This is a genomic window from Martinezella tropici, assembly GCF_003287875.1.
In the GTDB taxonomy this organism is placed as follows: Bacteria; Pseudomonadota; Alphaproteobacteria; order Rhizobiales; family Rhizobiaceae; genus Rhizobium; species Rhizobium tropici_C.
Genome location: NZ_QMKK01000020.1, coordinates 170,247 through 226,485 on the forward strand (window position 1 = coordinate 170,247; position 56,239 = coordinate 226,485).

The following is a 56,239-nucleotide window of genomic DNA, read 5'->3' on the forward strand; positions in this document are numbered from 1 at the left end:
GCGCAAACGATCGCTCGGCCATGACGTTACCCCTTTGCCCTTGTGGGCTTGTTTTAAATCATTTGCAAAATCATATTTTGAACTTCCTTGAACTGTCAACGAACATTTATGCGATACCGCCGCATCATTTTGCGATATCGGCCGCGCAGCAACACGCTGTCGCCAGCCGATATTATTGACTCGGATATCTCCGTTGCGCTCAAATATATGTGTATGCATAAAATTTATGCGGACATATGAAGCCGAGTAAGAATTGCGGACCGGGATTTTACGGAAGCATCAGAGAAAGCGCTTGCCGCTCCAAAATATGTATTTTAAGATTAAAACATTCCGACAATAAATCGCCAGCGGCAGTTGGGCGTCATGCTTTTCTGTCGCTTAACAGGGGAACGGAGTGACCATGACAACGCTTACTCGGCGCGAGGCCCTGAGCCTCGGCGCAGCCGCATTCATGACTGGGATTTTAGCCGGCAGAACGCCTGTGGAAGCAGCGGAAGCCGGCACACTGACCATCGCTTTCAACGTCAATTTGCCCTCTTTCGATCCGACGACAGGCCCGTCGGCCGTTAATCCGACGATCCAGGCGATCTATCGCTCGATCTTCGATCAGTATATCGGCCAGGGACCGGACCTGAAGTTCCAGCCGGGCCTTTTGACGGCCTGGGGCTGGAACGACGACAAGACCAAGGTCTGGATGGACGTGCGCGAAGGCGTGACCTGGCACGACGGCTCCAAGTTCACGCCGGATGATGTCGTCTGGTCGCTGGAGCGCGCCGCGAAGCAGGACACCGGCAACCCGATCCAGTTCATCTGGTCGACCGCCAACAATTACAAGGTGGAAGGTAACCGCATCACCGGCGATGTCGTCCGTTTCGAGCCGACCTATTTCAAGTGGATGGCCTTCCTCACCGGGTATGTTCTCCCAAAGGATTATTATACTAAGGTGGGCGCGCAGGGCTTCGAGAAGAAGCCGATCGGCACCGGCCCCTATATGGTCGATGCCTATGAAGGCAATTCCTATCTGCGCCTGAAGGCGAATCCGAACTATTTCGGCGGCAAGCCGGCCTTCGATACCGTCATCTTCAAGTTCGTGCCGGACACGACCAGCCGTGTCGCCGAAATCGAGTCCGGCTCGTCCGACGTGACGCTGGAAATCCCCTATGAGGATTTCGACCGGCTGAAGAAGAAATCCGGTCTTGCGGGCGTCGCCACCCCCGTCTCCGATATCGGCATGATCTTCATCAGCAATGTCGACCCGATGCTCGACAAGAATGTCCGCCTCGCCGCCAATATGGCGATCGACAAGGAAGCGATCATCAAGCGGCTGCTGCGCGGCTACGGCAAACCTCTATCGACGCTGGAAGCGCCGGAATACGAGGCCTACGACGCGTCAGTCAAAATCCCATATGATCCGGATCAGGCCAAGAAGCTTCTGGTCGCCAGCGGCTATTCGCCGGAAAAGCCGGTGAAATTCGCCATCAAGACGACCCGCGGCTTCAAGCCGAAGGATTACGAGATGATCCAGGCGATCGTCGGCATGTGGCGCAAGGTCGGAATCGAGGCTGATATCGAAGTCTACGAAATCGCCAAGCATTACGAGCTGCGCGCCGCCCACCAGCTCGGCCCGGCCGCCTTCTACAACTGGGGCAACGCCATCGGCGATCCCACGACCTCGACCGGCTTCGCCATGTTCGGCCCCTCGCCGCACTCGGCCTGGAAGACCAAGGATGTCGACGACATGCTGGGCCCGCTCTGGGTGGAAAAGGACGAGGCGAAGCGCATTGCCGGCTGGAAAGCGGCGATCAAATACATCGCCGAACAGGGCTATGTGATCCCGCTGCTGCAATATGCCCAGCCGATCGTCTACAAATCGAGCCTCAAGGTCACGCCGAACGTCTCCGGCGCCCTGCAGCCGACGCTGGTGTCGAAGGCTTGATGCGTCGAGCTTTGATCGTGCAGCCTTGCTCCTCACCCTAGCCCTCACCCCGCAAACGGGGAGAGGGAACGACCTCTATATCCTCGCCGGAACGCGTTGTTAGGGGTAGGCTGCGGGTGCTTCTTTCCCCTTCTCCCCGCCATAGCGGAGAGAAGGTGCCCGACAGGGCGGATGAGGGGCTTAGGACTCTTCAGCGCCATAGCCGTGCCATCGGAACTCATAACGCATGATAGCAGTCTCCATATTGAACCGGCTGATCATGGCCGCGATCACCCTCTTCGGTGTGGCAGTGATCGTCTTCGTCCTGCTGCGCGTCGTGCCCGGAGATCCGATCGCCATGATGATCTCGCCTGGTGCAAGCCCCGCCGATATTGCAGCGCTGCGCGCCCATTACGGGCTCGATGCAAGCCTGGCCACGCAATTCTGGCTCTGGCTGAAATCGGTTCTGACGGGCGATTTCGGAACATCGATCTCCCTGAAACGCGATGTGTTGTCCCTGTTGGGAGAGCGCCTCCCCGCAACGCTGGAGCTTGCCTTTGCCGCGCTGGTCCTAGCGGTGCTTCTCGGCGGCGCGGTCGCGATCATCGGCACGCTCGCCCGCCGCACGATTCTCGAACCCGTGATCGACGGCCTCAACGGCCTTTTCCTCGCAGTACCGGATTTCGTCTGGGCCTTGGCGCTGGTTCTGGTTCTCGGAGTTCTCTTTCCGCTTTTCCCACTCTCCGGACGCATCGATCCGAGTATCGACGCACAATTCGCGACCCCCTTCTACCTCATTGAAAGTCTTGTAACGTTTCGCTTCGGTATCTTCACGGACATCTGCGCCCATATGGTCATGCCGGTCCTGGCGCTCGGCCTGCCGCTGGCGGCCATCATCGCCCGCGTGTTGAAGGCCGCCCTCTCCGAGGCCATGGTGCAGGACTATATTCTGCTCGCCAAGCTCAAAGGCATGTCCGAGCTGCGGCTGGTGCTGCAGGAGGCGCTACGCAATGCTGTCGGCCCGACGATCGCGCTGACCGGCGTGCAATTCACCTTCCTGATCGGCGGCACCGTCATCGTCGAGCGCATCTTCGCCTATCCCGGCATCGGCAATATGGCGATCGATGCCGTCATCAATCGCGACCTGCCGCTGATTCAAGGATTGGTGCTGGTTTTTGGCGCTCTCTTCATTCTCGTCAATCTGGCAGTCGATCTCCTGGTCGCGGCCTTCAATCCGAGGCTCGCCCATGGCTGACGTCACCGCGCCCACCATGTCGCGCTCGCCTTCCAGAACGACGAAACGCATTCTCGCGCTGCTTTCCGAGCCGAAGGTGATCTTCGGCGGCGGCTTCATTCTCATCCTCCTGATCCTTGCGATCTTCGCTCCTTACATCGCACCGAAGGATCCGCTCGAGCAGGATCTGATGTCCGGCACTCTGCCGCCGGCATGGATCGAGGGTTCCGATCCGGGCTTCCTGCTCGGCACCGACGATCTCGGCCGCGACGTGCTCTCGCGCGCCATCTTCGGCACGCGCATCGCGCTGACGGTCGCCTTCGTCGCAGCCGGACTTGCGGCCCTGATCGGCACCCTGCTCGGCCTTCTCGCCGGCTGGTATGGCGGGTGGGTCGACAAGGCGATCTCCCGCCTCGTCGATATCTGGATGGCCTTCCCGCCTGTGCTTCTATCGATCCTGCTCGTCGCCGTCTTCGGCTCCGGCGTGCATTCGGTCATCGCGGCCATCGTCATCATCGACTGGACGCGCTTCTGCCGTGTCGTGCGCTCGGAAACGCAGGCGCAGGCGCGGATGGATTATGTGACCGCCGCCCACACGATCGGCTTTTCGCGGGCCAGAATCCTCTTCAGCGAAATCCTGCCCAATGTGACGCCGGTGCTGATCGCCCTCGTCAGCCTGGAAATGGGCATTGCCGTCATCGTCGAAGCCATCCTGTCCTTTGTCGGCCTGTCGGTCTCCTCCGATACGCCGACCTGGGGCGGCATGATCGCCGAAGGGCGGCAAATGATCTACCAAGGCTGGTGGGTGCTCGTCGTACCGCTGCTCGCACTCTTTGCGACGGTGCTTGCCTTCAATCAACTCGGTGACGGCCTGCGCCGCGCCCTCGATCCGGTAATGCGTCGATGACATCTCCACTCCTCTCCATGACCGGCCTCAGCGCCATATCCGATCGCGACGGCGGCGCCCCGATCCTGCGCGATGTTTCCCTGATGCTGGAACGCGGCGAAGTGCGCGGACTCGTCGGCGAAAGCGGCGCCGGAAAATCCACCATTGCCAAGGCCCTGCTCGGCATCCTGCCGCGCAGCGTCCGCATCACAAGCGGCTCGATCCTCTTCGAGAACCGCGACCTTCTCGCTCTCTCCGCGAGGGAATTGCGAGACATCATGGGCAGCGAGATCTCATTGATCCCGCAGGACCCGCAGACGGCCCTCAATCCCGGCCGGCGCATCGAAGCGCAGCTGACCGATGGCTTGCGGTTGAAACGGGGTATGTCATCGGGCGATGCACGGCGGCGCGCGCTGAAGCTGTTGGAGGAAGTGCATATCCGCGATCCCGAGCGTGTACTGCGCGCCTATCCCCACGAATTGTCCGGCGGGATGCGGCAGCGCATCCTGATCGCCGCCGCCTTCGCGCTGGAGCCGAAACTGGTAGTCGCCGACGAGCCGACCACCGCGCTCGACGTCACCGTGCAAAAGCAGATCCTGCGGCTGATCCGCGGCCTGCAGGAGGCGCACGGCACCGCCGTCATCTTCGTCACCCACGATCTCGGCGTCGTCGCCCAGATCTGCGACAGCGTGACCCTGCTCTATGCCGGCAAGGTGATCGAAGACGGACGCACGAGTGACGTGCTGGCGTGTCCCAAGCACATCTACACGAAATCGCTGCTATCGGCCGGGCCACGCTACGACCGGCCGGATGCCGGGCTGACGCCCGTTCCGCAGGCCGTCTTCGAGCAACTGCGCCGCGAAATCGGCATTTCGGAGGGCGGCCGATGAGCGTTTCCGAGCATCTGCTGTCGGCCAAAGGTATCGAGGTCATCTATGGTGCCAAGAAACATCTTTTCGGACCACCAGGCCTTGGCATCAAGGTGCTGCACGGTGTCGATATCGATATCCGCCGCGGCGAAACCATCGGCATTGTCGGCGAAAGCGGCTCGGGCAAGACGACCCTCGGCCGCGCACTGCTGCGGCTGGTCGATGTGACGGCAGGCAGCATTCATTTCGATGGCCGAGACATCACGCATCTGCCCGATTCAGAGATGCGGCCGCTACGCCGCCGCATGCAGATGATCTTTCAGGACCCGATGGCCTCGCTCAATCCTCGCCACACGATCCGCCGCATCCTCGTCGAGCCGTTACTGCTGCATCGGCTGGCTGCGGACCGGAAAGAAGCCGAGCGGCAGGTTGCCGCAATTCTCGAACGGGTGACGCTGCCTCAGGCATGCCTCGGCCGCAATCCGCATGAACTCTCGGGCGGGCAGCGCCAGCGCATCGGCATCGCGCGAGCCGCCCTGCTGAAGCCGGATTTCGTACTCGCCGACGAGATCGTCTCCGGCCTCGACGTGTCGACCCAGGCACAGGTTCTGAATCTACTGAAGGAGCTTTCGCGCGATCTCGGCCTCTCCATGGCCTTCATCAGCCACGATCTCTCCGTCATCCGTGCCATCTGCGACCGCGTCTACGTCATGCGCAACGGTCGCGTCGAAGAAGAAGGCGATTGCGAGTGTGTCTTCACCGCCCCCGCTTCCGCCTATACCCGCATGCTGCTGGACGCCATCCCCCTGCCGGAAGTCGACCCGCACTGGCTCGGCCGCGAAGCCTGATGGAAGGGTCCGATGCATGAAGGTCGCCTGATCGGGTCGCAAAGCTCGGGCTTGCGACGCAGGCGCCAGCGAGACTGCAACAACATCGGCATATGGAAAGGGAAGACCCTATGAAGGATCCTGTTTCAGCAGCAACAAAGACCGCGGGCCTGCCCGGTCTCCGTGGTCACGATCATACGGGACTGACGGTGCCGGATATGAAGCAGGCGGTCGATTTCTTCGAAAACGTGCTCGGCTGCGAGGTCATCATGTCGTTTGGTCCCTTTGCCGACGACAAGGGCACATTCATGACCGATCTGCTTGGTGTCGATCCCAAGGCTCAAATCAAGCAGATAACCCAGGTGCGATGCGGTTTTGGATCGAACATTGAACTGTTCGAATATTCCGCGCCCGATCAGCGGGATCTAAAACAGAAAAACAGCGATATCGGTGCGTTTCATATCTCGCTCTATGTGGACGACATTGACGCAGCAAAGGCTTATCTGGACAGCATGAACGTTGCGACGCGGCTGGGGCCGCTCTCAATCACAGACGGACCGGCAGCTGGCCAGTCGATCCTTTATTTCCAGGCACCATGGGGCCTGCAGTTCGAAGCTATCAGCTATCCCAAGGGCATGGCTTACGAAAAAGATGCCGAAACCGTGCTGTGGAGCCCGAAGGATCCGGGTAAATGAAGCGAGGCGTCTCCTGACCGGTATCTTCAGTTTCGCAGGCGGAAGCGCTGTATCTTGCCGGATTCCGTCTTCGGCAAGGCTTCGACGAAGACAATGGAGCGCGGATATTTGTAGGGCGCGATGACGGCCTTGACGTGATCCTGCAGCGTCTTGACCAGCAGATCCGAGCCGGTGACACCGGGTGCCAGCACGACATGGGCCTGCACGATATGGCCCCGCTCCTCGTCCGGCTGGCCGATGACAGCGCATTCAAGCACGTCGGCATGCGAAAGAAGGGCTGCCTCCACTTCCGGTCCGGCAATATTGTAACCGGCCGAAAGAATGATGTCGTCGGAACGGGCGGCAAAATGGAAATAGCCTTGCTCATCCTGAATGAAACTGTCGCCGGTCACATTCCAGCCGTCGCGCACGTAGTCGGCCTGTCTGTGGTCGGCGAGATAGCGGCAGCCGATCGGTCCGCGAACAATGAGTTTGCCGATGACCCCACGCGGAACCTCGTTCATCTCGTCATCGACCACGCGAGCCTCATAGCCTCTCAGCGGCTTGCCCGTGCAGTTCGGCCTGGCATCGGAGAGATGATTGGAGATGAAGATATGCAGCATCTCGGTCGAGCCGATGCCATCAAGGATCGGCTTGCCGGTCTTGCGCGTCCACTCCTCGAAGATCGGCCCCGGCAGCGTCTCGCCGGCGGAAACCGCGATGCGAAGCGAGGAGAGATCCGCTCCCTCTTCCATCGCTGCCAGCATGGCGCGATAGGCCGTCGGTGCGGTGAAGCTGATGGTCGCGCCGTACTCCTGGATGATCTCGACCATGTTCTTCGGAGAAGCGTTTTCCAACAGCGCCGTCGATGCGCCGAAGCGCAGCGGAAAGACGACCAGACCCCCGAGGCCGAAGGTGAAGGCAATCGGCGGCGAGCCGATGAAGACGTCGTCGGGCGTCACCTGCAGGACTTCCTTGGCATAGGCGTCGGCGATGATCAGGATATCGCGATGGAAATGCATCGTCGCCTTCGGCACACCCGTCGAGCCCGAGGTGAAGCCGAGCAGCGCCACATCATCCCGCCCGGTTTTGACCGGTTCGAAGCGAACGGGCTTGTTGAGCGCGATCCGATCGAGTTCGGCGTCATGATTGGCGGTACCGTCGAAGCCGATCACCTGCTTCAGGAAATGGCTGTCCTTGGCCACCGAGACAAGCTCCTCCAGCAGCCTGGTATCGCAAAGCGCCAGCGAGATCTCCGCCTTGTCGATGATCTTCGAAAGCTCTCCGGCCCGCAGCATCGGCATGGTATTGACGGCGACGGCGCCGACCTTCGTCACCGCCAGCCAGCAGGCGATCATGGCAGGATTGTTGCCGGAGCGGATAAGAACGCGATTGCCCGGCTTCACATCGAAATCCTCGACAAGAGCATGGGCGATGCGATTGGTCCAATCCGCCAGTTCCTTGTAGGTGCGGCGGCGGCCGTTGCCGATCAGGGCCACGTGATCGGCAAAACCCTTTTCGACCATACGGTCGCTGAGTTCGAAGCCGGCATTCAGCCATTCCGGATAGTCGAAACCCTCCATCCGCAGCTCGGGCCATTCGTCGAAAGGCGGCAGATTGTCTCGCGTGAATGTATCGGTATGACCGGTCGGTCCCAGCATTGCCTTGCTCCCGCATTCTTATCGATCAATCGCCACGACAGCCGTTTCCCCGCGGCGCATGTGGCGTTGCTAAAAAAGATCGCACCGAAGGCTGCAATGTTCAAGCAAGAAATTTTAAGCCTAAACTATTTTTGATTTCCGATTGATTCGAAAGAGCTATTTTCGATTTTCCTGCTATTGTGGGTGCCTACAGACCGCATATCGGAGCAGGAAAAGCCTTGACGAATGGCCCCAACAAGATATTTTAAACTTAAATTATTTTGAGCTCGGCTCCGGCCGAACGAGGAGGGAAAGCGATGCGCATCGTCTGTATCGGCGGCGGCCCCGCAGGGCTTTACTTTGCGCTTCTGATGAAGAAGCTCCATCCCGAGCACTCCATCCGCGTCGTCGAGCGCAACCGCCCCTATGACACCTTCGGCTGGGGCGTCGTCTTCTCCGACGCGACCATGGTATCGATGCGGGAATGGGATCCGGAAAGTGCCGCCGAGATCGAGGATGCCTTCAACCATTGGGACGATATCGAAGTCCTGTTCAAGGGCACCCGCCAGCGCACGTCTGGCCACGGCTTTGTCGGCATTGGCCGTAAGAAGCTTTTGAACATTCTGCAACGCCGCTGCGAGGCGCTCGGAGTCGAGCTGATCTTCGAAACGGAGGTCAATTCCGATCTCGACTATCCGGACGCCGATCTGGTCATCGGCTCGGACGGCCTCAATTCCAAGATCCGCAATCATTATCCGGAAGTCTTCCGGCCTGACATGATCACCCGGCCGAACCGCTATATCTGGCTCGGCACCAACAAGCTTTTCGACGCCTTCACCTTCGATTTCCGCCGCACCGATCACGGCTGGTTCCAGGCGCATATCTACAAGTTCGACGACAAGACCTCGACCTTCATCGTCGAGACGACGGAAGAGGCCTACCTCGCCCACGGCCTCGACAAGATGGATCAGGACGGCTCCATCGCCTTCTGCGAAAACCTGTTCTCCGAAGTACTCGACGGCGCTTCGCTGATGACCAATGCCCGCCACATCCGCGGCTCGGCCTGGCTGAACTTCAACCGCCTGATCTGCGGCAAGTGGAGCCATTTCAACGGCAATTCCCATGTCGTGCTGATGGGCGATGCCGCCCACACCGCACATTTCGCCATCGGCTCCGGCACCAAGCTTGCCATCGATGACGCCATCGAGCTGACGCGGCAATTTCAGATCCACGGGCATGAGAAGGACAAGATACCGGCCGTCCTCGAAACCTACGAGGAAATCCGCCGCGTCGATGTCGCCCGCATCCAGAATGCCGCCCGCAACGCGATGGAATGGTTCGAGGTCGTTGGGCGCCGCTATGCCGATACGCTCGAAGCGCCGCAATTCATGTATTCGATGCTGACCCGCTCGCAGCGCATCAGCCATGAAAATCTCCGGCTGCGCGACAAGACCTGGCTTGAAGGCTATGAGCGCTGGTTCGCCGAAAAATCCGGCCTCGATGTCGGCAACGATCGCTGCCTGCCGCCGATGTTCACGCCCTACCGGCTGCGCGATGTCCAGCTCGTCAACCGCATCGTCATGTCTCCGATGGCGATGTACTCGGCCAAAGATGGCGTGATGAACGATTTCCACATCGTCCATCTCGGCTCTCGCGCGCTTGGAGGCGCAGGGCTGATCTTCGCGGAAATGACCTGCGTCACACCGGACGCCCGCATCACTCCCGGCTGTCTTGGCCTTTGGAACGAGGAACAGGTCGCGCAATGGAAGCGCCTCGTCGACTTCGTTCACACGAACAGCGCCGCCAAAGTCGGCATACAGCTCGGCCATGCCGGCCGCAAGGGCGCGACGAAGCTTGCCTGGGAAGGCATCGACCAGCCGCTCTCCGAAGGCGAATGGCCGCTGATTTCGGCATCATCGGTCCCCTACCTCAAGAACAGTCAGGTGCCGAAGGCCATGGATCGCGCTGACATGGAGCGCGTCAAGGCCGATTTCATCCGCTCGACGGAACTCGCGATCGAGACCGGTGCCGACTGGCTGGAACTGCATTGCGCCCACGGCTATCTGCTATCGAGCTTCCTGTCGCCGCTGACCAATCTGCGCAACGACGAGTATGGCGGCAGCCATGAGAACCGCGCTCGCTACCCTCTTGAAATCTTCCGAGCGATGCGCGCCATCTGGCCGGCGGACAAGCCGATCTCGGTTCGCCTCTCCTGCCATGATTGGACCGATGGCGGCAACACGCCGGAAGATGCGGCGATCTTCGCGCGCATGTTCAAGGAAGCCGGCGCCGACCTGATCGACTGTTCCTCAGGCCAGGTCTCGAAACAGGAAAAGCCCGTCTATGGCCGCCTGTTCCAGACGCCGTTCTCCGACAAGATCCGCAACGAGATCGGCATCCCGACGATTGCCGTTGGCGCGATCTCCGAGGCCGATCACGCCAATTCGATCATCGCCGCCGGCCGCGCCGATCTCTGCGCCATCGCCCGCCCGCATCTGGCCGATCCGGCCTGGTCGCTGCATGAAGCCGCCAAGATCGGTCTGACTTCCATTCCCTGGCCGAAGCAATATCTTTCCGGCAAGACGCAGTATGAAACCAACCTCGCCCGTGCGGCCACAACCGCTCCAGCGAAGTGAGGATGAAATGACGACTTCGGGCAAACTCGCCGGCCGTCACGCCCTCGTCACCGGGGCCGGCAGCGGCATCGGTGCCGCGATCGCCAAGGCGCTCGCCGCCGAGGGCGCACGCGTCAGCCTAGCCGGTCGCCGCCGCGAGCCGCTGGAAGCGGTTGCCGCCGAAATCGGCGCCCAGGCATTCGTGGTCGATGGCTTCGATGTCACCAGCACAGACGCCGTTGCCCAAGGCCTTGCCAAGGCACGCGAAACATTCGGCCCCGTCGATATCCTCGTCAACAATGCCGGGGAAGCGCCGAGCGCGCCCTTCGAGAAGACAAGCCTTGAGGCCTGGAACCACGTCCTCTCGGTCGACCTCACAGGCGTTTTCGTGGTGACGCAGGCTGCCCTTCCCGACCTGAAAGCCCACGGCTCCGGCGCGCGCATCATCAATATCGCCTCGACGGCCGGCCTGAAGGGCTATGGCTACGTCTCGGCCTACGTCGCCGCCAAGCATGGCGTCGTCGGCCTCACCCGCTCGCTGGCGCTGGAACTGGCGAAAACCGGCATCACCGTCAACGCCGTCTGCCCCGGTTTCACCGATACGCCGATCATCCAGCGCTCGATCGAGACGATCGTCGCCAAGACCGGGCGCACGGCCGAACAGGCACTCGGCGAATTCACGAAATCCAATCCGCAAGGACGGCTGATCAAGCCGGAAGAAGTTGCCGACACCGTGCTCTGGCTGGCCTCGCCGGCTGCGGCATCGATCAATGGACAGGCAATCGCGGTTGCCGGTGGGGAGATTTGAGGAATGAGCGATCAGGACATGACGATGAAGGGACATCTGAGACCTTTCAAGGATTATAAGCCTGAGCATTTCCTCTGGGATGTCAGCGAAGACGGCCGCGTCGCCACCATCCGCCTGAACCGCCCGGAACGTAAGAATCCGCTGACCTTCGACAGCTATGCAGAGCTGCGCGATCTGTTCCGCGATCTCGCCTATGCCTCCGATATCCGCGCCATCGTTCTGACTGGCGCGGGTGGCAATTTCTCCTCCGGTGGCGATGTCTTCGAGATCATCGAGCCGCTGACGCGCATGGCGATGCCCGAGCTTCTGGCCTTCACGCGCATGACCGGCGATCTCGTCAAGGCGATGCGCAAATGCCCTCAGCCGATCATCTCGGCAGTCGATGGCATCTGCGCCGGCGCCGGCGCCATCCTCGCCATGGCCTCCGATCTAAGGCTCGCGACGTCCGAGGCAAAGACTGCCTTCCTCTTCACCCGTGTCGGCCTTGCCGGTGCCGATATGGGCGCTTGTGGCATCCTTCCCCGCATCATCGGCCAGGGCCGCGCCGCCGAGCTTCTCTTTACCGGCCGATCGATGACAGCGGCGGAAGGACAGGCCTGGGGCTTCTATAATGGTTTGCACGCCAGTGCCGAGCTTGAAAGCGAAGCGCTCAAGCTCGCCCGCTCACTGGCCGACGGTCCGTGGTTCGCCCACGGCATGACCAAGACCATGCTGAACCAGGAATGGGCGATGGGCATCGATGAAATGATCGAATCCGAAGCGCAGGCGCAGGCGATCTGCATGGCGACGCAGGATTTCCGCCGCGCCTTCGAGGCTTTCGCCGCCAAGCGGCAGCCGGAATTCCAGGGGGATTGAGGAGATGTCCACGGCAAGCAGCCTCGCCGGCCCGACCCGCGATCATCTGGATTGGCCCTTCTTCGAAGACCGCCACCACCGTTTCGCCGCCGAAGTCGACGCCTTCGCGAAATCCGGCGTCATGGCTTCGATCGATCATGCCGATGTCGACGGCACATGCCGAAAGCTGGTCAAGGCGCTGGGCGAAGCCGGGCTTTTGACCGCCGCCGCTGGGTCTTCCGACAACGAACCGCTGATCGATTCCCGCATGGTCTGCCTCGCCCGTGAAACGCTGGCCTGGCATGACGGCCTTGCCGATTTCGCCTTTGCCATGCAGGGGCTCGGCACGGGCGCCATCGGCCTCTCCGGTTCGCTCGAATTGCGTTCAGCCGTTCTGCCCAAGGTGCGCTCCGGCGAATGGCTCGCCGCCTTTGCGCTGTCGGAAAAGGACGCCGGCTCCGATGTCGCCGCGATGAGCTGCGCTGCCCGCTCCGATGGCGATCACTATATTCTCGACGGCGAGAAGACCTGGATTTCCAATGGCGGCATTGCCGATATCTACACCGTCTTCGCGCGCACCGGCGAAGCGCCGGGAACCCGCGGCATCTCGGCCTTCGTCGTCTTTGCCGACGATCCCGGTTTCTCGATTGCCGAGCGCATCGAGGTCATTGCGCCGCATCCGCTGGCGACGATCCGTTTCGATAATTGCCGCATTCCCGCTTCCCGCCGCCTCGGCGCGTCAGGCGAAGGTTTCAAGATCGCCATGCGCACGCTGGATATCTTTCGCGCCTCGGTCGCCGCTGCCGGCCTCGGCTTTGCCCGCCGCGCGCTCGATGAATCGCTTACCCATGCACGCTCACGTCCGATGTTCGGCGCAGCCCTTGCCGACCTTCAGTTGACGCAGGCCGCCCTCGGCGATATGGCGACCGGCATCGACGCGGCGGCACTGCTCACCTACCGGGCGGCCTGGCGTCGTGACGTGCAGCGCTTGCCGACGACGCGCGAAGCCGCCATGGCCAAGATGACGGCGACGGAAACCGCGCAAAGCGTCATCGACCGCGCCGTTCAGCTCTTTGGCGGACGTGGCGTGAAATCGGGCGAGATAACGGAAAAACTCTATCGGGAGATCCGCGCGCTTCGCATCTATGAAGGTGCGACGGAAGTTCAGAAACTCATCGTCGCGCGCGAACTTTTGAAGACCAATTAATGGGAGATGCCAGCATGAGCCGCGAGATTTTCGACTGGGCCGACCCGTTCCGGCTGACGGAACAGCTGAGCGACGACGAAAGGATGGTGCTGGATACCGCGCATTCCTACGCGCAGGAAAAACTCGCGCCCCGCGTCCTCGAAGCCTTCCGGCATGAAAAGACCGATCCGGCCATCTTCCGTGAAATGGGTGAACTCGGCCTCCTCGGCCCGACGATCTCCCCGGAATATGGTGGCGCCGGCCTCGGCTATGTCGCCTACGGCCTGATCGCCCGAGAAGTCGAGCGCGTCGACAGCGGCTATCGCTCGATGATGAGCGTGCAGTCCTCGCTCGTCATGGTGCCGATAGAGACCTTCGGCTCGGATGCGCAAAAGCAGAAATACCTGCCGAAGCTAGCGACCGGCGAATGGATCGGCTGCTTTGGCCTCACCGAACCGAACCACGGCTCCGATCCCGGCTCGATGGTCACACGCGCAAAGAAGGTCGATGGCGGCTACAGCCTGACCGGCGCCAAGACCTGGATTTCGAACGCGCCGATCGCCGATGTCTTTGTTGTCTGGGCAAAGACCGAGGACGGCCTCATCCGCGGCTTCATTCTCGAAAAGGGCTGGAGGGGCCTGTCGGCACCCGCCATCCATGGCAAGGTGGGCCTGCGCGCCTCCATAACGGGCGAAGTCGTGATGGATAATGTCTTCGTGCCCGAGGAAAACCTGATGCCGAACGTATCAGGCCTCAAGGGTCCCTTCACCTGCCTCAACTCCGCACGCTTCGGCATTGCCTGGGGTGCGCTCGGCGCGGCGGAGGATTGCTATGCCAAGGCACGCCAGTACGTGCTCGACCGCAAACAGTTCGGCCGTCCCCTTGCTGCCAATCAGCTGATCCAGAAGAAGCTTGCCGATATGGTGACCGAGATCACGCTAGGCCTTCAGGGCTGCCTGCGCCTCGGCCGCATGAAGGAAGAAGGCCATCCGCCCGTCGAGCTCACCTCCATCCTCAAGCGCAACAGCTGTGGCAAGGCGCTGGATATTGCCCGCGCTGCCCGTGACATGCTGGGTGGTAATGGCATTTCCGATGAGTTCGGCATCGCCCGCCATCTCGTCAACCTTGAGGTGGTCAACACCTATGAGGGCACGCACGATATCCACGCCCTCATCCTCGGCCGCGCCATCACCGGCATCGCCGCCTTTTCGAACTGAGGCGGCCGTGACGTTCAAGACCACCAGACCCCTGCGCTTCGGAGATTGCGATCCTTCCGGGATCGCCTATTTCCCATCCTATCTGAACATCCTCGTCGGGGTGCTGGAAGACTATTTCGCTTCGATCGGCTTCTCCTGGCGAAAGCTGATCGACGACCGCCGCATCGGTGTTCCCACCGTGCGGCTCGATCTGACTTTCATCAAGCCGGGCTTGCAGGGCGACGATCTCGAATTCGTCCTTGCAGTCCGTGGCGTCGGCCGTTCCTCGCTCGATCTCGAACATCAGGTCTCGGCGAATGGCCATGTGCTGTGGACGGCTAAACACCGCGTCGTCGCCACCTCGCTCGATACGCACACATCCCTTGAATGGCCGGAGGATATCCGCGCCGCGCTGACCTCTCATCTGGAGACGACCGATGCACACCATCCTGCAACCTGAAGGCTGGGCCAAGCCGATCGGCTATGCCAATGGCATGGCGGCGACGGGCCGCATGGTGTTCGTTGGCGGCCAGGTCGGCTGGAATGCCGCCTGCGAATTCGAAAGCGACGATTTCGTCGAGCAGGTGCGCCAGACGCTGAAGAATGTCGTCGCCATTCTTGCCGAAGGCGGCGCCGAGCCGAAGCACATCACGTCGATGACCTGGTATTTCACCGACAAGCAGGAATATCTCGGCAATCTGAAGGGGATCGGTCAGGCCTATCGCGAGATCATCGGCCGGCATTTCCCGGCCATGGCCGCCGTGCAGGTCGTTGCCCTCGTCGAAGATCGTGCCAAGATCGAGATCCAGGCGACGGCAGTCATTCCGGAATAATATAGGCGGTCAAGATCATGTCGGCATTGCGCTTTTCGGACACCATCTCGGCGGCGCTGACCGACGAGATTCTCGTCGTCACCATAGACAACGCGCCCGTCAACGCGCTTTCCGCCGATGTCCGGGCCGGCCTCATGGCGGCGTTTGATCACGCCGAAAAGGATGGCACGACTAGGGGCATCGTGCTCACCGGTGCGGGGAACAGCTTCATCGGCGGCGCCGATATCAAGGAATTCGGCAAACCGCCGGTCGAGCCGCATCTACCTGATGTCATCGCCCGCATCGAAGCCTTTGCCAAACCCGTTGTCGCCGCGATCAATGGCGTGGCCCTCGGCGGCGGTCTGGAAGTGGCACTCGCCTGCCATCGTCGCCTCGCGGCGCCGACCGCCAACCTCGGCCTTCCCGAAGTCAAGCTCGGCATCGTACCCGGCGCCGGTGGCACGCAGCGCCTGCCGCGGCTGACCGGCATCGCCGCCGCTATCGATATGATCGCCAATGCACGCATCGTCTCCGCCGCCGAAGCGCTCACGCTCGGCATCGTGGACGGCGTGGCCAAGGGTGAATTGATCGCCGAAGCTATCACCGACGCCAAGACGGCCAATGCCGCACCGTTACGCCGCACGGGATCGCTGACGGTTCCTCCGGAAGCTACAGATGTGATCGACAAGGCGGCATCGGACGCATTGCGCAAGGCGCGCGGCCAGCATGCACCTGCCGAGGCCATCCGTCTCGTACGCCTGGCGGCGACCGTCTCTTTATCCGAAGGGCTGGCCGAGGAACGCCGCACTTTCATTGCGCTTCGCGACAGCGAAGAGGCCGCAGCGTTGCGTCATGTATTCTTCGCGGAACGCGCCGCCGGCAAGATCGAGGAACTGGAGACCGTTGCCGCACGCAAGATCGAAACCATCGGCATTGTCGGCACCGGTCTGATGGGATCAGGCATTGCCGTTTCCGCCCTCAACGGCGGCTTCCGCGTGATCGGAGTCGAGCAGACCATCGATGCTGCAGATAAGGGCCGCGAACGGATCGCTGGCCTCCTCGACAAGGCGGTGCAATCCGGTCGCCTCGATGCAGCGGGCCGCGAAGATCGCCTCAGCCGACTGACCGTGACGGCGGAGATTCAAGAGCTCGCAAAAGCCGATATCATCATCGAAGCCGTTTTCGACGATCTCACCGTCAAGACCGAGCTCTTCCGGCGCCTCGATGCGATCGTTCGCGCCGATGCGATCCTTGCGACCAATACGAGCTATCTCGACCCCGACGTAATCGCCGCCGCAACGCAACGGCCAGAGCGCGTCGTCGGACTGCACTTCTTCTCGCCAGCCAATATCATGCGGCTCCTGGAAGTGGTGAAGTGCAAGAACACCGCGCCGGATGTGCTGGCGACAGCCCTTGCCCTGGCAAAGCGGCTCGGCAAGCTGCCTGTCGTATCGGGCGTCACCGAAGGCTTTATCGGTAACCGCATCTTTTCCGCCTATCGCCGCGAAGCGGAATACATGGTCGAGGACGGCGCCTCGCCGCAGGAGATCGACGCGGCACTGGAAGCCTACGGCTTTCCGATGGGGCCTTTTGCTGTGTTCGATATGGCAGGTTTGGAAATCGCCTGGGCGCGCCGTAAGCGGCAGGCTGCGACGCGCGATCCCTCGGAGCGCTACGTCGTCATCGCCGACCGGCTCTGCGAAGCCGGCCGTTTCGGCCAGAAGACCGGCCGCGGCTGGTATGCCTACCCCGACGGCAAACGGACTGTTGATCCTGAGGTAGCGGCCATGATCGAAGCCGCGCGCGCCGAAAAAGGCATTGTACCAAGGAGCTTCACCGCGGAAGAGATCGTCAGCCGCCTGCTGAAAGCCATGGCCACCGAAGGCGAGGCGTTGCTTGCGGAAGGCATCGCCGCCCGTGCCAGCGATATCGATCTCGTGATGATCAACGGCTATGGCTTCCCGGCAAGCAAGGGCGGCCCGATGTTTGCGTCCAGCCGCTGCTGAAAGCAGTCACGGCAGAGGGATCAGGCCGCCGAAGAGAGTAGCGTGAACAATTCCTGAGGCCGCTTGACGCCGCGCAGCGCATAGCGGCCGACGGAAACGAGATCGTTGCTTTGCTGGCCCGATAGCGCCTCGACGAAATTCGATGACATCAGGACATTGCGGTCGGCCGATCGGCACATCGAGGCGATGCGGCTGACCTCGTTGACGGCCGGCCCGATGACGGTGAAGTCCAGCCGGTCCATGCTGCCGATATTGCCGTAGAAGACATCGCCGATATGCAGGCCGAGATAGACGTCCGTGACCGGACGGCCTTCGATCTGCCGCTGCGAGTTGAGATCGCGCAGCCGCTGGCGCAGCAGCGATTCCGCCATCAGCGCAGCCGCGCAGGCATCGGCGGAATTGCGAGCCTTGAAGATTGCCAGCGTGCCGTCGCCGATCAGCTTCAACACGTTGCCGCCCGCCTCATGGATCGAGGAGATGACCGCATCGGCATAGGCATTCAGCATCGGGATGATTTCATCCGGCTCGGCCGTATCCGAAATGCGCGTGTAGTTGGCGAGATCGGAAAACCAGAGCGCCGCCGAAATCCGCTCCGTTTTGCCGCGGGTAATCTTGCCCTCGAGCACATGCCGGGCAGCGTCCTCGCCGAGATAGACCTCGGCAATGGTGCGGGCGATGCGGCTCATGCCGGTGCATTTGATGGCCAAAGCCAGCGCCGGCGTCAGCTTGCGCAGCACGCGCAAATCCTCTTCCGGGAATCCCATTTCGGCGGCGGTAGCGAAGTTGGAATAGAAGCAATCCATCTCGCCGATCGTGCCGCCCTCTTCGAAACGGTGCACCATGGCGATATAATCGGTGTGACCATCTGCCAGCAACGTATCGAGCCCGTAGAAATCGGCAGGCTCGCCGAAGCCGATACGTCGGCGCACCTCGTCTCCACCTGTTGTCAGCATGTGATAGAAGGCGGAACGCTGCCAGTTTTCAGACGCGATCCCCTGTTGCGTCGGGCCATATTCGAACTCGCGCTCGATGATCTGATTGCCGTCCCAGCGGAAGGCGCGGCCCTCATAGACCGGATGCAGCGTATCCATCAGCGCCATGGCCCGATCGATGTTGAGACCATGCTGACGGCACTGCTCGCAGAAACCCGAGAGGATATCGACTTCCGTCATTCCCTTGAGACCGGCCTGCATGAGCCAGCTGGCAATTTCGCCAATGTCCTTCGCGTCCATGGATATCTCCCGACCCTCTGAAGGAATCGCTTTAGTACGAAACTCCAAGGCTTGGAATGCTGTACAACGCAAAATAGCCCTGATGCACGCACCAGATCGCCGCTTCTGTGGCACAGAAGCGGCGATTTGACACGCTCAAAGGATGATCGCGGGTCTCAGGCTTTTGTATGCGGCTTCAGCAGGTCTTCCAGACCGATGCGGCGGAAAAGCTCTGCCCGAACCCGGTCGGCAACACCGTTGACGATCTCAGCACCATCCTCAGAAGGGTCTATATGGGTACGGAATGGCCGCGTTCCAAACGGCATATCGACAATATCCACGATTGCCGTCGCCACCGAAGCGGCATCGGCATCCGCCGGTTCCAGCGAGGCTAGTCCCTTCAGCGCCTGGTCGGGAACGCCGGCATAGGGACCGTTGTCATATTCGGCGGCGCGAGCCTTGTCGTCCGGGGAACCGGAATGCGCGAAGTGGTTGGTGCCCTTCGTAAAGGCGCCGGGCACGATGATGGCGGTCTCGACGCCCCAGCGTGTCAGTTCGGACGCATAGGACACGGCAAGCGAGTCCATGGCTGCCTTGGCTGCGAAATAAGGCGAGAGGTAAGGCGGCGTGCCGCCCCGCGTGCTCGACGAGGAGACCCAGACCACCAGCCCCTTTCCTTGCCTGCGCATATGAGGCAGCACGGCACGATTGACGCGCTGGGTGCTGAGCACGTTGATGTCGTAGAGTTCGGCAAACTGTTCGGGCGTGAATGCCTCCGCCGGGCCGAAGGACATATGGCCGGCATTGTGGATGATGGTGTCGATGCGGCCCTGCTCGCCGATGACGGCGGCAATGCCGGCTTCGACAGAGGCGTCCGAGGCGACATCGAGTTCGACGGTCCTGAGATCGACGCCGTTCTCCGCGGCGAATGCCGCCGCTGCGGCGACCTGTGCCGCATTACGCCCTTGGGTTTCGCGGATACCGGCATAGACCGCATGGCCTGCCTTGGCGAGAGCGCGTGCCGTCAGGGCGCCGAAGCCGCTCGATGCGCCGGTAATAACGATGACTTGCTTGCTCATGATTCTGTTCCTTCAAAGGATTGGCTGTTGTCGACGATGAAGTGGAGGACGGCAGGCATTACCCTGCCGCCAAGTTGGCTCAGATCATGCCGCCATTGGCGCGCAGCGTCTGACCGTTGATCCAGCCGCCATCCGGGCCGACGAGGAAGGAAACGGCGGCGGCGATGTCTTGCGGCGTGCCCAGGCGCTCCAGCGGGTTCATCTTGGCCATACGGTCGATGAGCTCGTCGCTCTTACCGTTGAGGAAGAGATCGGTGGCCGTCGGGCCGGGCGCAACCGCATTCACCGTGATCGAGCGGCCGCGCAGTTCCTTCGCCATGATGCCGGTCAGAAGCTCGACGCCGGCCTTGGTTGCGGCATAGACGCCGTAGGTTTCAAGCTTGAGGCCGACGATGCTGGTCGAGAAGTTGACGATGCGACCGCCGTCACGCAGGCGCCTGCCGGCTTCTCGCAGCGTATTGAACGTGCCCTTCAGGTTGATGGCGATGTGGCGGTCGAAATGCGCGTCGTCGGCATCGGCGATCTTCGCGAGCTGCATGATGCCGGCATTGTTGACGAGGACATCGACACCGCCGAAGGCAGCTTCGGCTGCGTCGAACATGCGGCGCACGGCTTCGACATCGGAGACATCGGCCTTCGCGGTCAGCGCCTTGCCGCCCTTTTCCTCGATCTTGCGGGCGAGCCCCTCGGCGGCGGCTTCGCTGCCGGAATAGTTGATGACGACGGTGAAGCCATCCTCGGCCAAACGCTCTGCAATGGCGGCGCCAATGCCGCGCGATGCGCCGGTGATGATTGCTACCTTGTTGGAAATATTGCCCATTTCTCCCATCCTTCATTGCCTTGCGCCGTAGCGCGTTTCGATGAGGAGAAGATGCCCCTTTTCATGAAGCGGATAATCAGCCAATAATCGGCATCACTATCCGAATTTAGCGAACAAATAATATGGACAGATTCGATGCCATGCGGGTGTTTTGCCGGGTCGTGGAACGACGCAGCTTCACGCTGGCCGCCGAAGACACCGGCCTGCCCCGCTCGACGGTGACGGATGCGATCAAACAGGTCGAGGCGCGTCTTGGCGTGCGCCTGCTACAGCGCACGACGCGGCATGTCAGCCCGACGCTCGATGGCGAAGCCTATTACCAGCGCTGCCTGCGCATCCTCTCCGATATCGAGGATGCTGAAGGCGCCTTTGCCGGGGCGAAGCCGAAGGGTGTCCTCCGTGTCGACGTGCATGGAACGCTTGCGCGGCACTTCGTCCTGCCGAACCTGCCTTCCTTCCTCGAAACCTATCCCGACATCGAACTGCAGATCACCGAAGGCGACCGGTTCGTCGATCTGATCCGCGAGGGGATCGATTGCGTGCTGCGCGTTGGCACGCTGCAGGATAGCGATATGATCGGCCGCCGCGTCGCCATGCTGGAAGAAGTGACGCTTGCGGCACCCGCCTATGTCGAACATTTCGGCATGCCCGCCCATCCGGAGAAGCTCGATGGCCACCGCATGGTCGGCTTCCGCTCTTCCGCAACGGGCGGATTGCTGCCGCTGGAATTCCAGATCGACGGCGTCGTGCGCGAAATCACCCTGCCGGCCACCATCTCCGTCAACGCGGCCGAGAGCTATTTCGCCGCGGCCAAGCTCGGTCTCGGCCTGATCCAGGTTCCGCGCTATCACGCCGAGGAAGCCCTACGATCGGGCGGGCTGCTGCATGTCCTCCCGGACTATCCACCGACACGGACGCCCGTCTCGATGCTCTATCCGCGCAGCCGCCAGCTTTCACCGCGGGTCCGCGTTTTCATAGACTGGCTGGTCAAGGTTTTTGCCGGACAGAACAGCACTGAAGTCGAGGACGGATGAATATTCCGCGAAAGCGATCAAATAAATGAAATCGGCTCTTTGAATGGGCGAGAAGCACGCCTACGTCGTAAGGCATCATTCCGCTGGCGGAGCCGTTATGACGTCATAGCGGCTGACGATTTTGGAGAGAGCCCATGACCGAACAGAAGCAATTGAAGCTGGGCGCCTTCATGCGTCCCGTCAGCCTGCATACCGGTGCCTGGCGTTATCCCGGCGCCTATCCGGACGCCAACTTCAATTTCCAGCACATCAAAAGCTTCGCGCAGGAGCTGGAAAAGGCAAAATTCGACGCCTTCTTCATGGCCGATCACCTCGCGGTCCTCAACATGCCGATCGAGGCCCTGAAGCGCAGCCAAACCGTCACCTCCTTCGAGCCCTTCACCCTGCTTTCGGCGCTCGCCGCCGTTACCGACAGGATTGGCCTCGTCGCAACCGCCTCCACCACCTTCGACCTGCCCTATCATATCGCCCGCCGCTTCGCCTCGCTCGACCATATCAGCGGTGGCCGCGCCGGCTGGAACATCGTCACCACCTCCAATCCCGATGCCGCCCTTAATTTCGGCCTCGAAGAACACATGGAACATGGCGAGCGCTACCATCGCGCTCGCGAATTCTACGATGTCGTGACCGGCCTCTGGGACAGCTTCGCCGACGACGCCTTCATCCGCGATCCGGAAAGCGGCATCTTCTTCGATCCCGAGCGAATGCATGTCCTCGGGCACAAGGGCGAGGAACTGAGCGTTCGCGGCCCGCTCAACATCGCCCGCCCACCTCAGGGCTGGCCCGTCATCGTGCAGGCCGGACAATCGGATGCCGGTCGTCAGCTTGCCGCCGAAACGGCCGAAGCCGTCTTTGCAGCTCCCCGCAACCTCGCCGATGGCAAGTCGATCTTCGCCGATATCAAGGGACGGATGAAGGCGATCGGCCGCAATCCGGATCATCTGAAGATCCTGCCCGCCGCCTTCATCGTCGTCGGCGATACGGTCGAGGAGGCAAAGGCCAAGCGGGCAAAGCTCGATAGTCTCGTCCATTACGATAGCGCCATCGCATCCCTGTCGATCGCACTTGGGCATGATGCCTCCAAATTCGATCCGGATAGCTCGCTGCCGGAGATTCCGGAAACCAACGCGAGCAAGAGCGGCCGCGAGCGCGTCATCGCCCTTGCCGAAGCCGAAAAGCTCACCGTGCGCCAGCTTGCCCAGCGCCTCGGCGGCTATGCCGGCCTCGCCTTCGTCGGCACGCCTGAGAGCATTGCCGACGAGATGGAGCAATGGCTGCACGAGGAAGGCTCTGACGGTTTCAACGTTGTCTTCCCCTTCCTGCCGCAGGGTCTGCTTGACGTGACCACCCGCGTCGTTCCAGAGCTGCAACGCCGCGGCATCTTCCGCCGCGATTACGACGGTACGACATTGCGCGAACATCTAGGCCTGCCGCGCCCGGAAAACCGCTTCTTCACGAAATCGGCAGCGGCAGCGCAGTAAGAGCCCGGTATAAAGAGAGTAACATGAGTCATATCACGCCGATCGACTACGAGACCGCTTCCGAGGCCGTGCGCGCCGAGCATGACCGCGAAATGCAGCTGCGCGGCCGCATGACGAATATGAAACGCACCCTGCTGCACTCGCCGGTCGCGCATCGCATCTATGCGGAATGGTTTCCCTTGCGCGAGGAGCTGCGTCCGGCTCTGGACGATCGCGCCATCTGGCTGCTTTGCCATGCCATCGCAATCGAATGCCGCTCGATCATCCCCGTCGGCTTCTTCCGGCGCGCGCTGATCAATGCCGGCCTCACGCCGGAAACGATCGTACCGAGCGAAGACGAGGCGCTGCTGATCGAATTCGGCAAGGCGATCGTCAGGGATTCCAATGCAATTCCGGAAGGGATTTGGGATCGATTGAAGGCCCGCTACGACGAGCCGACGCTCGCCAACCTCGTCGCCTTCGCCGGCATCATGATCGCGACGGCAATCTACAACAATGCCGTGAAAGTGGATATCGACCCGGAGCTTGGACCTTACCTTGAAGGGTTTGAGTTTCCGGCGAAGTGAGGGGCAACGGCAGATGCCGAGCCATCTCGCCCTTGGCGGGCGAGAAAGCAATTTCATTGGTTTAGGAATTGCGATACCGAAGGTCACACATATTCAGAATGCTAGCGCAATTTCTAAGCCATTGAAATTGCAAGAGCGGGGGCCGGTGCGTCCCTGCCTACCCCCGCCCTTGCAAAATCTAGCACTTAGCCTTGCGGCTAAATGCTGATTTTGCGTTCCCGCGCGCAAGGGGCGGGATAGACCAAATCTCACCCCGAAATCACCGTCTCAAATTGCGGATTGCCGCGGATCGTGTTGCTCACCGTGCAAATCTCATCTTCGGCGGCATGCGCAATCGCGTTGCGAATTTCATCGCTGAAATCACCTTTGATGGTGAAGGCAATGTTGAATTTCTCCACGCGCGAGAGGCCTTCGGTCGCCTTCTCACCCGTGACGACGGCGGTGACTTCGGTGAGCTTGTCGAGCACGCCGAGGCTGCTAGCGGCCATGCGGGCGCTCAAGGCCAGGCAGGCCGAGAGCGACGAATAGAGCAGGTCGAGCGGGTTGAAGCCAGGCTGCGACGGCGAGGTGACGATATCGATTTCGCCGCCGGTCACCGAGGTCACATGCGGAAAGCCGGTGCGGCCGACCGTAGCGGTTGCGCCCGTCTGCCTTGTCTTCACTTTCAATTCGGCCATGTCGAAAAATCCCTGAATAAAAGCGTGAAACCCTTTCCTTCTACATAGGGATTCGTCGGGCAGGACACAATTGCAGTTCCTGGCCCTTGCGTCTTCCAGTCAGTTAAGCCACCAAATGGTTACAGGCTCTGAGAAGCAATTTCAGGAAAAGTGCATAGCGGTTTTCCGTCCGGAATTGCGTATAAACGCTCTAGCAGACAGGCAGTTCGACATGACCGTTTCCGATCCCCGCGCCTTCCTGACCTCACTGTTCGATGCCGCCGTGCGTGCAGCCGATCCGTTGACCGGCATCCGTACGCATCTGCCTGCCAAACCGAAGGGCCGCACGATCGTCATCGGCGCCGGCAAGGGATCTGCCCAGATGGCGGCCGCGCTGGAACAATGCTGGGATGGCCCGCTGGAAGGCCTCGTCGTGACGCGATACGGTTTTTCCGCCCCCTGCCGCCAGATCGAGATCATCGAAGCAGCCCACCCCGTGCCGGATGAGGCTGGTCTCGTCGCCTCCCGTCGGCTACTGAAACTTGTCGATGGCCTCACAAAAGACGATCTGGTGATCGCCCTGATATCAGGCGGCGGCTCGGCGCTGCTTCCCTCGCCAGCGGGCGGCTTGAGCCTCGCCGATGAAATCGCCGTCAACAAGGCGCTGCTTGCCTCCGGCGCGCCGATCTCTGCGATGAATGTCATCCGCAAGCATCTGTCGACCATCAAGGGCGGCCGGCTGGCTGCCGCAGCCCACCCGGCCAAGGTCGTCTCGCTCGTCGTCTCGGACATTCCCGGCGACGACCCTGCCCTGGTGGCCTCCGGGCCGACCGTGCCGGGCGCCGGCACGCGCGCCGAAGCACTCGATCTCATCCGCCTCTACCGTATCGAACTCCCGCCAGCCGTTCTCGCCCATATCGAGAAAGTTGAGGCGGATGCGCCGCGCCCGGGCGATCCGCGCTTTGCCGGCAATGAGGTCCATGTCATCGCGTCAGCCGGCGTCTCGTTGGAAGCCGCTGCCGAGGTGGCGCGTGCCGCCGGCATCGAAGCCGCCATTCTCTCGGACGCCATAGAGGGCGAGGCCCGCGAAGCTGCGCATGTCCACGCTGCCATCGCCCGGGAAGTGCTTCATCGCAATCGCCCCTTTCCGAAGCCGATCGTGCTACTCTCTGGCGGCGAAACGACGGTGACCTTGAAGGGCAACGGCAAGGGCGGGCGAAACTCGGAGTTCCTGTTGTCGCTCGCCATCGATATCGACGGTCACGCGGGCATTCACGCCATGGCCGCCGATACCGATGGCATCGACGGCAGCGAGGACAATGCCGGCGCCTTTGCCGATGCAGGTACGGTGGCGCGGTTGCGCAAGGCCGGAATGGTGCCGGCCGAGCTGCTGGCAAACAATGACGGTTGGACAGCGTTCGACGCGATTGGCGATCTCTTCGTTCCCGGCCCGACCGGAACGAACGTCAACGACTTCCGCGCCATCCTGATCCTGTAGCCGCTAGGTGCAAATGAGATCAGACGATGGCGGTGCAATCGTCACAACGCCAGTAGACGGCTGCCATCGATGACCATCGGAAGAAGTGCCGGCTGCAATGGTCGCACTCGATTTCAATGATGTGCGTCTTTTCGGCAATGACGTGTGGCTTTGCCTTGACCTTGCGCTCGCTCTTCCACTGCTCAAGTCTCGTGACGGGCATCATCAACCTCCACGCAATACTTCAACCCCGATAGACTAGCTACCTAAAGTAGGCGTAACTAATAAAAGAAATATTGCAAGTCCGACCCAAGCTTCCGCAGGGTTGGAAGACTAAAATTATCCATAGTAGTGCAGGAAAGACATAGCGAACCGGCGCGGCCCGGTGATGCGGCATCGCCCGATTAAAAAATTCCGACAGCCGATATCGCCATTTTCGCGCGTGACACCATGTCATCTGTGGGCGATTTTCCACCAAGACAATAATGGGAGGCATATTCATCATGCGCCAATTCCGCCAACGGGCGATATCCTCGGTGACGCTCGTCACCTTCGCCCTCTTTTCCGTCACCGCCAGAGCCGCCGCGCCACCTCCCGTCGAAGCTGAACACGGCATGGTGGTTACGGCACAGCATCTGGCCACGGACGTCGGCGTGCAGGTATTGAAAAACGGCGGCAATGCCGTCGATGCCGCCGTTGCCGTCGGCTACACGCTCGCGGTGGTCTATCCGACCGCCGGCAATATCGGCGGCGGCGGCTTCATGACCATCCGCATGCGCGACGGCAAGACGGACTTCCTCGATTTCCGCGAGCGCGCGCCGTTGGCAGCCAAAAAGGACATGTATCTCGACGACAAGGGCAATATCGTCAAAGGCGCCAGCACCAATGGCTATCTCGCCGTCGGCGTTCCGGGCTCGGTCATGGGCTTCGAGACTGCCCGCGAGAAATACGGCACGAAATCGCGTCAGGATCTGATGGCGCCGGCCATTCGCTACGCCAGGGAAGGCTTCACGCTGAACCAGGCCGATGCCGCCGAACTGAACGAGAGCAAGGATCGACTCGCGCGCGATCCGGCCACCGCGGCGATCTTCACCAAGTCGGATGGCAAGCCCTTCACGACGGGCGACAAGCTCGTACAGCCGGATCTCGCCAATGCGCTGTCAGGCATTTCGGATCAGGGGCCGGATGGCTTCTACAAGGGACCGGTCGCCAATGCCATCGTCAAGGCGAGCCAAGACAAGGGCGGCATTCTCGCAAACCAGGATTTCGAGCAGTACAAGGTCCGTGAGCTGGACCCCGTGAAATGCGACTATCGCGGCTACGAGATCATCTCATCTCCGCCACCCTCCTCCGGTGGCGTCATCATCTGCGAAATCCTCAACGTGCTGGAAGGCTATCCGCTCTCCTATACCGGCTACGGCTCGGCCGATACCGTCCATCTCATGGTCGAAGCCATGCGCCACGCCTATGTCGACCGCAACTCGGCCCTCGGCGATCCCGACTTTGTCGACAATCCCGTCAGCAAGCTGCTGGACAAGGCCTATGCCCAGAAGATCCGCGACGACATCTCGCCCTATAAGGCGGGCGTCTCCAAGGATCTGATGCCCAAGGGCTTGGGCGAAAGCCACGAGACCACGCATTATTCGATCGTCGACAATGACGGCAATGCCGTTGCCGTCACCTACACGCTGAACGGTTCCTTCGGCGCCGGAGTCGTCGCGCCTGGTACGGGCATCCTCTTGAACAACGAGATGGACGATTTCACCTCCAAGCCCGGCGTGCCCAATCTGTACGGCCTGGTGCAGGGCGAAGCCAACGCCATCCAGCCGAAGAAGACGCCGCTGTCCTCCATGAGCCCGACGATCATCGCCAAGGACGGCAAGCCCTTCATGGTGATCGGCAGCCCCGGCGGCTCGCGCATCATCACCATTACGCTCGAGGCGATCATCAACGTCATCGATTTCGGCATGAACATCCAGGAAGCGATCGATGCGCCGCGCATCCATCATCAATGGCTGCCGGATAAGGTCTACATGGAGCCCCGCGCGTTATCGCCGGATACGATCAAGCTCCTGACCGGCATGGGCTACACGGTTCAGGTCGACAATAGCTGGCCGATCTGGGGCCAGGCGGCCGGCATCCTGGTGGGCGGCAAGAGCCTCAGCGATATCGCCAAGGGCGGTGGCGCCCGCTACAACGGCGCCATGGACAGTCGCGCCGGCTCGGGACTTGCCGAAGGCTACTGATCGCCTCGGTGCCTGCTGACGACTCGGATCGGTGCCATCACCAACTGGCACCGGTCTTTTTGCCTATGGCATCCGGCCAAACCAGCACATTATCTTACGCGAAAAAACTAAGCGTGAGCATTTCGGCGCGATATCGCGCCTATTCCTTCACCTCACGTTCATTTGAAGCCGTTTGCCCTTGCATGTGGGTCATTTTTTTCATCCCATGAATGGGATTTGCGATTTCTGATATAGCAATCGCGTGCAAGCAGGAGTATACAAACCGCCGTTCAAATAGGCCTTCGCGCCATGACCAGATTTGCGGTTCTGTCCTCGGACCCCACCGCACCATCGAGAGCGATCCCCGACAATGTCGGATCAGATATTCCAGGCCGCCCCCACCAGGCGGGCCGCACCGAATTTTCGTGTAGTAGCGCTTATCGTAGCAAGCGCGATGTTCATGGAACAGCTTGACGCGACCGTGCTCGCGACTGCCCTTCCGACCATGGCAAGAGACTTCAGCGTCAGTGCGCCGGCCATGAGTATCTCGCTGACATCCTACCTCCTCAGCCTCGCGATCTTCATTCCCGCCAGCGGCGCCATTGCAGACCGCTTCGGGTCGCGCACCGTCTTCCGATCCGCCATTGCGGTTTTCGTTGTCGGCTCGCTTCTCTGCGCGCAGGCGCCGAACCTGTTCTTCCTCGTGATCGCGCGGCTGCTGCAGGGCCTCGGCGGCGCTATGATGCTGCCCGTCGGGCGTCTCGTGCTGATGCGCAGCGTCGCCCGCAAGGATATGGTCAACGCCATGTCCTGGCTGCTGATCCCGGCGCTGGTCGGCCCCATTCTCGGGCCGCCCGTCGGCGGCATGTTCGTCACCTATCTCGACTGGCGCTGGATCTTCTACATCAACGTGCCGATCGGCGTCATCGGCTTCATCCTGGTGACCATGTTCATCGAGGAGGTGAAAGGCCCGCGCACCGGCCGTTTCGACCTCTCGGGCTTCATCCTCTCAGGCATCTCTCTCGGCTCTCTGCTCTTCGGCTTCGAAATGTCGAGCCGTGAGGGCGAAGGCTATCTTGCCGTCTTTCTGATCTCCATCGGCCTCTTGTTCGGCATTGCCTATCTGCGCCACGCCCGCAGGCACCCCTCGCCGATCATGGATTTTTCGCTGATGAAGGTGCCGACCTTCCGCACCTCGGTGATCGCCGGTTCGCTGACGCGCATCAGCCAGGGTGCCCATCCCTTCCTGATCCCGCTGATGCTGCAGCTCGGCTTCGGCCTTTCGGCCGCTGCGGCCGGCCAGATCGCCATCGCGACCGCGCTCGGCTCCATGGCCATGAAGCCCTTGCAAGTCCGCATTCTGAGGACGCTCGGTTTCCGCACGGCCCTTATCATCTTCGGCCTGATCGGCACGCTCGGCTACGGCATGTGCGCCATCTTCCAGCCGGATTGGCCGCTGCCCGTCATCTTCGTGATCCTGTTCTTCTGCGGCTTCTTCATGTCGTTCCAGTTCACGGCCTACAACACCATCGCCTATGACGAGATCGAGCGCGATCGCATGAGCATCGCGACGAGTTTCTACTCGACCTTCCAGCAGCTGATGCTGTCTCTCGGCATCTGCGTCGCCGCCCTTGCCCTGCATGGCTCGATGCAGCTGCGTGGAGAGACGAAAGCCGAGATGATCGACTTCTCGGTCGCCTTCATCGTCGTGACGGCCATTGCACTGCTCGCGGTGATCTGGAACGCCAGCTTCTCGCGCACCGCCGGCTCCGAAATCAGCGGCCATCGCCGCAAATCGCCGGAAGATGGCCTCGGCGAGCATTGAGTTGGCTAGGGCATGATGCCGAAAGTGTAAGCGGCCCCAGGACGAAATAATCATCCGGCGCTCAGCTTGGGAGTGCAAAGTCGCAACGCGCATCGATCATGCATCGGTGCTTCGACCTTGATGGGTTTTGTCCGCCTTGCGGAAACAGGGGTGAATAAAAAAGAGGCCGGACCAACCCGACCTCTTCCTTCATTGCCTAACGATCTATACCATCTCATCCATGGTCCAAGACCGGAAAACAAATGGCTTACATAGCTTCGAGCTGGTCGGCCGACATCTTGCCCGAACGCTTGTCCTTGACAAGCTCGTAGGAGATTTTCTGGCCGTCGCGCAGCGTGCTCATTCCAGCGCGCTCAACGGCTGAAATATGCACGAAAACATCCGTCGCCCCATCATCAGGCTGAATGAAACCGAAACCCTTGGCAGCATTGAACCACTTTACAGTACCTGTGCTCATAACGATGACCTTTCAATCACTCACATAAAGACGTCAACCAGGAAACACTGGTTGGCAGTGGACCGATTTTGAGAGGGAAGTTCGTCGTTGTCGCGCAGAGTGCGTCGAGGCAAAGCGTCGGTCACAAATATCGATGACGCATCTTGTATCGGATAGGTATATTCTCCACAAGCAGAAACATCTAAATTAACTAATGTTGGATAGCGCATCAAAAGATGACATACGTGATGGCGCTGATACAGCTGCTTTTGAATAGAGTCGAAAGACCCTCTCCTTTGGACTCCGCTCGTCTGCTTCTGCAAAGGACTGCGGAATTGTGTCGTTGATGCGGGCATCTTCTGCTACAGCATGATACCATCTCCATTGTGCCTACAGTCGATCAGCTTGGGCTATTTGCGACCAGCATCAACACGATACAACCCCATGGAGGCTGATATGACACCACCGAATAAAGAGAACCTATTCGGCTCAAAGAGACAGGCGCCGGCAGATAAAGCCAATCAGCTCGATTCGGCGGTTAAAGAAATTCTCGCCAGCGAGCATGCAATCCGTGAGCGAAAAACGGCCCGTCTGCGCGAGCTCCGGCTTGAAAAGGAAGCTCTGCAACCACAGCCGGAGCCAAAGACAAAGTCCAAACGGAAGGCTCCGAAAAAATCGGGGGCGGCTGAAACCTGATCTGACGGCCGATGCAGCGCGATAAAAAGTTGCGTTTTTGTGAACACTGCCTTCTACAGACCACACATTGCATTGAACAATGGCCCCGGCCTAAATAGCGACCAGAACGAATAACAGTCTGGAGCATCCCATGGTCGCCGGCATCCATCACATCACGCTGATCACCCGAAAGGTCCAGGCGAATGTCGATTTCTACGTCGGCTTCCTCGGCCTGCGCCTCGTCAAGCGCACCGGTGGTTTCGAGGACGCAACGCAGCTTCATCTCATCTATGGCGATGCCACAGGCTCGCCGGGCTCGCTGATCACCTTTCTCGTTTGGGAGGATGGCTCGCCTGGCCGCGCCGGCGTCGGCCAGGTCGGCGAGATCTCGCTTGCGATCGATCCAGCCAGCATCGGCTTCTGGCTGACGCGCGCCCTGAGCGCCGGCCTGAAGCCGGAAGGTCCCTCCGAGGAGTTCGGCGAACCCGTCTTACGGCTAAAGGACCCGGACGGCGTCATCGTCAAACTGGTGGGGACCAATACTCTGCAAGCGGCAGCTCCATGGACAAGCGATACCATTCCGCAAGAGCGCGCGATCCTGCGCATCCGCGGCGCGACGCTGTTCAGCGAAACGCCCGAGGAGACCCGGGCCATCCTTGTCGATCACTTCGACTACCAGCCGCTCGCCACCAGCGGGGCGATCAGCCGGCTCATCTCGGTATCGGGCGATATCCTCGACATTCGTGATGCGCGCGGCTTCTGGGCCAGTGCTCCGGGCACGGGCACGGTCGATCATGTCGCCTTTCGCGCCAGCGACGACATCGAATTGCAGTCAATCCGTACCGCCCTGCAGGCGATCGATTCCGGGCCGACAGCGATGCATGACCGCAAGTATTTCCGCTCGCTCTACGTCCGCGAGCCCGGGCGCATCCTGTTCGAACTCGCAACCGACGCGCCCGGCATGCTGGTCGACGAGGACGAGGCAACGCTCGGCACGCGCCTCTTCGCCCCCGGCGACAGTCCGAAGCTTCTGGCCGAATTGAACGTGATCCTGCCGCAGTTCTCCATGCCCGGCGAGCCACGCGTCATCTATCGCGATCTGCCCTTCATCCATCGCTTCTTCACGCCTGACAAGCCGAACGGCAATGTCTTCGTTCTGCTGCACGGCTCCGGCGCCAACGAAACGACCATGCTGCCGCTCGGCCACAAGATCGATCCTGCCGCGACATTGCTCAGCGTGCGCGGCCGTGCGCTCGAGGAAGGTGCACCGCGCTGGTTTCGCCGGACCGGCCCGATGTCCCTCGATCAGGCCGATATCGTGAGCGAAGCCGAAGCCTTCGCCGCCTTCATCGATGGCGCGATCCATGTTTACGGACTCGATCCGGATCGCATCGTCTATATCGGCTACTCGAACGGCGCCAATCTGCTGAACGCCATGCTGTCGCTGCACCCGCATCTGATCCGCCGCGCCGTGCTGCTGCGCTCCATGGCCGCCCTCGAAAATCCGCCGGCAGCCGATATGTCGGATGCCGAAGTCCTGGCGATTGCGGGCGAGAAGGATCTGTATGGCCCATACGCCCAGCCTCTCGCGGAACGCCTGCGGGATGGCGGCGCCAAGGTCGAACTCGCGACGGTGCCCGCCGGTCACGAATTTGACGATGCAGACGTGACGGTCATTCGGGACTGGTTGAAGCGGAACGTGTAAGGCCGATATGCCGACCTTCTTCTTCCCTCGGGGAGAAGGAGGTCGGCTGCAGCTCACCCCTTGAACGTATATTCCGCGATCGATTCCGGCTTCATCTCGATCGAGAACCCCGGAAGGCTCGGCGGCATGTAGGCCGCGTCGCGGATGATGCAGGGGTCGATGAAATGCTCATGCAGATGATCGACATATTCGATGACGCGGCCGTCCTTGGTGCCTGACACGGCGATATAGTCGATCATCGACAGGTGCTGCACATATTCGCAGAGGCCGACACCGCCGGCATGCGGCCAGACCGGCAAACCATATTTGGCGGCGATCAGCAGCACAGCCAGCACTTCGTTGAGACCGCCCATGCGGCAGGAATCGATCTGCACGACATCGATGGCGCCCTCGGCGATGAACTGCTTGAACATGATGCGGTTCTGACACATCTCGCCGGTCGCGACCTTCACGGGACCGATGGCTTGGCGGATCTTGCGGTGTCCGGCGACATCGTCCGGGCTTGTGGGTTCTTCGATGAAGAAGGGCTTGGCGAAGGCGAGCTTCTTCACCCAGTCGATCGCCTGATTGACTTCCCAAACCTGGTTGGCATCGATCATCAGATAGCGGTCGGGGCCGATCACTTCGCGGGCAATCGTGAGGCGGCGGATATCGTCTTCGAGATCGCGGCCGACCTTCATCTTCACATGGTTGAAGCCGGCGTCGATCGCCTCCTGGCACAGGCGGCGCAGCTTGGCATCGTCATAACCGAGCCAACCGGCAGAGGTCGTGTAGCAGGCATAGCCCTCGCGCTCGAGCGTTGCGATACGGTCGGCCTTGCCGGCTTCCGCCTTCTTCAGGATAGCGACGGCCTCGTCGCGGGTCAGGACATCTGTCAGGTAACGATAGTCGACGATATCGGCAATCTGCTCGGCATCCATCTCCGAAACCAGCCGCCAGACCGGCTTGCCGGCCTCCTTGGCGAGTAGATCCCAGACGGCATTGACGACCGCGCCGGTGGCAAGGTGCATCGCGCCCTTCTCCGGGCCGATCCAGCGCAACTGGCTGTCGCTGGTCAGATGCCGCCAGTATTTGCCGGGGTTTTCCAGAACCGTCGCAAGCTCGGTACCGACGACCAGATGCCGCATCGCCTCGATCGCCATGCAGCAGATGTCATTGCCGCGGCCGATGGTGAAGGTCAGGCCGTGGCCGGCAAGCCCCGGTCTGTCGGTCTCGAGGATGACATAGGCTGCTGAATAGTCCGGATCCGGATTCATCGCGTCAGACCCGTCGAGGCTTTGCGATGTCGGGAAGCGCAAGTCGAAAACGCGAAGATTGGTGATGCGCGTCATTGGAAAACTCCTTCTATATCCATCGCGGCCTCTCGACCCGTTAACCGAGGCCGAACTCCTCCCAGAGTGCCGCATTATGCTCGCCAACGTGCGGGGCCGCACGCTCGAATTTCGGCCGCTGCCCATCGATGCGGATGGGCGAGCGGGTTGTCTGCAGGCTGACGCCATCTTCGCGCCCGACCGTCTGCAGCATGTCGAGAACGCGAAAACCTTCGCTACCTAGCAGCTCTGGCCAGCTCAGCACTTTTGCGCACCAGATGTCGGCAGGTTCGAGGATCGCCAGCCAGTCGTCAACGTTGCGGCTGGCGATGCGCGCCGCGATCAGCGCCTTGATCTCATCACGTGCCGTAAACCAGCTTTTCTCATGATCGCGATAGGGCGCAAGCTCGTCCATGCCGAGCAGATCGGCAAGCTTGGAAATCGGCGTCATGGCGATAGCGAGATAACCGTCTGCGGCGCGATAGACGCCATAGGGAGCCGAAAGATAGGCGTGGGCACTGCGAACATGGGAGCGCTCCGGCAGCTTGTTGCCGCTGTTCATGTGCACGCTCAGCACCTCGACCTGCAGATCGATCAGGGCTTCCAGCAGGCTGGTCTCCACCAGCCCGCCCTCGCCCGTCACGCCGCGCCGCACCAGCGCCGCAAGAATGCCCTGCGCCGCTGCCGCACCCGCCAGCATATCGCCGACCGCGAGACCAAAGGGCACCGGTCCCTGCCCCTCATCGCCGTTCAGCCACATGACGCCGGAGCGCGATTGCGCCAGAAGATCCTGCCCCGGGCGCGAGACCCACGGCCCCTCTTCGCCGTAGCCGCTGATCGAGCAATAGACGAGACGCGGATTGAGCTTGCTTGCGGCCTCATGATCCAGCCCCAGCCGCTCGAGCACGCCGGGGCGAAAATTCTGTATAAGCACATCGGCCTTGGAGATCAGCTTGCGCAGCGCGCTCATATCGCGCTCGCTCTTCAAGTCGATCGCGAGACTCTCCTTGGAGCGGTTGATAGCATGGAAGATCGTCGAATCGCCGCTCTCACGGTCGCTGAGATAAAGCCTGCGCGAGAGATCGCCCCCACCTGGCCGTTCGATCTTGATGACCCTGGCGCCGAGATCCATCAGCCGCAGCGAACAATAAGGACCTGACAGAAACTGGCTCATGTCGACGACGACAAGTCCGGCCAGAGGCAAGTCCTTCTTCAAGACCATCGATATTCCCACTCCCTGACATCGCCCGGCTCAAGGCGCTCCGCCGCCTTGAGGAATATCCTCGCAGCTGGTTTTCGCATCGGCCCAATTTTCTTATGTGAATAGTATTTTCACATATGGATGAATTTTGCAAATGAAAAGAGGAGGAAAATTCGACCGCGCTCCCCGCCGACACGGCGGAAAAATGCGCTATGTTCCGGCACAGTCAGGATTGCTGAAGGAGATAGAGAATGACGACGGTGAAATTGCTCGATGATGCGGAAGCAGACGCAATCCCGGCGGTCAAGGCTGTGTTCGATGACATTCGCGCGGTGAGGAAATCCGATTTCGTCAATAATTTCTGGCGCGGCTTGGCAAATGATCCCGCCTTGCTGAAACGGACGTGGGAGGGCCTGAAAGCGGTCATGATGGCGGAAGGGGCGCTCGACCCGCTGGTGCGCGAGATGATCTACATCGCCGTCTCCACCGCCAACGGCTGCACCTATTGCGTCCATTCCCATACGGCAGCTGCCAGGGCAAAGGGCATGACCGATGCACAGCATGGGGAGTTGCTCGCTGTCATCGGGCTTGCCGGGCAGACCAATCATCTGGTTACGGCAATGCAGATCCCCGTCGATCCGGAATTCGATGTGAGCGGCCGATGAAATGCAGAAGGCCCGCTGATATAGCCAGCGGGCCTTCCATAAACAATCTTCGCCTATTAGCGATCCGACGTTTCCGCCGCCTGGCTATCTGCCGCAATGGCAGCGACGTTGACGCCGTTGTTCACAGCCAGCAGCCTTTTACGAACAAGAACGCCCATAACGCGGGCAGCCGTCGAAAAAGTCATCGTATCAAGCGGACCCTCGCCCTCCCAGGGCTTGGTCAGCCGCTCGGTCACGGCCGAGACGATGTTGTTGGGCACGATATCAGTGCATTCGCGCATGGCTTCGAACACGACACTGATGGGATGGATACGCCCTTCGAACGTCACGATCGGTTCGGTGACTTCGCTGTCCCATTCCTCGAAGGCGTAGAGCGCTTCGCGGAAGAGCTGCTGCAGAGTGATGGGGGCATGACCCTCATGAAGGGGCGGCAAGGCATTCGACATGTCTGTCTCCTTTCAATTGGAAGTCCGGCGCATATATGTAAAGTTGATGGTCTCTCCTCCGAGACCCAAGCGCTGCTTCTTCAATTTGGCGCGCCTTATTGAGGGGAACGGCGCGGCAAACCATTTCGTGACCGGCGCAACGCGGGATGCACACGAAATGTTCCCACCGGTCATGTAACTTGATCAAGTTTATAGATTAATCCCGACTTGAAAAGCCTTATTGATAACTTTTTGTAATTCCCTTTATTTTTGAATGGCTTCGCGTAGAGTGAAACAACAGCGTTCCCGTGGAGGGCATGCGAATCTCCCTCCAAAGCCGAAAGGACGACCATGTGCGGCGATCATGAGCATGGGCATCAAGACGGGCACGATCACAGCCATCAACCGGTCGACTGGCGTGAACATGGCGTCAAAATCATCCCCGGCAATGCCCTCGACCCGAATACCGCGCAGACACCGGGCATGAACCGCGCAACCGCGATCAACCATGCGCGCGCCGGCGCGGAAAAGATCTGGGCGGGAACCGTGACGATCCACGCCAACGCCAAGACCGGCGCCCATCATCACGGCGATCTCGAAAGCATCATCTATGTCGTCAAAGGCAAGGCGCGGATGCGCTGGGGTGACAATCTGGAATTCGTTGCCGAAGCCGGTCCTGGCGACTTCATCTTCGTGCCGCCTTACGTGCCGCATCAGGAGATCAATGCCAGCCGCGACGAAACGCTGGAATGCGTCCTCGTCCGCTCCGGTCAGGAGCCGGTGGTTGTCAATCTCGACATAGAACCCGTCGAAAAACCGGAGGAAGTCCTCTGGAAGGACCCGATTCACCGGTGATGCGCTCAATTTTTAGGCAAATGCTCATTTTGCCGCATTAATAATCTACAATATTTATGGAAAATTAGTTTGCTCTTTCGCGTTGCACTGAAAAGAGTTTTTCAGAACTGCGCCGCACAACGCATGATCCTGCTTCGCGGACAGAACGCACGTCTGAGATGATCCTGATGTCACCGAGAAAAACGATCTCGATCATCTGGAACAGGATTTCCCATGACTGAAAAGCTTTCTAAAGGTTTCGACGCGCCGCGCCTTTCTCGCCGCGCCGGCCTTGCTGCCCTCCTTGCCTCCGCTGTCGCCGTGTTCGGCTTGACGGCGACCGCTACGCCCTCCTTCGCCGCAGACAAGACGATCAAGGTCGGCATCATGAGTGGTGAGGACGAGGATGTCTGGCGCGTCGTGGTCGCTGAAGCTGCCAAGAAGGGCCTGAAGGTCGAGCCGGTCGTCTTCAACGATTACACCCAGCCGAACGAAGCCCTGGAGCGCGGCGAAGTCGAGGCCAATGCCTTCCAGCATCAGCCCTATCTGGACAACCAGATCAAGCAGCACGGCTATCACATCGTCAACGTCGGCTATACGGGCGTCTGGCCGATCGGGCTCTATACCAAGAAGTACAAGGCTGTCGCCGACCTTCCGAAGGGTGCCACTATCGGCGTGCCGAACGATCCGTCCAATGAAGGCCGCGCCCTGCGTGTTCTGCAGCATGAAGGCGTGATCAAGCTCAAGGACGGCACCGGCATCCTCGCCACCACGGCCGACATTTCTGAAAACCCAAAGAACGTCGAGATCAAGGAACTGGACGCCGGCATCGTCGGCCGCTCGATCGACGACCTGGACGCAGCCGTCGTCAATACCGACTGGGCGCTGAAGAGCGGCTTGACCCCGAAGGATCGCATTGCGCAGGAGCCGATCGACGGCAACCCGTACCGCAACTTCATCGCCGTCAAGAAGGGCAGCGAGAACGAGGCCTGGGTGAAGACGCTGGTTGCAGCTTACCAGAACGACACCGTCAAGGCCGAGTTCGACAAGGTTTACAAAGGAACGGGCATCAGCGCCTATTGATGTCAGAACGGCGCGGGGACCGCGTTGAGCGGCGAGGCGGCCGGGGTATCTTGCCCGGGCCGCCTTCGATGTTTAAAGCCCATGCTCAACCCGCGCCGAACGTAAAAAAGAAGATTGGGAAGCAGATATGAATTCCTTCATCCCAGCCACATCGATCGACGGACAGGCGCCGCCTGAAGCGACAGGCGACGAGATCGTCCGCCTGGTTGATGTCCGTCGCCGGTTCGGCGGCACGCCGGCACTGGACGGTATCTCGCTGACCGCGCGCCGTGGCGAGATCGTCGGCATCATCGGCCGCAGCGGCGCCGGTAAATCGACGCTGATCCGTTGCCTGAACGGGCTGGAGCGCGCCGATAGCGGCGAGATTCATATCGAAGGCCGCGACATTGCCCGCCTTTCAGAACAAGAACTGCAGCCGCTGCGCCGCCGCATCGGCATGGTCTTCCAGCATTTCAACCTGCTGTCGGCAAAAACCGTCGAAGAGAACATCGCCCTGCCGCTGAAGATCGAGGGCGTGGCCAAGGCCGAACGGCTGCAGCGCGCACGCGAACTGCTCGAACTCGTCGGCCTCGCCGACAAGGCCAAAGCCTATCCAGCCGCCCTTTCCGGCGGCCAGAAGCAGCGCGTCGGCATCGCCCGCGCCCTAGCCGCCCGGCCCGCATTGCTCCTGTCGGACGAGGCGACGTCAGCGCTAGACCCGGAAACCACCCGATCGATCCTGGCGCTGCTGAAGGATATCAACCGCAAACTCGGCCTGACCATCCTACTCATCACGCACGAGATGGAGGTGGTGCGCTCCATCGCCGATCGCGTCGCTGTCATCGATGTGGGCCAGATCGTCGAGGAGGGTTCGGTCTGGTCGGTCTTCGCCAATCCACAAACGGAGATCACGGCAAGCCTGCTTGGCGGCATCCGGCCGCAATTGCCGGAACATATCGCCGCGCGCCTCTCCCCGACTTCCGGCATCGAGGCCATTCTCAGCGTCGATCTCGCCGGTCCGGCCGCGCAGGGCGCGCTCTTTGCGGAGCTTTCCGCTGCCCTGCCGCGCTCTTTCCGCCTGGTTCACGGCGGCATCGACCACATCCAGAACCAACCCGTTGCCCGTTTCTTCGTCGGCGTCCCGACGCGCGATCCGGACCTGCCGGCGCAGGTCAGCGATTTTCTGAAAGCCCGCTCCGCCCGGGTGGAGGTTTTAGGCTATGACAACTGATGTGATCCTCGGCCTGCTTTGGCGCTCCTTCTGGGAGACGATTTGGATGACGACTGCGTCCGGCCTCCTCTCCCTGGTCATCGGCCTGCCGCTCGGCCTAGCCCTCGTCGTCACTGGTCGCGGCGGCATTGCCGAGCAGCCTGCGATCAACAGCATCCTTGCCGCGCTCGTCAACGGCTTCCGCGCCGTGCCTTTCGTGATCCTGCTGATTGCCCTCATCCCGCTGACGCGGCTGATCGTCGGCACCGCACTCGGGACAACGGCGGCGATCGTGCCGCTGACCATTGCCGCGATCCCCTATTATGCCCGTATCGCCGAGGTCTCGCTGCGTGAAGTCGATCGCGGCTTGATCGATGCGGTGCGCGCCATGGGAGGTAATCGCTGGACGATCATCCGCGAAGTGCTGGTGCCCGAGGCCATGCCCGGCATCGTCGCCGGCTTCACGGTGACGCTGGTCACGCTGATCGGTGCTTCGGCGATGGCGGGCACGATCGGCGGCGGTGGCCTCGGCGACCTTGCGATCCGCTACGGCTACCAGCGTTTCGAAACCGGCGTCATGATCGCCGTCGTCATCGTACTGATCATTCTGGTCTGCGGCATGCAGTGGCTGGGCGATCGTCTCGCCAACCGGCTCGACCGCCGTTAGTCCCGTCAATGCAAACCCATTCCCCGCGCAGAGGGACACCGCGCCGGGAATGGAGACCTGCTGTCAGTTGCGCGTCACCGGTTTCGAACGCATGCGCGACACCGTTTCCCGCTCGGCGCGCTTGCAGCGCATCGGTGGCAGGCCGCGATCCATCAGATCCATATCCTCCAGTACCATGTCGCCCATCCTCTTGAAGGCGCTGTCGAGAGCGCCGGCGCGATGGGCCGAGCGCAGAAAGCCCTTGAGCTTGCGCACCGGATGATTAAGGCCGAGCGGCTCCTCAGGATAGACGTCGCTCGCCGCCACGATATGGCCGGAGGCGACTGCCGCCATCAGCGCCTCGAAATCCACCACATCAGCGCGGCTGAGCAGTATGAAGGCTGCACCCGTGCGCATTTTCGCAAAAGCTTCGGCACCGATAAAACCCTTGTTCTCGCTGGTGACCGATGCGACCACGAAGACGAAATCGCTGTTGGATAACACCTCATCGAGCCCAGCGGGCTGAACGCCATGTTCCCGGAGGATCGACGGCGGCATCCAGGGATCGAAGACCCTGATATTGGCGCGGAAGCCGGACAGCACGCGGTTCAGCGCCTTGCCGAGATCACCGAAGCCGACAATGCCAATATCGCTGCCGCCAACGAGCCGTGCCTTCGCATTGCCATCGCCACCCCAGAGTTCCCTGCCCTCGCGGAAATCGACATCGGCATCGACGATCCCGCGCGCCAGGCTCAGAGCAAACCCAAGGCCGATCTCGGCGACCGGCTCGGCAAAAACGAGGCCAGTGGTCACGACGTGGATGCCGCGCGCGAAAAGCACTTCATAAGGCATGTTGTTGATGAGATTGCTCTCGACATTCAGAATGCAGCGCAGTTGCGGCATGCGGTCGAGCGTCTCCTTCGACAAGGGCGGCTGGCCAATGATATAGCGCGCCTCGCCGAGCACATCGTCACCCAACCCGCCGATATCATCCGCACCCACTTCGACGATGCGATATTTCGACTGAAGGAGCGACATCGCATCCTTGGTGAAGATAAGCTCGAGCGAGCGCGGCGCCGGCGCGCTGATGGCCAAGGGTCTGCTATCGGTCGTCATTCTGCTCCTCCTGTATCCCGAGGCGATCCAATATCATTCGATGGATGAGATCAATCAGGCCTCATCCTCCTCCCCTGGCATTCCGACGGAGAAGGCGCAGATGCGCGAGAGATGGGTGAGTGGCAGACCCGTCTCGGCATGCCAGGCATTGAACTGATCCTGGATCAGACGCAGGTCCTTCTTCGTCGGTTTGCTTTCGGAAATCGGCACGCCGGAAAGCCGTAAACAGACGAGAACGTCATGGCTCATGACGAAGCTGTCGCGGCCGATCGCCCGCAGGAGATACTGGCCGGTCATGCCGCCGAGCGGGTTCGCCTGCTTGTCCAGGATGGCAAGCAGGCCGATCTGATCCTCCAGCGGCCAATCGGCGAAGAAGCGGCCCGCGCTGCCATGCTGGTCTGCAAGCTTGCGAACGAATTGCGCATTGGCCCGCACCGACATGATTTTGGCGCCGTTGCGGATGACACGCGTGTCGGAGGTCAGGTCATGCCAATAATCATCCGGTGTTAGATTGAGAAAAGCCGGATCGAAACCGGAAAAAGCAGTCTCGAATCCCGCCCATTTGGCATCGATCACGTTGCGGACGAAACCCGCATAGAAGATGTAACGCGTCATTTCCGACAGGATGCGGTCATCAGGCAGGGCACGCAGGGCATCATGGTTCGGCACCTTCGGCATCAATGCCTTCAGGCCCTCGGCGCCGCCCTTGCGCTTCTCGGCCCGTTCCTTGATCTCCACAAAACTCGCCATCGCTTTCTCCATGCCTGCGCGGTGCGTCCAAGTCTTTTATGATCTTCGGCCGACGCGCAAGTAATCTTCATAGAATGATCGCCTGTGAAAACACGGCATCGAAAGATATGACTCGAAAGTTGATCGCGCTTCCGCATGAATTGATTTCCGCGGTGATTGAAACGGCTCCCAGCTGCTCCACATATCGTCTTGAAATTAACTTGAGTTTTCAGGCAGCACAGCGTTAGTTTCGGCGGCATCGGATCGGAGCCTCGTACCATGAATAGTAAAGACTGGAATTATCCCATCATGGTCATCTGCAAGCGGACTGGAAAAGTTTACGCCGTCACCAGCACGAAGGAAGCACTGGACATGTTGCTGAATGCCTGGCCGGTGGCGGAGGGCAAGGCATTCATGATGGCTCTGCAAATCTGCGCCGACGTCGAAAGGGGTCAGGGACAGCCGCTGGAGGCTCGCAGCAGCTTTGTCATAGCGGCGGCGGAGGCCGGCGTCCCGCTCGAAATTCCCGTGACTCAATAGAATTCACCCAATCTTCCACATGCATCCGTGCACCAAACGGCCGCCTGTCTCTCCATATGATTGGGACATCAATCGTCTGTGCGCCCTCCCGCCGGCCTTGCTCCGCCATGCCATCCGCCCCGCGTCAGGCTGTAAGACAGCCACGATCGATTTTTCGTAAATTGCGAAACTTTTTGTCGCGACAGGAGTTTCGATCACAATGTCGGAGCACCATCGAAAATGACCATGATATTTAATGGGGGCGAGGTCCGCTGGCCCGAGCCCGTTTATCTGCGTATCGGCTATGGCATACCGGAAGCAATTCGAAGTCCGAAAGAAGCCCACGATTACCTCCTTTTCCGTTGGCCGGCTCTCAGGGGCGAGAAATACAAGTCGGCCAGGAGCCTTTGCCTCGCCGCCAACGACGATCCTCTTCTCTGCGACAAGGCCAGGAAAATCTTCATCGAGGCCTGCGTTGAAGCGGACGTATTGGATTAAGGCTATCTAGAACCCGTCGCCGGCTCGGGAAGCAAGGCGCTCAAGCCAGCCAGCTTCTCAGCGACCTCCATTCCGATCCGTTCAGGCTAGCGCCAATAGACGGGACCTCGACCATGCTGCGGCGGTGGAGGGTTGTCGCGGGTCTGCAAGTATCGCGGCGGGAGCCGGCCGATGCGAGAAACCCTCGCGGACAGCCGGCGGTTCACGCCGCTCTCCGTGGACAAACGAAACCAGCTCGATAAACGCCAGCTGAAAGCCGTTCGATCCGGAATGCTTTTTGCAACGTTACCGAAGCAAGTATGTTTCGGAGGTAATGCGTGTTGAAACGAGACACTTTACGACCATTTCCGGCTATCACGCTGGTGATCGGAGAAAACGGCAGGCAGCGCCGCGTCAATTCAGTACATCAGGTCGCTGAACTGCTGCTGGAGCATTGGCCGGTCGAGCATGGCGAGGAGTATGTCGCCGCGGTGCGTATCTGCCTTGAAGCGATGCTTGGCGCCGTCCCGCCCGAGGCCGTGAGGGAGGCCTTGATCAAGGCTGCCCGCGAGGCCGGCATATCCGTATTGCAGTAAAAACGCGCCGCCATCCCGCGTCAGGCGGGATCTCCCTGAGATAATTCACTTTTTATGAAGGAGTGCCGGCGATGTTGCCAATAGAGGCAGGCGATTCGCTCTGCCAATGACGGAGAGAATATGTCGCTTCTACCATTCCCGGCCGACAGGCGTACCAGTGATGTCAGGCGGTGTGCCAAAGCCCTGCAGCAGCTTCACGGAGAGGCGGCAAACCGCTTCTGGCGTTCGGAAATGGCGAGCTTTGCCGCCGTCCTGCGGGAACAGGGAGTGGAAGACGACGAAATCTCGCGGCAGGCCGGCCTCTATATGCACGCAGTCCAGATGGAGCTGCAGCTTGCCTTTGCCGAGGAAGAGCTGAACGCGTCGGCCTGACGGGGATAGAGCCTTCCGCTTTTCCTCGAATCGCGAAAACGCTCTATCCTTTGTTCATGCAATTCCGGACGGAAAACCCCTACGCACTTTTCCTGGAATTGCTCTATTTAGGCAGCCTGCAGAATGCGATCGATTTGTCGCCGCTGGTCGGCGACCTGATCTGCACCGTCCATTCGCCGCCGGGAAAATGAAATCCCTTGGAGGAAGCCACGCCGGCAATCTGCATGCATGCCTTCCTGGCGTCGGCACTCGGCAGATCTATCGTCGCTACGACAGCGTTCTTCCTGCCGGCAACCTGACACGGCGCAGTAAACAAGCCGGTATTGTCGATCATTTTGCAAACCCGGAGCGCGTTGTTCGCGGCTTCATCGGCAGCCATTGCAGAATTGGCGACCACCAATGCAGTGGTCACCGCCAAAAACAGTCTCATTGAAAACCCCGATCCCCTATGGCGGCACGGTGCCAGAGCATGTTTCTTCTTGCAAGACATGTTGCACGGATTTGCGGTGACTGTTTGGAAATACAACGTCAATGACGATAACTTGTTCGCCGGAGAATTGGATTATCCGATAGCCTTCGCAGGTCGCCAATTTCTCTGAAAACGAATGGGGAGCCGCCGCCGCGCGCACGATCATCAAGAACACTGGCCCGATCTGCGAACCAGCGGCCGCATTCCCAGCCTGACGCTGAATACGCTATATATGCAAGTCGTCTCTACCGATTTGAGGTTAGGCCATGAAGCAGGAGATCCAACTTTTTGGCGCTATTGCGGTTCGACCCGCCGTCCTTGCTCTCTTACCTCAGTTCGAAGCGGCCACAGGATACAAAGTTGCGGTCAAGTTCGAGCTCAATCCAACCGTAAAGAGGCAAATCGAGGCGGGAGAGCCTTTTGACCTCGTCATCATCAATCCGCATCTGGTTCAGGAGCTGACCGCCTTGGGAAAGGTCAGGTCGGGGAGTGAGGTAGCGTTTGGGCGGATAGCAATGGGCGTGGCAGCCAAGGCAGGCAGTCGACCGCTCGACTTAGCGTCCGTGGAAGCGTTCGAACACGCATTGAAGAGCGCCACATCAATCGCCTACGCCGCTGAGGGAACCAGCGGCGACTACTTCTCCGGTTTGCTGGAGCGCCTGGGAATAGCGGACGAGGTGAAGCCCAAGCTGGTAGGCACACCGCCAGGGCAGACAGCGCTGGCTGTAGCCCGTGGGGAGGCCGAGTTGGCGGTCGTACCCGTGACTTCCATTCTCGCCGCCGCTCCCGATGTCATGCTTGTCGGTCGTTTTCCGGCGGAACTCCAAAGTTACATCGACTTTGCCGTTGGCATCAGCGCCGATCCAACGGACGCGGAAGCTGCTAGGCAACTATCTAAGTTTCTGGCATCGGCAGACGTGAATGGCACATTGGCGGCAAAGGGCATCGAACGTCGCTGAGGGCATACTGGATAACAAGCGATCGGCTCACCGGGAACATGGTTCCTCCGCGCCTATTAGAACGGCAGCGCGGCGTTGCTGAAAATCTCCAGCCGCAATCGCGGAACGCTAAGCTCTGCAGCGCCTTGCCGACCGCTTCATCGGTCGACCCATGAAATGCATGCAATTCACAGCTCCGCGTTAACATCTCCGATATTAGAGCATGGCACATTAGTAAAAGATAGAAATCAGGAAACCAACGCGATGACGGCGCTGTCAGCCGAAGGTCGAGCATCCCTCCGAAAACGTACGCTTCTCGGCGGCAAGATCATATTCAACGACGGACATTCGGTTTTTGATTGCACTGTCAGAAACCTGTCGGATACCGGCGCCATGATCCAAATCGAAAACCCGCTCGCGGTACCAAACACCTTCAATCTGCGATTTCCGGACGATAGGCTGCTGGCCTGCGAGGTGCGCTGGCGAAAAATCAACAGTGTAGGCGTTGAGTTCGTGTGAAGCCGCCCCTCGCCGGCGGCACGCATTGCATCAGCTGACGATGCGCTCAGCCCGGAGAAGAAGGTGGCGCTCGCAGGAAGCGGCATGAAGATCGCCGTTTCCGACCTTCCCTTCGGTTGGTGCGGCTCGATCGACGTCTCGGCCGATCATCTCTTCCTGCGTCACGGCAAGGTCGCCGAACCGTATCCCTTCACGACACGCCTGGGCTTCGGCAAAGAACTCCCGCCGCCACTTCGGCATCGATTTGCCTGATCGAGAGACGTTCGCGGAAGAGACGGGCAAAGCGTCGCTTGCTTCATACAGGGCGATTTCACTGATGCAGCGAAAGCAGGCCGACCACAATCATGCAGGTCAGCAGACCAGCGGACAGAAAGAACATAAGAAGAAGCTTATAGCTCGACATCAGGCCTCCCTTCGAAGTTGCTCTTGGTGTCGTCATGGAAAGCCGCACCCCCATCGGGCATTCGCGGTTCAAGGCGCTCGATTCCACATGAGGATCAAGTAAAGCTCGTCACCTATCTCTACGCAGGCAGCCGCTCTTGGTTCCGACGGAAGCGCACCACAGGAACAAATGTCACACTCGGAGCATTCCCGAAGATACGACGCTCCGTTCAGTTTCTTTGCAAAGGAGATGGCTATGAACCAGGAAACGATCGACCGACTCGACTCGATTAACCAACAGCTTCACACGCGCGCTCTTGCTCTATCCCAATCCCAGGAAGGTCATGACCACGCTCTCACGCTCTCATGATGTCGGCATTGAGCGCCATGATAGAAGTTGTGCGATCTTTGGACGAGAACATGACCCGTCTCGATGGCCCGAAAGGGATCGGTTCGGCAGGCTCGTGAGGCGAGCTCTGTCTATCTGGAGCGGGCAGAGAGAATCGGGGATCGATAAATTTCTGATTTTACTTGGAATTTTGGTAGCGGAGGAGGGATTTGAACCCCCGACACAAGGATTATGATTCCTCTGCTCTGACCTACTGAGCTACTCCGCCACGCCACATTTGATGTTGAAATCAAATGCAAAGGTCAAACGAACCGTCGCTCGAAAGCGCTAGCTCGTCGGTTGAGCGGCTTATAAGGTGCGGTTCGGCTTGGTGTCAAGCGGATGATTTGGAAAAATCAGTGCTTTCTCTTGACGCCGATACATCCGCCCTCAAGCAGCCACCGGGCCTGCCAGTAGCGCCTTCAAGGAAGCCTCCGCCATCGGCTCGCGTTCCGAGCGTTCGATGAAGCCGCCGCCATAGACGCGGGCGTCGTCGCCCGGTGCCGAATAGAGCGCGCAGGCCTGACCTGGAGCCACGCCGGCCTCGCCGACGGTAAGATCGACATAGATGCCGCTGGCATCGGCATGCAGCACGGCAGGCGACGGCGCGCGGGTGGAGCGGACCTTGGCGAAACAGGCAAAACCTTCACCGGAAGCGGCCTGCGAGAGCGGTTCGTCACCCAGCCAGTTGACATCTCGCAGATAGACGCGATGCGTTTCCAGCGCCTCTTTCGGGCCGACGATGACGCGCCGCGAGCGGGCGTCGAGATAGACGACGTAGAGCGGCTCGCCTGTGGCAACACCGATGCCGCGGCGCTGGCCGATCGTGTAATGCAGGATGCCTTCGTGCTGGCCGAGCACACGGCCGTCGAGATGAACGATCTCGCCGGCAAGCGCCGCATTCGGCTTCAGCTTGGCGATGACGTCGGAATATTTGCCCTGCGGCACGAAACAGATGTCCTGGCTGTCGGCCTTCTTGGCAACGACGAGGCCCATCTCTTCAGCAAGCGCACGAGTCTCCGCCTTCGGCATGCCGCCGAGCGGAAAACGCAGATAGTCGATCTGTTCCTGCGTCGTCGCGAAAAGGAAGTAGCTCTGGTCGCGATCGGCATCGGCCGGGCGATAGAGCGCGCGACGATGCGGATGTTCAGCAGAGGGATTCGGGCGCGAGCGGATGTAATGGCCGGTCGCCAGCGCATCGGCACCGAGTTCCTTGGCGGTCAGCAGCAGATCGGCGAACTTGACCGTCTGGTTGCAGGCAACGCAGGGGATCGGCGTTTCGCCGGCCACATAGCTCTCGGCGAAAGGATTGATGACCGTCTCGCGGAAGCGCTTTTCGTAATCAAGCACGTAATGCGGAATACCAAGCGTTTCGCAGACGCGGCGCGCATCGTCGATATCCTGGCCCGCGCAACAGGAGCCGGCGCGATGCACGGCCGCGCCATGGTCATAGAGCTGCAGCGTGATGCCGAGCACATCATAGCCCTGCCGCTTCAAAATGCCGGCAACGACGGAGCTGTCGACACCGCCCGACATGGCGACGACGACGCGGGTATCTTCCGGCCTCTTGTCAAAATCCAATGTATTCACGGTCGTTGCCGCCAGTCTTGAACGATCTTCGATGCTGTCCGTAGCGGGATGACCTTCCTTCGAAACGTCGTCACGCTCTCACGATTTCATTTCGCACGATCTGATCCAAAAACCGCTGCACACTTTTCGGGATCATGCTTCCTGCCGCCGGATGCCATGCAAAAGCGGCGAATTTTCATGCGAGCAATGGGCTGCACCATTCGCAACCTGCCTAATTCTGGAGGGATATAGAAAGGATCGCTATCCGGCGCAAGGGGGCGGCAAAAGTGCCGATCAACCCTTTGCCTTCAATTGCCGGATCAGATTGCGGCTGCGCCTCCATACCGTGACCGCCGAACCGATGGCAATGATCCAGAGCGCGATCGTCAAAACCCAGCTGCCGCCGCTCCATAGCGCCTCGACAATCGAAAGCAAAGCCGCTGCCGTAGTGACCGCCATGCGATGCTGCTTGGCCATCGGACCGCCGAAATTGCTGGGATTGCCGGCGGCGCGGCCAAGCTCGCGCACATAGGCGGTCAACACAGCAAAGGCGCCAGCCGCCCAGCCGAGGCCTGGCATCGCAATGCCATAACCGATACCGGCGAAAATGAGGATATCGGCGATCCGATCCGGAAATTCGTTCCAGAACGGCCCGTCGGCCTCCCCCTTTCCGCCTTCGACTGCCACCATGCCGTCAAGCAGATTGCAGAGCAGACGCAGCTGGCAGAACAAGGTGGCAAGGATCAGCAGGGCCACTCGCATACCGAGACTATCGGCGGCGCCGGAGAGCCAGAACGAGGCTCCCGCCAGCGCTGCCATGAGCATGCTCGCCTGTGAGATCCGGTTCGGCGTTACCGAAAGCGCCGTCATGCGCCGCGCCAGCATCTGAGCCCACCGCGTATTTCGGCTCGCCAGCGGTCGTCTGTCGCCCATCCCCTCGCCTGTCATCGCCCCTCACCTTCCATGACTTCGCAGCCTTCCGCCCGAGATCGAGTAATTATAGATCGCCGCATAGCTGGAGGAGACCAGCAGAGGCACGGCGATGGTCTTCAGGATCTCCGGCGTGCCGCTCAGCGCATGGATGAGAACCAGGATGGTCGCCGAGCCCAGGCAGGCAATCAGCGGCGGCGCCCAAAGGCGCAGAAGGCCACTGAATCGCCGCGACAAAGCCTCGACCACGGATTTCAGGAACAGTGTCAGGCAGCCGGAAAGCACGCCCTGCACGAGGCCCGCAATCAGTGGCCGCGGCATCGGGTGCATGCGATTGGCGAAGACCGCCCAGCCGCCCATGGCGAGAAAGGCGAAAAGCACATGCACGATGGTGCTGCCGGCAAGCGCTTTCAGCTTCTCGCTCATGACAGCGACCACCAGAAGCGCACGAGGTGGAAGAAGATCGGCGCGGAGAAGACGACCGAGTCCAGCCGGTCGATCAGCCCACCATGCCCTTCGATCAGATGCCCCCAATCCTTGACGCCGCGATCCCGTTTGATCGCCGACATCACGAGACCACCGAAGAAGCCCATGATGGTGATGATGAAGGCGAGCAGCCCGGCCTGCAGCGGCGTGAACGGCGTCACCCACCAGAGCGCCGCGCCGATCAAGGAAGCGCTGATGACACCGCCCACGAAGCCTTCCACCGTCTTCGATGGAGACAGCCGTGGCGCGATCTTCGTTTTCCCGAACAACTTGCCCCAGACATATTGCAGGACATCGCTGAGCTGCACGACGATCACCAGGAAGGCGATCAGCAGCACGTTGCGGCCCTCGTAGCCGGGAATATGCAGCGTCAGCAGCGCCGGCACATGCGAGGCGCAGAAGACGCAGATCATCAGCGCCCATTGCACTTCGGCGATGCGCACCAGAAACCGCTCGGTATCGCCGCGCAGCACTGCGATAATCGGCATGAAGAGGAAGGCGTAGACGGGAATGAAGATCGAATAGATGCCGTATTGCTCGGCCCAGAGCAGGTAATATTGCACCGGCAAGGCGACGAAGAAGGCGGCGGCAAGCGCCCAATGATCCGCCCGCTTCGTGTTGATCAGCGTCACGAATTCGCGCAGTGCCGCAAAGGAGCAGAAGGCGAACAGCAGGATGACGCCGGCACGCCCGGCAATGAAGGCGATGCCGATCAGCACCACCATCACCCACCAGGCCTTGATGCGCGCATTCAGGTTTTCGATCGCCGCATTCGATCCGTCGGGCGAAAGGCGCCGTTCCAGCACATAGCCGATAACGGAGGCGACGATCAGGACGCCGAAAATGCCAAGAACGAGGTGGATCAGATCGGCACTTGCCGCACTCATGTTCTGTCTCCCGCCCGCTTGGGCGCCAGCGCCAGTAGCGCCGCTTCGGCTCTTGCCAGGAACTCCGCCTTCTCCTCGGTGTCGCCGATATGCAACGCCTCGCCGAAGGTGACGGTGCAGATCAGCGGAATGGGCACGAACTCGCCCTTGGGCATGACGCGATTGAGGTTATCGATCCAGACGGGCACGAGATCGATATCAGGGCGAGCGTGGGCAAGATGGAAAAGCCCGCTCTTGAAAGGCTGCAGCGGCTGATCAGTCAGATTGCGGGTGCCTTCCGGAAAGAGGATAAGCGAGGAACCGGCATCGAGCGCCTGCGTCATCTGCGTGACCGGATCTTCCTTGCGCGCCTCCCGATCCCGCTCGATCAGCACGGCATTGAAAACATCCCGGCCGATGAAGCTGTTCAGCGGCGATTTCAGCCAGTAGTCCGCGCCAGCCACCGGGCGGACGCGTCGGCGCAGACGCGGCGGCAGGACAGTCCAGATCAGGATGAAATCGCCATGGCTGGAGTGATTGGCGAAATAGACGCAGCGGCGGGTTTGCATGCCGCTCTCGGGCCAGATCGCCCGAACGGCGGTGATGGCGCGCGCAAAGAGCACGATCGCCACCGAGGCCGGCTTCGCCAGCCACTCGATCGGCGTGCCCATTCCTTCCCCGAGAATGTTCTTCCGCAAAGCCTCCATGACATAGAGATAGGCGCGTTTCCTCGCCCCCGATAGTCTACGCACCGGGCTTATCCACAACCCTCACAACCATAAAGAAAGCCCGGCGCAACTCGTATCGCGCCGGGCTTTCGGATTGGCTCTTGGGAGGAGCGAATTCTATAGCTGCCGCCCCTCTTCAGGGCGGGCAGGCTCAGTCGACGTTGAACACCAGCGGCTTTGCCTGACGGATCGCCTGATGCGCCGTCAACTTGCCAAGCACCTCATCACTGATCGGACCGTCGACATACAGAAGCGCGATGGCATCACCGCCCTGCTTGTCGCGGCCGAGCTGGAAGTTGGCGATATTGACGCCGGCGGAGCCGAGCGTCGTGCCGATGAAGCCGATCATGCCGGGAACGTCGGTATTGGCGATATAGACCATGTGGTTGCCGACATCGGCATCGAGGTTGATGCCCTTGATCTGGATGAAGCGCGGCTTGCCGTCCGAGAAGACGGTACCAGCAACCGAGCGCGTCATGCTGTCGGTGGTAACGGTCAACTTGATATACCCGTCATAGACACCGGTCTTGTCGCGCTTGACTTCGGCCAGCACGATGCCCTTTTCCTTGATCATGATCGGGGCCGAAACCATGTTGACGTCAGCAACCTGATTACGGATCAGGCCGGCGAGCAGCGCGCTGGTCAGGGCCTTGGTGTTCATGTTGGCCGTGACGCCATCATAGAGGATCTCGATTTCCTTGATCGGATCTTCCGTGACCTGACCGACAAAGGCGCCGAGAACATCGGCAAGCTTGATGAACGGTTTCAGGATCGGCGCTTCCTCAGCGGTGATCGAGGGCATGTTGATGGCGTTCGAGACGGCGCCCTTGACGAGGTAGTCCGCCATCTGCTCGGCGACCTGAAGAGCGACGTTTTCCTGCGCTTCCGTCGTGGAGGCACCGAGATGCGGCGTGCAGACGACGTTCGGCAGGCCGAAGAGCGGGCTTTCCTTGGCGGGCTCGACTTCGAACACGTCGAAGGCGGCGCCGGCGACATGGCCTGATTTGATGGCGGCAGCAAGAGCCGCTTCATCAACGAGACCGCCGCGAGCGCAGTTGATGATGCGCACGCCCCGCTTCATCTTGGCAATCGCGGAGGCGTCGATGATGTTGCGGGTCTTGTCGGTCAGCGGCACATGCAGCGTGATGAAGTCGGCGCCGGCGAAGAGTTCATCGAGCTCGACCTTGGTAACGCCCATTTCCTCGGCGCGCTCCTTCGACAGGAAGGGGTCGTAGGCCAGGACATGCATCTTCAGGCCAAGGGCGCGGGCAATCACGATGGAACCGATGTTGCCGGCGCCGATGATGCCGAGCGTCTTGCCGGTGATTTCGACACCCATGAACTTCGACTTTTCCCACTTGCCGGCCTGGGTCGAGGCATCGGCAGCCGGAAGCTGGCGGGCAACGGCAAACATCAGCGCGATGGCGTGTTCGGCGGTCGTGATCGAATTGCCGAACGGCGTGTTCATGACGATGATACCGCGGCGCGAGGCGGCCGGAATATCGACATTGTCGACGCCGATGCCGGCGCGGCCGACGACCTTGAGGTTCTTCGCCGCTTCGATGATCTTCTCCGTCACCTTGGTGGCAGAACGGATGGCAAGACCATCGTAATTGCCGATGATTTCGAACAGCCGGTCCTTGTCCTTGCCAAGTTGCGGCTGGAAATCGACTTCGACGCCGCGATCGCGGAAGATCTGAACGGCGGTTTCCGACAATTCATCGGATACGAGAACGCGAGGTGCCATGGAGGCCTCCTGAAAAGTCAGCTAAGACGAGCAATCCCACGAAATGCGAACGGTTTTCCGGTCGGAATTGCATGAAAACAATGAGAATTCGGAATGCTGGGCTCCGCCTGTCGGGGCGGAGCCATAAACGCTTCAAACCTCAGGCAGCAGCCTGGGAGAGCGTCGCTTTCTGCGTTTCGAAAGCCCAGGCGAGCCAGGGCATCAGCTTCTGCATGTCGGAAGCCTCAATCGTTGCACCGGCCCAGATGCGCAGGCCCGAGGGCGCGTCGCGGTAATGGCCGACGTCATAGGCGACGCCTTCCTTCTCAAGGAGCGCAACCAGGCCCTTGGCAAAATTCGCCTGACCATCGGCATCGAGAGCGACGACATCCTTGTCGACGATCTTCAGGCATACGGAGGTGTTGGATGCCGTCTCGGCCTTGACGGCGAGATTGGCGATCCAGTCGTTGGCGGCAACGAAGTCGTGGATGACCTTGGCATTGGCATCGGCGCGACCGATCAGTGCTTTCAAGCCGCCGAGATCCTTAGCCCAGAGGAGAGCGTCGATATAGTCTTCGACGCAGAGCATCGAAGGCGTATTGATCGTCTCGCCGGTGAAGATGCCTTCGATCAGCTTGCCGCCGCTGGTCATGCGGAAGATCTTAGGCAGCGGCCAAGCCGGCTGATAGGTCGTCAGGCGCTCGACAGCGCGCGGCGACAGAATGATGACGCCATGTGCGCCCTCGCCGCCGAGAACCTTCTGCCAGGAGAAGGTGACGACGTCGAGCTTGGCAAAATCGAGGTTCTGGGCAAAGGCCGCCGAGGTGGCGTCGCAGATCGTCAGGCCCTTGCGGTCGGCCGGGATGAAATCGCCGTTCGGAACGCGGACGCCCGAGGTGGTGCCGTTCCAGGTGAAGACCACGTCGCGATCGAAATCGACAGCGGAAAGATCGGGCAGCTCGCCGTAGCCGGCTTCGAGCTTGCGGACGTCCTTGAGCTTCAGCTGCTTGACGACGTCGGTAACCCAGCCGGCGCCGAAGCTTTCCCAGGCGAGCATGTCGACACCGCGTTCGCCGAGCAGCGACCAGAGCGCCATCTCGACGGCGCCGGTGTCGGAAGCCGGAACGATGCCGATGCGGTAATCCGCGGGCACTTCCAGAATTTCGCGAGTAAGATCGATGGCCTGCTTCAGCTTTGCCTTGCCGACCTTCGCGCGGTGCGAACGGCCGAGAGCCGCGTCGGAAAGAGCGTTAAGCGTCCAACCGGGACGCTTCGAGCATGGACCAGAAGAAAAATGGGTATTATTCGGACGGATGTCCGGCTTGGCGAGCTTAGTCATGATGCTATCCTCTCAGATAGAAAGCTCCTCGTTGGGGAGGAGTGTCCCGCCGCCGGGTATATTGAAAGCCAAGCGCCGGCGCAATAGTAAAATTTGCGGATGGCGCTCGATCACAAAGTCGTGCGAAAAGTTTGAAGGTGCGTAAGTTACGCACAATGAAATTCAGCCAAATTTGGCCACACAAAAACTGGTTTTTTCGCCGAAGCACAATCATATAGGGTTTGGCGTCCCTGGTCGCGCCGGTAGAAATGACAAATGTGTCCAATGTCTCTAACTGCGCTTATTGAAAGCTCTCCCATACCCGCACAGATCGTGCCGGTCTATCTGATCAATATAGACCGAGCGGCGGAGAGATTGGCGGAGATCCGACGACAGAGCGATGAATTCGGTTTCCGCTTCGAACGCATCGACGGCATCGACGGCGCCCTCATCCCACGTGACCAATGGGTCGACGTGGATCACGATCGCTTCCAGCGCCGGCACGGCCGGACCATCCTTCCAGGTGAATATGGCTGCTATCGCAGCCATTTGCAGGCACTACGCCAGTTTCTTGCGAGCGATGACTCGATGGCCGTCATCATTGAGGACGATGTCGCGCTGGATGCCGATTTCCTAGCGCGCGCCATGGCCGCCAAGGATGCAGCGCCGACGGCCGACCTCATCAAGCTTGTGAACCACCGCTGGAATGGCTTCCGTGCCATGATGCGCAGCAGGAAGGGAGACATCGTCGGCCGTTGTCTTTTCGGCCCGCAGGGTTCGACGGCTTGCTATCTCGTCACGCGCCACGGTGCCGAAAGAATCGTCAAATCGCTGGCGGTCATGTCGCTGCCTTGGGATGTGGCGGTGGAGCGTGGCTGGGACATGCAGATCTCGATCTTCAGCACGCGCACCAATATCGCCGGCTTCAGCCGGTTGCAGCGCACCACCATGATCGGCTGGCGCCGCGATTATCGCGCCGCCAAGGCCTCGGCGTGGCGGCGCATACCCGCCCATATCTTCCGAACCTTGGACTTCTTTCGCCGCATCAACTACGTGTTGACGATGCCATAGGGCAACGCCAGGAAGAGTGCGTAGCGACTTTCCGTGTGGAATTGCGAGAAAAACTGGAGCGGCTCAGAGCTTCCTTGAAAGCCAAACCGCTGCGCCTCGAACCTACCAGGTGGTGATCCTGAGGCCGATGCGGATTTCGTGGCGCGAAAGCGCGCCGTCGCGGCCCATGGTGCCGCCGGCACCCGCGACCGAATCGGCGGCGGAATAGCCGAACATGTCTCCGCCGGCGACGTGGGAGAAGCGATAGCCAAGATCGACCTTGATGTTCGGCGCAACCTCATAGGCGACGCCTGCCATCAGCGCATAGGTCATGCGCCAGTCGCTGTCGCCCGGATAACGTGTGCTGACCGAAGCTGCGCCACCACAGCCGGAAGCACCATCCACGCAGGAACCGATGCCATTGACGCTGCTCCACGAGACGCGCGTCGCGCCTAGACCCGCGCCGACATAGGGTGTAAAGCCCGCAAGTGTTCCGAGATCGACATAGCCATTGACCATCAGGCTGCCGGCCCTGAAGGAGGAATGTGCCTTTGTGGAGCAACCGGTACCGGCCGATCCGCCGGAACAGGGCGAATTGCTGGAGACGCGGCCGTCGAAATCGCCACTGAAGAAATCCCCCGTGACATCGGCGCGAAACAGGTCGTTGAATTGATAGCCGACACCCAGGCCGCCGGAAAAGTCGCCGCCGAAGCGGCTGGAATCGAAACGGCTCGAACTGTAATCGCCACCGGCCGGATCATAAGCATGGAACGTCGTGTCGTTGCGGCTGGCATTGACTGCATAGCCGATATCACCGCGGACATACCATCCCTTCGCATCCTTGACGCTGACCTCGGGGACGCTGACTTCAGGCACCTTGATTTCCGGCGGCGTATCGCCCGCAAGAGCAACGCCCGCCGATGCGCCTGCCATCGCTGCGGCCAGCGCCAAAGCGTCAAAACGGATCATTACCCCTCGCCTTCCATCCTCGGGCGAATGCCCGCGCGTCGAATCGGT

At 60.5% G+C, this 56,239-nt stretch carries 57 protein-coding genes and 1 tRNA gene (1 of these 58 running past the window's edge); 36 read left to right on the top strand and 22 right to left on the bottom strand.

Annotated elements, in window-relative coordinates:
- Window positions 1–22 carry the 5' end (the start) of an indolepyruvate ferredoxin oxidoreductase subunit alpha gene (locus tag DQ393_RS04000; RefSeq protein WP_112340511.1) on the bottom strand. The gene continues 2,132 nt to the left of window position 1, outside the view, so 22 of the gene's 2,154 nt are visible here — the first part of the coding sequence; the start codon lies at window positions 20–22; its stop codon lies beyond the left edge, outside the window.
- A gap of 378 nt (window positions 23–400) precedes the next feature.
- On the opposite strand from DQ393_RS04000, the gene DQ393_RS04005 reads away from it, so the two are divergent.
- The 6 genes from DQ393_RS04005 (at window position 401) to DQ393_RS04030 (ending at window position 6,426) form a co-directional block, all read left to right on the top strand.
- Window positions 401–1,936, top strand: coding sequence for an ABC transporter substrate-binding protein (locus tag DQ393_RS04005; RefSeq protein ID WP_112340512.1), 1,536 nt, complete (start codon window positions 401–403; stop codon window positions 1,934–1,936).
- A 226-nt stretch (window positions 1,937–2,162) separates the two neighbouring features.
- Complete coding sequence (locus tag DQ393_RS04010) at window positions 2,163–3,170, top strand: ABC transporter permease (RefSeq protein WP_112340513.1); 1,008 nt, start codon at window positions 2,163–2,165, stop codon at window positions 3,168–3,170.
- Window positions 3,163–4,056, top strand: a complete 894-nt coding sequence (locus DQ393_RS04015; RefSeq protein ID WP_112340514.1) for an ABC transporter permease — start codon at window positions 3,163–3,165, stop codon at window positions 4,054–4,056. The genes DQ393_RS04010 and DQ393_RS04015 overlap by 8 nt, the downstream gene beginning before the upstream one ends.
- Entirely contained in the window at window positions 4,053–4,925 is an 873-nt protein-coding gene (locus DQ393_RS04020; RefSeq protein ID WP_112340515.1) for an ABC transporter ATP-binding protein, read from the top strand. The genes DQ393_RS04015 and DQ393_RS04020 overlap by 4 nt, the downstream gene beginning before the upstream one ends.
- Window positions 4,922–5,752, top strand: coding sequence for an ATP-binding cassette domain-containing protein (locus DQ393_RS04025; RefSeq protein ID WP_112340516.1), 831 nt, complete (start codon window positions 4,922–4,924; stop codon window positions 5,750–5,752). The genes DQ393_RS04020 and DQ393_RS04025 overlap by 4 nt, the downstream gene beginning before the upstream one ends.
- A gap of 110 nt (window positions 5,753–5,862) precedes the next feature.
- Window positions 5,863–6,426, top strand: coding sequence for a VOC family protein (locus DQ393_RS04030; RefSeq protein ID WP_112340517.1), 564 nt, complete (start codon window positions 5,863–5,865; stop codon window positions 6,424–6,426).
- Window positions 6,427–6,452: 26 nt separating this feature from the next.
- On the opposite strand, the gene DQ393_RS04035 is transcribed toward DQ393_RS04030, so the two are convergent.
- Window positions 6,453–8,066, bottom strand: coding sequence for an AMP-binding protein (locus tag DQ393_RS04035; protein ID WP_112340518.1), 1,614 nt, complete (start codon window positions 8,064–8,066; stop codon window positions 6,453–6,455).
- A 296-nt stretch (window positions 8,067–8,362) separates the two neighbouring features.
- On the opposite strand from DQ393_RS04035, the gene DQ393_RS04040 reads away from it, so the two are divergent.
- The 8 genes from DQ393_RS04040 to DQ393_RS04075 are packed head-to-tail and all read left to right on the top strand — an operon-like array spanning window position 8,363 to window position 17,502.
- The gene (locus DQ393_RS04040) at window positions 8,363–10,681 is read left to right on the top strand and encodes a bifunctional salicylyl-CoA 5-hydroxylase/oxidoreductase (protein ID WP_112340519.1); all 2,319 of its coding nucleotides are present in this window, start codon (window positions 8,363–8,365) and stop codon (window positions 10,679–10,681) included.
- A gap of 7 nt (window positions 10,682–10,688) precedes the next feature.
- Window positions 10,689–11,468 (top strand): SDR family NAD(P)-dependent oxidoreductase, encoded by a 780-nt coding sequence (locus tag DQ393_RS04045; RefSeq protein WP_112340520.1) that lies wholly within the window; start codon window positions 10,689–10,691, stop codon window positions 11,466–11,468.
- A 3-nt stretch (window positions 11,469–11,471) separates the two neighbouring features.
- Window positions 11,472–12,323 (top strand): enoyl-CoA hydratase family protein, encoded by an 852-nt coding sequence (locus tag DQ393_RS04050; RefSeq protein WP_112340521.1) that lies wholly within the window; start codon window positions 11,472–11,474, stop codon window positions 12,321–12,323.
- Between the two features lie 4 nt (window positions 12,324–12,327).
- Window positions 12,328–13,509: an acyl-CoA dehydrogenase family protein gene (locus DQ393_RS04055; RefSeq protein ID WP_112340522.1), complete on the top strand. Its 1,182-nt coding sequence runs from the start codon at window positions 12,328–12,330 to the stop codon at window positions 13,507–13,509.
- 14 nt (window positions 13,510–13,523) lie between these two features.
- A complete protein-coding gene (locus DQ393_RS04060) occupies window positions 13,524–14,705 on the top strand; it encodes an acyl-CoA dehydrogenase (protein ID WP_112340572.1) in 1,182 nt (393 codons plus the stop codon).
- Between the two features lie 7 nt (window positions 14,706–14,712).
- Window positions 14,713–15,144, top strand: coding sequence for an acyl-CoA thioesterase (locus DQ393_RS04065; RefSeq protein WP_112340523.1), 432 nt, complete (start codon window positions 14,713–14,715; stop codon window positions 15,142–15,144).
- Entirely contained in the window at window positions 15,122–15,517 is a 396-nt protein-coding gene (locus tag DQ393_RS04070) for a RidA family protein (protein WP_069611780.1), read from the top strand. Before DQ393_RS04065 ends, DQ393_RS04070 begins: the two co-directional genes overlap by 23 nt.
- Window positions 15,518–15,534: 17 nt before the next feature.
- Window positions 15,535–17,502 carry a 3-hydroxyacyl-CoA dehydrogenase NAD-binding domain-containing protein gene (locus DQ393_RS04075; RefSeq protein WP_112340524.1) on the top strand — a complete coding sequence of 656 codons (1,968 nt, stop codon included), beginning with the start codon at window positions 15,535–15,537 and terminating at the stop codon, window positions 17,500–17,502.
- A 20-nt stretch (window positions 17,503–17,522) separates the two neighbouring features.
- On the opposite strand, the gene DQ393_RS04080 is transcribed toward DQ393_RS04075, so the two are convergent.
- From DQ393_RS04080 to DQ393_RS04090, 3 genes are all read right to left on the bottom strand, one after another.
- Window positions 17,523–18,734: an adenylate/guanylate cyclase domain-containing protein gene (locus DQ393_RS04080; protein WP_112340525.1), complete on the bottom strand. Its 1,212-nt coding sequence runs from the start codon at window positions 18,732–18,734 to the stop codon at window positions 17,523–17,525.
- A 155-nt stretch (window positions 18,735–18,889) separates the two neighbouring features.
- Window positions 18,890–19,792, bottom strand: coding sequence for an SDR family oxidoreductase (locus DQ393_RS04085; protein ID WP_112340526.1), 903 nt, complete (start codon window positions 19,790–19,792; stop codon window positions 18,890–18,892).
- A gap of 79 nt (window positions 19,793–19,871) precedes the next feature.
- A complete protein-coding gene (locus DQ393_RS04090) occupies window positions 19,872–20,612 on the bottom strand; it encodes an SDR family oxidoreductase (protein WP_112340527.1) in 741 nt (246 codons plus the stop codon).
- Between the two features lie 122 nt (window positions 20,613–20,734).
- Here DQ393_RS04090 and DQ393_RS04095 point away from each other — a divergent pair, with 122 nt between their 5' ends.
- The 3 genes from DQ393_RS04095 (at window position 20,735) to DQ393_RS04105 (ending at window position 23,693) form a co-directional block, all read left to right on the top strand.
- Entirely contained in the window at window positions 20,735–21,646 is a 912-nt protein-coding gene (locus DQ393_RS04095; protein ID WP_112340528.1) for a LysR family transcriptional regulator, read from the top strand.
- Between the two features lie 134 nt (window positions 21,647–21,780).
- A complete protein-coding gene (locus DQ393_RS04100; protein WP_112340529.1) occupies window positions 21,781–23,127 on the top strand; it encodes an LLM class flavin-dependent oxidoreductase in 1,347 nt (448 codons plus the stop codon).
- Window positions 23,128–23,150: 23 nt separating this feature from the next.
- Window positions 23,151–23,693 (top strand): hypothetical protein, encoded by a 543-nt coding sequence (locus DQ393_RS04105; protein WP_112340530.1) that lies wholly within the window; start codon window positions 23,151–23,153, stop codon window positions 23,691–23,693.
- Window positions 23,694–23,941: 248 nt separating this feature from the next.
- On the opposite strand, the gene DQ393_RS04110 is transcribed toward DQ393_RS04105, so the two are convergent.
- Entirely contained in the window at window positions 23,942–24,370 is a 429-nt protein-coding gene (locus DQ393_RS04110) for an OsmC family protein (RefSeq protein ID WP_112340531.1), read from the bottom strand.
- A 211-nt stretch (window positions 24,371–24,581) separates the two neighbouring features.
- Between DQ393_RS04110 and DQ393_RS04115 the strand changes: the two genes are divergently transcribed.
- Entirely contained in the window at window positions 24,582–25,847 is a 1,266-nt protein-coding gene (locus DQ393_RS04115; protein WP_112340532.1) for a glycerate kinase type-2 family protein, read from the top strand.
- Window positions 25,848–25,866: 19 nt separating this feature from the next.
- Here DQ393_RS04115 and DQ393_RS04120 read toward each other — a convergent pair whose 3' ends face one another.
- Entirely contained in the window at window positions 25,867–26,052 is a 186-nt protein-coding gene (locus DQ393_RS04120) for a hypothetical protein (protein ID WP_245430249.1), read from the bottom strand.
- A gap of 277 nt (window positions 26,053–26,329) precedes the next feature.
- On the opposite strand from DQ393_RS04120, the gene ggt reads away from it, so the two are divergent.
- Both ggt and DQ393_RS04130 read left to right on the top strand, forming a co-directional pair.
- The gene (gene ggt, locus DQ393_RS04125; protein WP_112340573.1) at window positions 26,330–28,072 is read left to right on the top strand and encodes a gamma-glutamyltransferase; all 1,743 of its coding nucleotides are present in this window, start codon (window positions 26,330–26,332) and stop codon (window positions 28,070–28,072) included.
- Between the two features lie 349 nt (window positions 28,073–28,421).
- The gene (locus tag DQ393_RS04130) at window positions 28,422–29,876 is read left to right on the top strand and encodes an MFS transporter (RefSeq protein WP_112340534.1); all 1,455 of its coding nucleotides are present in this window, start codon (window positions 28,422–28,424) and stop codon (window positions 29,874–29,876) included.
- Between the two features lie 247 nt (window positions 29,877–30,123).
- Here DQ393_RS04130 and DQ393_RS04135 read toward each other — a convergent pair whose 3' ends face one another.
- Window positions 30,124–30,333, bottom strand: a complete 210-nt coding sequence (locus DQ393_RS04135) for a cold-shock protein (RefSeq protein WP_034503699.1) — start codon at window positions 30,331–30,333, stop codon at window positions 30,124–30,126.
- A 435-nt stretch (window positions 30,334–30,768) separates the two neighbouring features.
- Between DQ393_RS04135 and DQ393_RS04140 the strand changes: the two genes are divergently transcribed.
- A complete protein-coding gene (locus DQ393_RS04140; protein ID WP_112340574.1) occupies window positions 30,769–31,008 on the top strand; it encodes a hypothetical protein in 240 nt (79 codons plus the stop codon).
- A 130-nt stretch (window positions 31,009–31,138) separates the two neighbouring features.
- A complete protein-coding gene (locus tag DQ393_RS04145) occupies window positions 31,139–32,692 on the top strand; it encodes a VOC family protein (RefSeq protein WP_112340535.1) in 1,554 nt (517 codons plus the stop codon).
- A 53-nt stretch (window positions 32,693–32,745) separates the two neighbouring features.
- Here the strand turns inward: DQ393_RS04145 and DQ393_RS04150 are convergent, their stop codons facing one another.
- The gene (locus DQ393_RS04150) at window positions 32,746–34,023 is read right to left on the bottom strand and encodes an L-fuconate dehydratase (protein ID WP_112340536.1); all 1,278 of its coding nucleotides are present in this window, start codon (window positions 34,021–34,023) and stop codon (window positions 32,746–32,748) included.
- Between the two features lie 40 nt (window positions 34,024–34,063).
- Window positions 34,064–35,224, bottom strand: coding sequence for a CaiB/BaiF CoA transferase family protein (locus DQ393_RS04155; RefSeq protein ID WP_112340537.1), 1,161 nt, complete (start codon window positions 35,222–35,224; stop codon window positions 34,064–34,066).
- Window positions 35,225–35,454: 230 nt separating this feature from the next.
- Between DQ393_RS04155 and DQ393_RS04160 the strand changes: the two genes are divergently transcribed.
- A complete protein-coding gene (locus DQ393_RS04160) occupies window positions 35,455–35,868 on the top strand; it encodes a carboxymuconolactone decarboxylase family protein (protein WP_112340538.1) in 414 nt (137 codons plus the stop codon).
- Between the two features lie 56 nt (window positions 35,869–35,924).
- On the opposite strand, the gene DQ393_RS04165 is transcribed toward DQ393_RS04160, so the two are convergent.
- Window positions 35,925–36,314: a hypothetical protein gene (locus DQ393_RS04165; RefSeq protein ID WP_112340539.1), complete on the bottom strand. Its 390-nt coding sequence runs from the start codon at window positions 36,312–36,314 to the stop codon at window positions 35,925–35,927.
- 330 nt (window positions 36,315–36,644) lie between these two features.
- On the opposite strand from DQ393_RS04165, the gene DQ393_RS04175 reads away from it, so the two are divergent.
- The 4 genes from DQ393_RS04175 (at window position 36,645) to DQ393_RS04190 (ending at window position 40,066) form a co-directional block, all read left to right on the top strand.
- A complete protein-coding gene (locus DQ393_RS04175; protein ID WP_112340541.1) occupies window positions 36,645–37,148 on the top strand; it encodes a cupin domain-containing protein in 504 nt (167 codons plus the stop codon).
- A 213-nt stretch (window positions 37,149–37,361) separates the two neighbouring features.
- Window positions 37,362–38,210: a MetQ/NlpA family lipoprotein gene (locus tag DQ393_RS04180; protein WP_112340542.1), complete on the top strand. Its 849-nt coding sequence runs from the start codon at window positions 37,362–37,364 to the stop codon at window positions 38,208–38,210.
- A 127-nt stretch (window positions 38,211–38,337) separates the two neighbouring features.
- A complete protein-coding gene (locus DQ393_RS04185; RefSeq protein ID WP_112340543.1) occupies window positions 38,338–39,420 on the top strand; it encodes a methionine ABC transporter ATP-binding protein in 1,083 nt (360 codons plus the stop codon).
- Entirely contained in the window at window positions 39,410–40,066 is a 657-nt protein-coding gene (locus DQ393_RS04190) for a methionine ABC transporter permease (protein ID WP_112340544.1), read from the top strand. Before DQ393_RS04185 ends, DQ393_RS04190 begins: the two co-directional genes overlap by 11 nt.
- Before the next feature lie 63 nt (window positions 40,067–40,129).
- Here the strand turns inward: DQ393_RS04190 and DQ393_RS04195 are convergent, their stop codons facing one another.
- Both DQ393_RS04195 and DQ393_RS04200 read right to left on the bottom strand, forming a co-directional pair.
- Complete coding sequence (locus tag DQ393_RS04195; protein WP_112340545.1) at window positions 40,130–41,161, bottom strand: hydroxyacid dehydrogenase; 1,032 nt, start codon at window positions 41,159–41,161, stop codon at window positions 40,130–40,132.
- Between the two features lie 54 nt (window positions 41,162–41,215).
- Window positions 41,216–41,911 carry a DNA-3-methyladenine glycosylase I gene (locus DQ393_RS04200; RefSeq protein WP_112340546.1) on the bottom strand — a complete coding sequence of 232 codons (696 nt, stop codon included), beginning with the start codon at window positions 41,909–41,911 and terminating at the stop codon, window positions 41,216–41,218.
- A 258-nt stretch (window positions 41,912–42,169) separates the two neighbouring features.
- On the opposite strand from DQ393_RS04200, the gene DQ393_RS04205 reads away from it, so the two are divergent.
- From DQ393_RS04205 to DQ393_RS33155, 8 genes are all read left to right on the top strand, one after another.
- On the top strand, window positions 42,170–42,430 hold the full coding sequence (locus DQ393_RS04205; protein ID WP_112340547.1) for a DUF982 domain-containing protein: 261 nt from the start codon (window positions 42,170–42,172) through the stop codon (window positions 42,428–42,430).
- 219 nt (window positions 42,431–42,649) lie between these two features.
- Window positions 42,650–42,907 (top strand): DUF982 domain-containing protein, encoded by a 258-nt coding sequence (locus tag DQ393_RS04210; RefSeq protein ID WP_112340548.1) that lies wholly within the window; start codon window positions 42,650–42,652, stop codon window positions 42,905–42,907.
- A 317-nt stretch (window positions 42,908–43,224) separates the two neighbouring features.
- Window positions 43,225–43,482, top strand: coding sequence for a DUF982 domain-containing protein (locus DQ393_RS04215; protein WP_245430250.1), 258 nt, complete (start codon window positions 43,225–43,227; stop codon window positions 43,480–43,482).
- Window positions 43,483–43,602: 120 nt separating this feature from the next.
- Entirely contained in the window at window positions 43,603–43,854 is a 252-nt protein-coding gene (locus tag DQ393_RS04220) for a DUF6074 family protein (RefSeq protein ID WP_112340550.1), read from the top strand.
- 323 nt (window positions 43,855–44,177) lie between these two features.
- Window positions 44,178–44,453 (top strand): hypothetical protein, encoded by a 276-nt coding sequence (locus DQ393_RS33330; protein ID WP_181592281.1) that lies wholly within the window; start codon window positions 44,178–44,180, stop codon window positions 44,451–44,453.
- 136 nt (window positions 44,454–44,589) lie between these two features.
- Complete coding sequence (locus DQ393_RS04230) at window positions 44,590–45,282, top strand: molybdate ABC transporter substrate-binding protein (RefSeq protein ID WP_112340552.1); 693 nt, start codon at window positions 44,590–44,592, stop codon at window positions 45,280–45,282.
- Window positions 45,283–45,525: 243 nt separating this feature from the next.
- On the top strand, window positions 45,526–45,780 hold the full coding sequence (locus tag DQ393_RS04235) for a PilZ domain-containing protein (protein ID WP_112340553.1): 255 nt from the start codon (window positions 45,526–45,528) through the stop codon (window positions 45,778–45,780).
- A 63-nt stretch (window positions 45,781–45,843) separates the two neighbouring features.
- Window positions 45,844–46,032: a hypothetical protein gene (locus tag DQ393_RS33155; protein WP_146758960.1), complete on the top strand. Its 189-nt coding sequence runs from the start codon at window positions 45,844–45,846 to the stop codon at window positions 46,030–46,032.
- A 669-nt stretch (window positions 46,033–46,701) separates the two neighbouring features.
- On the opposite strand, the gene DQ393_RS04245 is transcribed toward DQ393_RS33155, so the two are convergent.
- The 8 genes from DQ393_RS04245 to DQ393_RS04280 form a co-directional block, all read right to left on the bottom strand.
- Window positions 46,702–46,778 (bottom strand) — tRNA-Met (locus DQ393_RS04245).
- Window positions 46,779–46,939: 161 nt separating this feature from the next.
- Entirely contained in the window at window positions 46,940–48,139 is a 1,200-nt protein-coding gene (mnmA, locus tag DQ393_RS04250; RefSeq protein ID WP_112340554.1) for a tRNA 2-thiouridine(34) synthase MnmA, read from the bottom strand.
- A 273-nt stretch (window positions 48,140–48,412) separates the two neighbouring features.
- Window positions 48,413–49,066, bottom strand: a complete 654-nt coding sequence (locus tag DQ393_RS04255; RefSeq protein WP_112340555.1) for a CDP-alcohol phosphatidyltransferase family protein — start codon at window positions 49,064–49,066, stop codon at window positions 48,413–48,415.
- A gap of 6 nt (window positions 49,067–49,072) precedes the next feature.
- Window positions 49,073–49,474 carry a hypothetical protein gene (locus DQ393_RS04260; protein ID WP_112340556.1) on the bottom strand — a complete coding sequence of 134 codons (402 nt, stop codon included), beginning with the start codon at window positions 49,472–49,474 and terminating at the stop codon, window positions 49,073–49,075.
- Window positions 49,471–50,421 carry a phosphatidate cytidylyltransferase gene (locus DQ393_RS04265; RefSeq protein ID WP_112340557.1) on the bottom strand — a complete coding sequence of 317 codons (951 nt, stop codon included), beginning with the start codon at window positions 50,419–50,421 and terminating at the stop codon, window positions 49,471–49,473. The genes DQ393_RS04260 and DQ393_RS04265 overlap by 4 nt, the downstream gene beginning before the upstream one ends.
- Window positions 50,418–51,071 (bottom strand): lysophospholipid acyltransferase family protein, encoded by a 654-nt coding sequence (locus tag DQ393_RS04270; protein ID WP_112340575.1) that lies wholly within the window; start codon window positions 51,069–51,071, stop codon window positions 50,418–50,420. Before DQ393_RS04270 ends, DQ393_RS04265 begins: the two co-directional genes overlap by 4 nt.
- A 208-nt stretch (window positions 51,072–51,279) precedes the next feature.
- On the bottom strand, window positions 51,280–52,875 hold the full coding sequence (gene serA / locus DQ393_RS04275) for a phosphoglycerate dehydrogenase (RefSeq protein WP_112340558.1): 1,596 nt from the start codon (window positions 52,873–52,875) through the stop codon (window positions 51,280–51,282).
- 139 nt (window positions 52,876–53,014) lie between these two features.
- On the bottom strand, window positions 53,015–54,193 hold the full coding sequence (locus tag DQ393_RS04280; protein WP_015340971.1) for a phosphoserine transaminase: 1,179 nt from the start codon (window positions 54,191–54,193) through the stop codon (window positions 53,015–53,017).
- Window positions 54,194–54,457: 264 nt separating this feature from the next.
- On the opposite strand from DQ393_RS04280, the gene DQ393_RS04285 reads away from it, so the two are divergent.
- Entirely contained in the window at window positions 54,458–55,243 is a 786-nt protein-coding gene (locus DQ393_RS04285; protein ID WP_245430251.1) for a glycosyltransferase family 25 protein, read from the top strand.
- A gap of 102 nt (window positions 55,244–55,345) precedes the next feature.
- On the opposite strand, the gene DQ393_RS04290 is transcribed toward DQ393_RS04285, so the two are convergent.
- Window positions 55,346–56,191 carry an outer membrane protein gene (locus tag DQ393_RS04290; protein WP_112340559.1) on the bottom strand — a complete coding sequence of 282 codons (846 nt, stop codon included), beginning with the start codon at window positions 56,189–56,191 and terminating at the stop codon, window positions 55,346–55,348.
- Window positions 56,192–56,239 lie beyond the last annotated feature (48 nt).

Coding starts and splice junctions, on each gene's coding strand:
- DQ393_RS04005 (WP_112340512.1), top strand. CDS start 401: ATGACAACGCTTACTCGGCGCGAGGCCCTGAGCCTCGGCGCAGCCGCA.
- DQ393_RS04010 (WP_112340513.1), top strand. CDS start 2,163: ATGATAGCAGTCTCCATATTGAACCGGCTGATCATGGCCGCGATCACC.
- DQ393_RS04015 (WP_112340514.1), top strand. CDS start 3,163: ATGGCTGACGTCACCGCGCCCACCATGTCGCGCTCGCCTTCCAGAACG.
- DQ393_RS04020 (WP_112340515.1), top strand. CDS start 4,053: ATGACATCTCCACTCCTCTCCATGACCGGCCTCAGCGCCATATCCGAT.
- DQ393_RS04025 (WP_112340516.1), top strand. CDS start 4,922: ATGAGCGTTTCCGAGCATCTGCTGTCGGCCAAAGGTATCGAGGTCATC.
- DQ393_RS04030 (WP_112340517.1), top strand. CDS start 5,863: ATGAAGGATCCTGTTTCAGCAGCAACAAAGACCGCGGGCCTGCCCGGT.
- DQ393_RS04035 (WP_112340518.1), bottom strand. CDS start 8,066: ATGCTGGGACCGACCGGTCATACCGATACATTCACGCGAGACAATCTG.
- DQ393_RS04040 (WP_112340519.1), top strand. CDS start 8,363: ATGCGCATCGTCTGTATCGGCGGCGGCCCCGCAGGGCTTTACTTTGCG.
- DQ393_RS04045 (WP_112340520.1), top strand. CDS start 10,689: ATGACGACTTCGGGCAAACTCGCCGGCCGTCACGCCCTCGTCACCGGG.
- DQ393_RS04050 (WP_112340521.1), top strand. CDS start 11,472: ATGAGCGATCAGGACATGACGATGAAGGGACATCTGAGACCTTTCAAG.
- DQ393_RS04055 (WP_112340522.1), top strand. CDS start 12,328: ATGTCCACGGCAAGCAGCCTCGCCGGCCCGACCCGCGATCATCTGGAT.
- DQ393_RS04060 (WP_112340572.1), top strand. CDS start 13,524: ATGAGCCGCGAGATTTTCGACTGGGCCGACCCGTTCCGGCTGACGGAA.
- DQ393_RS04070 (WP_069611780.1), top strand. CDS start 15,122: ATGCACACCATCCTGCAACCTGAAGGCTGGGCCAAGCCGATCGGCTAT.
- DQ393_RS04075 (WP_112340524.1), top strand. CDS start 15,535: ATGTCGGCATTGCGCTTTTCGGACACCATCTCGGCGGCGCTGACCGAC.
- DQ393_RS04080 (WP_112340525.1), bottom strand. CDS start 18,734: ATGGACGCGAAGGACATTGGCGAAATTGCCAGCTGGCTCATGCAGGCC.
- DQ393_RS04085 (WP_112340526.1), bottom strand. CDS start 19,792: ATGAGCAAGCAAGTCATCGTTATTACCGGCGCATCGAGCGGCTTCGGC.
- DQ393_RS04090 (WP_112340527.1), bottom strand. CDS start 20,612: ATGGGCAATATTTCCAACAAGGTAGCAATCATCACCGGCGCATCGCGC.
- DQ393_RS04095 (WP_112340528.1), top strand. CDS start 20,735: ATGGACAGATTCGATGCCATGCGGGTGTTTTGCCGGGTCGTGGAACGA.
- DQ393_RS04100 (WP_112340529.1), top strand. CDS start 21,781: ATGACCGAACAGAAGCAATTGAAGCTGGGCGCCTTCATGCGTCCCGTC.
- DQ393_RS04105 (WP_112340530.1), top strand. CDS start 23,151: ATGAGTCATATCACGCCGATCGACTACGAGACCGCTTCCGAGGCCGTG.
- DQ393_RS04110 (WP_112340531.1), bottom strand. CDS start 24,370: ATGGCCGAATTGAAAGTGAAGACAAGGCAGACGGGCGCAACCGCTACG.
- DQ393_RS04115 (WP_112340532.1), top strand. CDS start 24,582: ATGACCGTTTCCGATCCCCGCGCCTTCCTGACCTCACTGTTCGATGCC.
- DQ393_RS04120 (WP_245430249.1), bottom strand. CDS start 26,052: ATGATGCCCGTCACGAGACTTGAGCAGTGGAAGAGCGAGCGCAAGGTC.
- ggt (WP_112340573.1), top strand. CDS start 26,330: ATGCGCCAATTCCGCCAACGGGCGATATCCTCGGTGACGCTCGTCACC.
- DQ393_RS04130 (WP_112340534.1), top strand. CDS start 28,422: ATGTCGGATCAGATATTCCAGGCCGCCCCCACCAGGCGGGCCGCACCG.
- DQ393_RS04135 (WP_034503699.1), bottom strand. CDS start 30,333: ATGAGCACAGGTACTGTAAAGTGGTTCAATGCTGCCAAGGGTTTCGGT.
- DQ393_RS04140 (WP_112340574.1), top strand. CDS start 30,769: ATGACACCACCGAATAAAGAGAACCTATTCGGCTCAAAGAGACAGGCG.
- DQ393_RS04145 (WP_112340535.1), top strand. CDS start 31,139: ATGGTCGCCGGCATCCATCACATCACGCTGATCACCCGAAAGGTCCAG.
- DQ393_RS04150 (WP_112340536.1), bottom strand. CDS start 34,023: ATGACGCGCATCACCAATCTTCGCGTTTTCGACTTGCGCTTCCCGACA.
- DQ393_RS04155 (WP_112340537.1), bottom strand. CDS start 35,224: ATGGTCTTGAAGAAGGACTTGCCTCTGGCCGGACTTGTCGTCGTCGAC.
- DQ393_RS04160 (WP_112340538.1), top strand. CDS start 35,455: ATGACGACGGTGAAATTGCTCGATGATGCGGAAGCAGACGCAATCCCG.
- DQ393_RS04165 (WP_112340539.1), bottom strand. CDS start 36,314: ATGTCGAATGCCTTGCCGCCCCTTCATGAGGGTCATGCCCCCATCACT.
- DQ393_RS04175 (WP_112340541.1), top strand. CDS start 36,645: ATGTGCGGCGATCATGAGCATGGGCATCAAGACGGGCACGATCACAGC.
- DQ393_RS04180 (WP_112340542.1), top strand. CDS start 37,362: ATGACTGAAAAGCTTTCTAAAGGTTTCGACGCGCCGCGCCTTTCTCGC.
- DQ393_RS04185 (WP_112340543.1), top strand. CDS start 38,338: ATGAATTCCTTCATCCCAGCCACATCGATCGACGGACAGGCGCCGCCT.
- DQ393_RS04190 (WP_112340544.1), top strand. CDS start 39,410: ATGACAACTGATGTGATCCTCGGCCTGCTTTGGCGCTCCTTCTGGGAG.
- DQ393_RS04195 (WP_112340545.1), bottom strand. CDS start 41,161: ATGACGACCGATAGCAGACCCTTGGCCATCAGCGCGCCGGCGCCGCGC.
- DQ393_RS04200 (WP_112340546.1), bottom strand. CDS start 41,911: ATGGCGAGTTTTGTGGAGATCAAGGAACGGGCCGAGAAGCGCAAGGGC.
- DQ393_RS04205 (WP_112340547.1), top strand. CDS start 42,170: ATGAATAGTAAAGACTGGAATTATCCCATCATGGTCATCTGCAAGCGG.
- DQ393_RS04210 (WP_112340548.1), top strand. CDS start 42,650: ATGACCATGATATTTAATGGGGGCGAGGTCCGCTGGCCCGAGCCCGTT.
- DQ393_RS04220 (WP_112340550.1), top strand. CDS start 43,603: ATGTCGCTTCTACCATTCCCGGCCGACAGGCGTACCAGTGATGTCAGG.
- DQ393_RS04230 (WP_112340552.1), top strand. CDS start 44,590: ATGAAGCAGGAGATCCAACTTTTTGGCGCTATTGCGGTTCGACCCGCC.
- DQ393_RS04235 (WP_112340553.1), top strand. CDS start 45,526: ATGACGGCGCTGTCAGCCGAAGGTCGAGCATCCCTCCGAAAACGTACG.
- DQ393_RS04255 (WP_112340555.1), bottom strand. CDS start 49,066: ATGACAGGCGAGGGGATGGGCGACAGACGACCGCTGGCGAGCCGAAAT.
- DQ393_RS04260 (WP_112340556.1), bottom strand. CDS start 49,474: ATGAGCGAGAAGCTGAAAGCGCTTGCCGGCAGCACCATCGTGCATGTG.
- DQ393_RS04265 (WP_112340557.1), bottom strand. CDS start 50,421: ATGAGTGCGGCAAGTGCCGATCTGATCCACCTCGTTCTTGGCATTTTC.
- DQ393_RS04270 (WP_112340575.1), bottom strand. CDS start 51,071: ATGGGCACGCCGATCGAGTGGCTGGCGAAGCCGGCCTCGGTGGCGATC.
- serA (WP_112340558.1), bottom strand. CDS start 52,875: ATGGCACCTCGCGTTCTCGTATCCGATGAATTGTCGGAAACCGCCGTT.
- DQ393_RS04280 (WP_015340971.1), bottom strand. CDS start 54,193: ATGACTAAGCTCGCCAAGCCGGACATCCGTCCGAATAATACCCATTTT.
- DQ393_RS04285 (WP_245430251.1), top strand. CDS start 54,458: ATGTCTCTAACTGCGCTTATTGAAAGCTCTCCCATACCCGCACAGATC.
- DQ393_RS04290 (WP_112340559.1), bottom strand. CDS start 56,191: ATGATCCGTTTTGACGCTTTGGCGCTGGCCGCAGCGATGGCAGGCGCA.